47 protein-coding genes (2 of these 47 cut by a window edge) are annotated in these 57,552 nt (G+C 66.9%); 24 read left to right on the forward strand and 23 right to left on the reverse strand.

The window, feature by feature from the left end:
- On the forward strand, nt 1-925 hold the final stretch of the coding sequence (locus tag ACK2SD_RS21380) for a pilus assembly protein TadG-related protein (protein ID WP_412460781.1). 1,037 nt of this gene lie to the left of the window's left edge; only the last 925 of its 1,962 coding nucleotides appear in the window; its start codon lies off the left edge, out of view; it ends in the stop codon at nt 923-925.
- Here the strand turns inward: ACK2SD_RS21380 and ACK2SD_RS21385 are convergent.
- Together ACK2SD_RS21385 and ACK2SD_RS21390 are read right to left on the reverse strand one after the other, a co-directional pair.
- A complete protein-coding gene (locus tag ACK2SD_RS21385) occupies nt 910-3,552 on the reverse strand; it encodes an ATP-binding protein (protein ID WP_412460782.1) in 2,643 nt (880 codons plus the stop codon). The two genes, ACK2SD_RS21380 and ACK2SD_RS21385, sit on opposite strands and share 16 nt — an antisense overlap.
- A complete protein-coding gene (locus ACK2SD_RS21390; protein ID WP_295481639.1) occupies nt 3,549-3,992 on the reverse strand; it encodes a TadE/TadG family type IV pilus assembly protein in 444 nt (147 codons plus the stop codon). Before ACK2SD_RS21390 ends, ACK2SD_RS21385 begins: the two co-directional genes overlap by 4 nt.
- Nucleotides 3,993-4,069: 77 nt before the next feature.
- Between ACK2SD_RS21390 and ACK2SD_RS21395 the strand changes: the two genes are divergently transcribed.
- Nucleotides 4,070-4,540: a prepilin peptidase gene (locus ACK2SD_RS21395; protein WP_412460783.1), complete on the forward strand. Its 471-nt coding sequence runs from the start codon at nt 4,070-4,072 to the stop codon at nt 4,538-4,540.
- Nucleotides 4,541-4,706: 166 nt separating this feature from the next.
- Nucleotides 4,707-5,432, forward strand: a complete 726-nt coding sequence (locus tag ACK2SD_RS21400; RefSeq protein ID WP_412462350.1) for a response regulator — start codon at nt 4,707-4,709, stop codon at nt 5,430-5,432.
- 9 nt (nt 5,433-5,441) lie between these two features.
- On the opposite strand, the gene ACK2SD_RS21405 is transcribed toward ACK2SD_RS21400, so the two are convergent.
- From ACK2SD_RS21405 to cpaB, 8 genes are read right to left on the reverse strand one after another with little or no spacing between them, the layout of a single operon-like run.
- Nucleotides 5,442-5,702 (reverse strand): DUF3613 domain-containing protein, encoded by a 261-nt coding sequence (locus ACK2SD_RS21405; RefSeq protein WP_412460784.1) that lies wholly within the window; start codon nt 5,700-5,702, stop codon nt 5,442-5,444.
- A gap of 17 nt (nt 5,703-5,719) precedes the next feature.
- On the reverse strand, nt 5,720-6,421 hold the full coding sequence (locus ACK2SD_RS21410) for a tetratricopeptide repeat protein (RefSeq protein ID WP_412460785.1): 702 nt from the start codon (nt 6,419-6,421) through the stop codon (nt 5,720-5,722).
- A 9-nt stretch (nt 6,422-6,430) separates the two neighbouring features.
- Complete coding sequence (locus tag ACK2SD_RS21415; protein ID WP_029613643.1) at nt 6,431-7,318, reverse strand: type II secretion system F family protein; 888 nt, start codon at nt 7,316-7,318, stop codon at nt 6,431-6,433.
- A gap of 1 nt (nt 7,319) precedes the next feature.
- Complete coding sequence (locus tag ACK2SD_RS21420) at nt 7,320-8,198, reverse strand: type II secretion system F family protein (protein WP_412460786.1); 879 nt, start codon at nt 8,196-8,198, stop codon at nt 7,320-7,322.
- A complete protein-coding gene (locus tag ACK2SD_RS21425) occupies nt 8,195-9,451 on the reverse strand; it encodes a CpaF family protein (RefSeq protein WP_039583352.1) in 1,257 nt (418 codons plus the stop codon). The genes ACK2SD_RS21420 and ACK2SD_RS21425 overlap by 4 nt, the downstream gene beginning before the upstream one ends.
- Nucleotides 9,448-10,638 (reverse strand): pilus assembly protein, encoded by a 1,191-nt coding sequence (locus tag ACK2SD_RS21430; protein ID WP_039582989.1) that lies wholly within the window; start codon nt 10,636-10,638, stop codon nt 9,448-9,450. Before ACK2SD_RS21430 ends, ACK2SD_RS21425 begins: the two co-directional genes overlap by 4 nt.
- On the reverse strand, nt 10,635-11,879 hold the full coding sequence (locus tag ACK2SD_RS21435) for a type II and III secretion system protein family protein (RefSeq protein WP_412460787.1): 1,245 nt from the start codon (nt 11,877-11,879) through the stop codon (nt 10,635-10,637). The genes ACK2SD_RS21430 and ACK2SD_RS21435 overlap by 4 nt, the downstream gene beginning before the upstream one ends.
- Nucleotides 11,880-11,896: 17 nt before the next feature.
- Nucleotides 11,897-12,835 carry a Flp pilus assembly protein CpaB gene (cpaB, locus tag ACK2SD_RS21440; RefSeq protein WP_412460788.1) on the reverse strand — a complete coding sequence of 313 codons (939 nt, stop codon included), beginning with the start codon at nt 12,833-12,835 and terminating at the stop codon, nt 11,897-11,899.
- Nucleotides 12,836-13,120: 285 nt separating this feature from the next.
- On the opposite strand from cpaB, the gene ACK2SD_RS21445 reads away from it, so the two are divergent.
- A complete protein-coding gene (locus ACK2SD_RS21445) occupies nt 13,121-13,297 on the forward strand; it encodes a Flp family type IVb pilin (RefSeq protein ID WP_412460789.1) in 177 nt (58 codons plus the stop codon).
- A gap of 48 nt (nt 13,298-13,345) precedes the next feature.
- Nucleotides 13,346-13,756, forward strand: a complete 411-nt coding sequence (locus ACK2SD_RS21450) for a response regulator (RefSeq protein ID WP_412460790.1) — start codon at nt 13,346-13,348, stop codon at nt 13,754-13,756.
- Nucleotides 13,757-13,774: 18 nt separating this feature from the next.
- Here ACK2SD_RS21450 and pbpC read toward each other — a convergent pair whose 3' ends face one another.
- Nucleotides 13,775-16,078, reverse strand: a complete 2,304-nt coding sequence (gene pbpC, locus ACK2SD_RS21455; RefSeq protein ID WP_412462351.1) for a peptidoglycan glycosyltransferase PbpC — start codon at nt 16,076-16,078, stop codon at nt 13,775-13,777.
- 116 nt (nt 16,079-16,194) lie between these two features.
- Between pbpC and ACK2SD_RS21460 the strand changes: the two genes are divergently transcribed.
- Entirely contained in the window at nt 16,195-16,488 is a 294-nt protein-coding gene (locus ACK2SD_RS21460) for a hypothetical protein (RefSeq protein WP_039582982.1), read from the forward strand.
- A 96-nt stretch (nt 16,489-16,584) separates the two neighbouring features.
- Here ACK2SD_RS21460 and ACK2SD_RS21465 read toward each other — a convergent pair whose 3' ends face one another.
- Nucleotides 16,585-21,486: an alpha-2-macroglobulin family protein gene (locus tag ACK2SD_RS21465; RefSeq protein WP_412460791.1), complete on the reverse strand. Its 4,902-nt coding sequence runs from the start codon at nt 21,484-21,486 to the stop codon at nt 16,585-16,587.
- Nucleotides 21,487-21,666: 180 nt separating this feature from the next.
- Between ACK2SD_RS21465 and ACK2SD_RS21470 the strand changes: the two genes are divergently transcribed.
- On the forward strand, nt 21,667-23,004 hold the full coding sequence (locus ACK2SD_RS21470) for an MATE family efflux transporter (protein ID WP_412460792.1): 1,338 nt from the start codon (nt 21,667-21,669) through the stop codon (nt 23,002-23,004).
- A 168-nt stretch (nt 23,005-23,172) separates the two neighbouring features.
- Here the strand turns inward: ACK2SD_RS21470 and speA are convergent, their stop codons facing one another.
- The 4 genes from speA to ACK2SD_RS21490 all read right to left on the reverse strand — a co-directional run bounded on the left by speA (nt 23,173) and on the right by ACK2SD_RS21490 (nt 27,447).
- Nucleotides 23,173-25,086, reverse strand: a complete 1,914-nt coding sequence (gene speA / locus ACK2SD_RS21475) for an arginine decarboxylase (protein ID WP_029614350.1) — start codon at nt 25,084-25,086, stop codon at nt 23,173-23,175.
- Between the two features lie 154 nt (nt 25,087-25,240).
- Nucleotides 25,241-25,612 (reverse strand): translation initiation factor Sui1, encoded by a 372-nt coding sequence (locus tag ACK2SD_RS21480; RefSeq protein WP_029614351.1) that lies wholly within the window; start codon nt 25,610-25,612, stop codon nt 25,241-25,243.
- A 237-nt stretch (nt 25,613-25,849) separates the two neighbouring features.
- Entirely contained in the window at nt 25,850-26,383 is a 534-nt protein-coding gene (locus ACK2SD_RS21485; protein ID WP_412460793.1) for an NUDIX hydrolase, read from the reverse strand.
- Entirely contained in the window at nt 26,380-27,447 is a 1,068-nt protein-coding gene (locus ACK2SD_RS21490; RefSeq protein WP_039582974.1) for a DUF2333 family protein, read from the reverse strand. The genes ACK2SD_RS21485 and ACK2SD_RS21490 overlap by 4 nt, the downstream gene beginning before the upstream one ends.
- Before the next feature lie 250 nt (nt 27,448-27,697).
- Between ACK2SD_RS21490 and ACK2SD_RS21495 the strand changes: the two genes are divergently transcribed.
- The 6 genes from ACK2SD_RS21495 (at nt 27,698) to accC (ending at nt 35,883) form a co-directional block, all read left to right on the forward strand.
- The gene (locus ACK2SD_RS21495; protein ID WP_412460794.1) at nt 27,698-29,314 is read left to right on the forward strand and encodes a diguanylate cyclase; all 1,617 of its coding nucleotides are present in this window, start codon (nt 27,698-27,700) and stop codon (nt 29,312-29,314) included.
- Between the two features lie 273 nt (nt 29,315-29,587).
- Nucleotides 29,588-31,435 (forward strand): methyl-accepting chemotaxis protein, encoded by a 1,848-nt coding sequence (locus tag ACK2SD_RS21500; protein ID WP_412462352.1) that lies wholly within the window; start codon nt 29,588-29,590, stop codon nt 31,433-31,435.
- A gap of 103 nt (nt 31,436-31,538) precedes the next feature.
- Nucleotides 31,539-33,302 carry a protein-disulfide reductase DsbD gene (locus tag ACK2SD_RS21505; protein ID WP_412460795.1) on the forward strand — a complete coding sequence of 588 codons (1,764 nt, stop codon included), beginning with the start codon at nt 31,539-31,541 and terminating at the stop codon, nt 33,300-33,302.
- A gap of 177 nt (nt 33,303-33,479) precedes the next feature.
- Entirely contained in the window at nt 33,480-33,935 is a 456-nt protein-coding gene (gene aroQ, locus ACK2SD_RS21510; protein ID WP_029614230.1) for a type II 3-dehydroquinate dehydratase, read from the forward strand.
- A 107-nt stretch (nt 33,936-34,042) separates the two neighbouring features.
- Entirely contained in the window at nt 34,043-34,510 is a 468-nt protein-coding gene (gene accB / locus ACK2SD_RS21515) for an acetyl-CoA carboxylase biotin carboxyl carrier protein (RefSeq protein WP_412460796.1), read from the forward strand.
- Nucleotides 34,511-34,527: 17 nt separating this feature from the next.
- Nucleotides 34,528-35,883: an acetyl-CoA carboxylase biotin carboxylase subunit gene (gene accC, locus ACK2SD_RS21520; RefSeq protein ID WP_029614228.1), complete on the forward strand. Its 1,356-nt coding sequence runs from the start codon at nt 34,528-34,530 to the stop codon at nt 35,881-35,883.
- A gap of 277 nt (nt 35,884-36,160) precedes the next feature.
- Here accC and ACK2SD_RS21525 read toward each other — a convergent pair whose 3' ends face one another.
- The gene (locus ACK2SD_RS21525) at nt 36,161-38,014 is read right to left on the reverse strand and encodes a sigma-54-dependent Fis family transcriptional regulator (protein ID WP_412460797.1); all 1,854 of its coding nucleotides are present in this window, start codon (nt 38,012-38,014) and stop codon (nt 36,161-36,163) included.
- A gap of 285 nt (nt 38,015-38,299) precedes the next feature.
- Between ACK2SD_RS21525 and ACK2SD_RS21530 the strand changes: the two genes are divergently transcribed.
- From ACK2SD_RS21530 to ACK2SD_RS21580, 11 genes are all read left to right on the forward strand, one after another.
- On the forward strand, nt 38,300-39,355 hold the full coding sequence (locus tag ACK2SD_RS21530; protein WP_412460798.1) for an ATP-NAD kinase family protein: 1,056 nt from the start codon (nt 38,300-38,302) through the stop codon (nt 39,353-39,355).
- 23 nt (nt 39,356-39,378) lie between these two features.
- The gene (locus ACK2SD_RS21535; protein WP_039582964.1) at nt 39,379-40,356 is read left to right on the forward strand and encodes a thiamine pyrophosphate-dependent dehydrogenase E1 component subunit alpha; all 978 of its coding nucleotides are present in this window, start codon (nt 39,379-39,381) and stop codon (nt 40,354-40,356) included.
- A 31-nt stretch (nt 40,357-40,387) separates the two neighbouring features.
- Nucleotides 40,388-41,410 carry an alpha-ketoacid dehydrogenase subunit beta gene (locus ACK2SD_RS21540; protein ID WP_029614155.1) on the forward strand — a complete coding sequence of 341 codons (1,023 nt, stop codon included), beginning with the start codon at nt 40,388-40,390 and terminating at the stop codon, nt 41,408-41,410.
- Entirely contained in the window at nt 41,407-42,513 is a 1,107-nt protein-coding gene (locus ACK2SD_RS21545) for an acetoin dehydrogenase dihydrolipoyllysine-residue acetyltransferase subunit (RefSeq protein WP_412460799.1), read from the forward strand. Before ACK2SD_RS21540 ends, ACK2SD_RS21545 begins: the two co-directional genes overlap by 4 nt.
- Before the next feature lie 146 nt (nt 42,514-42,659).
- Nucleotides 42,660-43,538: a 50S ribosomal protein L11 methyltransferase gene (gene prmA, locus ACK2SD_RS21550; RefSeq protein WP_039582961.1), complete on the forward strand. Its 879-nt coding sequence runs from the start codon at nt 42,660-42,662 to the stop codon at nt 43,536-43,538.
- Between the two features lie 41 nt (nt 43,539-43,579).
- Complete coding sequence (locus ACK2SD_RS21555) at nt 43,580-44,914, forward strand: DUF3426 domain-containing protein (RefSeq protein ID WP_412460800.1); 1,335 nt, start codon at nt 43,580-43,582, stop codon at nt 44,912-44,914.
- Between the two features lie 205 nt (nt 44,915-45,119).
- Nucleotides 45,120-46,133, forward strand: coding sequence for a tRNA dihydrouridine synthase DusB (gene dusB / locus ACK2SD_RS21560; protein WP_039582958.1), 1,014 nt, complete (start codon nt 45,120-45,122; stop codon nt 46,131-46,133).
- Nucleotides 46,130-46,450: a DNA-binding transcriptional regulator Fis gene (fis, locus tag ACK2SD_RS21565; protein ID WP_029614158.1), complete on the forward strand. Its 321-nt coding sequence runs from the start codon at nt 46,130-46,132 to the stop codon at nt 46,448-46,450. The genes dusB and fis overlap by 4 nt, the downstream gene beginning before the upstream one ends.
- Before the next feature lie 80 nt (nt 46,451-46,530).
- On the forward strand, nt 46,531-48,138 hold the full coding sequence (gene purH, locus ACK2SD_RS21570) for a bifunctional phosphoribosylaminoimidazolecarboxamide formyltransferase/IMP cyclohydrolase (RefSeq protein WP_039582957.1): 1,608 nt from the start codon (nt 46,531-46,533) through the stop codon (nt 48,136-48,138).
- Nucleotides 48,139-48,298: 160 nt separating this feature from the next.
- Entirely contained in the window at nt 48,299-49,594 is a 1,296-nt protein-coding gene (gene purD / locus ACK2SD_RS21575; protein WP_412460801.1) for a phosphoribosylamine--glycine ligase, read from the forward strand.
- Nucleotides 49,595-49,698: 104 nt separating this feature from the next.
- On the forward strand, nt 49,699-52,449 hold the full coding sequence (locus ACK2SD_RS21580; protein ID WP_412460802.1) for a response regulator: 2,751 nt from the start codon (nt 49,699-49,701) through the stop codon (nt 52,447-52,449).
- 55 nt (nt 52,450-52,504) lie between these two features.
- Here ACK2SD_RS21580 and ACK2SD_RS21585 read toward each other — a convergent pair whose 3' ends face one another.
- From ACK2SD_RS21585 to ACK2SD_RS21610, 6 genes are all read right to left on the reverse strand, one after another.
- Complete coding sequence (locus tag ACK2SD_RS21585) at nt 52,505-53,128, reverse strand: hypothetical protein (protein ID WP_412460803.1); 624 nt, start codon at nt 53,126-53,128, stop codon at nt 52,505-52,507.
- Complete coding sequence (locus tag ACK2SD_RS21590; protein WP_412460804.1) at nt 53,121-53,801, reverse strand: hypothetical protein; 681 nt, start codon at nt 53,799-53,801, stop codon at nt 53,121-53,123. The genes ACK2SD_RS21585 and ACK2SD_RS21590 overlap by 8 nt, the downstream gene beginning before the upstream one ends.
- Nucleotides 53,802-53,861: 60 nt before the next feature.
- A complete protein-coding gene (locus tag ACK2SD_RS21595) occupies nt 53,862-54,536 on the reverse strand; it encodes a hypothetical protein (protein WP_295481581.1) in 675 nt (224 codons plus the stop codon).
- A gap of 93 nt (nt 54,537-54,629) precedes the next feature.
- Nucleotides 54,630-56,333, reverse strand: coding sequence for a precorrin-3B C(17)-methyltransferase (gene cobJ, locus ACK2SD_RS21600; RefSeq protein ID WP_412460805.1), 1,704 nt, complete (start codon nt 56,331-56,333; stop codon nt 54,630-54,632).
- Nucleotides 56,321-57,055: a precorrin-2 C(20)-methyltransferase gene (locus ACK2SD_RS21605; RefSeq protein ID WP_295481577.1), complete on the reverse strand. Its 735-nt coding sequence runs from the start codon at nt 57,053-57,055 to the stop codon at nt 56,321-56,323. Before ACK2SD_RS21605 ends, cobJ begins: the two co-directional genes overlap by 13 nt.
- Nucleotides 57,052-57,552, reverse strand: partial view of a precorrin-8X methylmutase gene (locus tag ACK2SD_RS21610; RefSeq protein WP_039582945.1) — the 3' portion only. Its footprint extends 126 nt past the window's final position; 501 of the gene's 627 nt are visible here — the last part of the coding sequence; its start codon lies off the right edge, out of view; the stop codon is at nt 57,052-57,054. Before ACK2SD_RS21610 ends, ACK2SD_RS21605 begins: the two co-directional genes overlap by 4 nt.

The following is a 57,552-nucleotide window of genomic DNA, read 5'->3' on the forward strand; positions in this document are numbered from 1 at the left end:
CGACACCTTGCAGGTGCACACGGCCCAGGTCAGGGCGATGGTCTCGCTCGACCTGCCCGTGCTCGACGGCGTGTTCGGCCTGGTCAACGCCGTACTCGACCTGGCCGCGCCGCTGACCAACGTGGTCAACAATCTGCTCAGCCTCAACTTGGTCAGCACCGTGCAATCGGTGCTGTGCTTGATTGGCATTCCCTGCACCGTCAGCGACATCAAACTGGTGCCCGGCACGCTGCACCTGGACATCGGCCTGGAGGTCGCCGAGGCCAGCACCCGCTTCGCGCCCAGTGCCGTGAACGCCTTCAGCTGCTCGCCCAAGCGCCTGTCCACGCGCAGCCAGACCTCGGCCGTGAAAATCGCGGTCGGCCAATTCGCCTCAGCCGATGCGTTCTTCAGCCAAGGCACCACTGCGATCAAGGCACTGGCGCTGATCGACATCGGCAGCAAGCGCTGTACACGCCTGCTGCTGCTGCCCTTGGGTGAGTGCGAGCCGCGGGTGCCCTTCGTCGGGGGCGGTATCGGCCTGCGGGTCGACAGCACCGTGCTCGGCAGCGGCGCGCAGGCGCGCACGCTGGTGTTCCAGGCGCCGGACAGCCTGCCGCCAAACATCGGTCAGCCGCCGGCCTACCTGATGCTGCAAAACGCCAACGACCGCGTGGTGAGCAGCCTGGCCGACACCCTGCAGGGCATCCAACTGCAGGCCTACAAGCCCACCGGCAACAGCGGCCTGGGCGAGCTGCTGAGCGGGGTGGCCAGCGTGCTCGGCGGCGTAAAGGCCATTGTCGAACCCTTGATCAGAGGCCTGCTCGGCCCGTTACTCGACCCACTGGTCAATGCGCTGCTCAAAGTGCTCGGCGTCGATCTGGTGGGCGCCGAGGTGGGTGCCAACCTCAGTTGCTCCAGCGGCCGCGCTCAACTGGTGCTGTAGAGGGGCAACACCACGCGAAAGCACGCCCCGTGCTCGGCATTGGCGACCTCCAGCGTGCCGCCCATGGCTTCGATGATGCCGTGGCTCACCGACAGCCCCAGGCCGGTGCCGACCCCCGCCGGCTTGGTGGTGAAGAACGGCTCGAAGATCCGCCCCAACAGACGCGTGTCGATGCCGCCGGCGTTGTCCTCGACCAGCAGGCACACGCACCCGTCCACCCGCTGCTGCGCAAGCCGAATGCACGGTGCCGGCGTTCGACGTTCGAGCAACGCATCGCGGGCATTGACCATCAGGTTGATCAGCACCTGTTCCAACTGATCCGGGTGCCCCAGCACCTGCAACGCCGACGCAGGCGACTCTGCCTGCACCTTCACGCCCTTGCCGCGCAACCCTTCGCCCAGCAGCGCCAAGGCCCCGTCCACCGCCCGCCAGGCGACGAACGCCTGGCGCTCCAGCTCGGAGCGCCGGCCATACACGCGCATGTGCTCCACCAGCCGCACCGTACGTTCGACCTGGGTCTCGATACGCTGCAGTTTTTCGCTCAGGTAGGGCACATCCGCCGTGCCGCTGTGCAGGCGCTTGAGGCTGTTGGTCACGGCCATGCGCATCACGTTCAACGGTTGGTTGATCTCGTGCACCAGCCCGGTGGCCAGCTCGCCCAGCGTGGCCATCTTGGCGCCTTGCAACAACTGCCGCTGACTGCGTCGCACCTCGGTATTGTCGCGTCCAACCGCCTGCACCTCGAGCAAGCGACCCTGCGCATCGAACAGCCCTCGGTCGGCCCACACCCACCAGGCCTGCTCGCGCCCAGGCAGTTGCAGGCAGATTTCAGCGCTGCTCAGCGGCTGCTCCGGGGTCAGGCTGGCCAAGCGCTGCACGAACGCCTCGCGATCGCCGTCGGACAACCACCGGCCCAGGTTCATCCCGGCGAGCTGGTCCGGCGCGCACTCCAGGTAGTCGGCCAACGGCCGGTTGCCGAACAGCACCTGCAGGTCGGGCCGGTAGCGGCAGATCATCGCCGGCGAGTCATCGACCAGCACCCGGTAGCGCTCCTCGCTCTGGCGCACGCGCTCGGCGGCCTCGGTGGCGTCGCTGACGTCCAGCCACAAGCCCACCACTTCCAGTGGCTGCCCGAGGTCGTCGCGCAGCAGGCGCGCCTCGTCCAGGATCCAGTGATAGCCGCCAAGCTGGTCGCGCAGGCGATAGCGGCAGCGCACCTGCCCTTCGCGCAGCAGCGTACGGGTGCGCTCCAGCCACTGCTCTCGGTCGTGCGGATGCACCGCCAGCCCCGGCTGGCGTACCTGCTCGCCGTCGCTGCGCCAGCCAAGCAGCGGCTCCAGGCTGGCGCTGAAGAACGCGCTGTGCAGCGCACCTTCGTCGTAGCGTTGCACGTAGATCACGGCGGGCGAACTGGCGATGAGGTTTTCCAGGCGCGCGCGAGCAGCACCGGCTTGCTGCTCCTGGGCCTTCAGCGCGCTGATGTCGAGCACTACGCCGCGCACTTGGCCGCCATGCAGCGCGCCGACCCAGTGCAGCCAGCGGGTATCGCCTTGGGCGTTGGCCTGGGACAGGCGCAGGTCCAGGCTCAGCGCCTGCCCCTCGCGCACCTGCTGCAACGCCAGCCGCGCCGCTTCGCGGTCCGCCGGATGCAGTTGCTCCAGCCAGTGCTCGATGCTGACGGCGCATGGCAGGCCAAGACGTTCGGCCAAAGCCGCCTCCAGCTCTAGCAGTCCGTCCGGCAACCAGTGCCAGCCGCCGGCCCCGAGTTGACGCTGCAAGTCGTGCAAGTGGTCGGTGCTGCGCTGCATTTGCTGCTGGCGCCAGCGCGCCAGGAACGGGTCGAGCAGTGCCTGCACCAGCGCCTCGCTGGCCGCCTGTGCGAACGGCGCCTCGGCCGCCACGCACAGCAGGCAGGCCTGGACCTGTCCGCCTTCTCGGTAAGGCAGCACCCGCAGCGGCAGGCCGCCACACAGCACCTGAAGTTCAGCCAGCGCGCGGTCATCGAGATCGCCCTGTTGCGCCAAGACATGCAGCCAAGGACGTACCTGCGCTTGCGCTGCCCAGGGCCAGTGGTGATCGCTCGCGGCGTGGCTATGCCAATCGCCCTGCTCATGGCACCACACCTGCACCGCGCGGGCCTGCCAGTGCTCGGCCAGGCGCTGCAACTGCTGGGCAATCACCGGCAGCAGACGCTCGCCCGTGCATTCGCGTACAGCACGGCCGATCTCGACGGCCAGCCGCTGGACGTCATCGCGCACGGCCTGATGCTGCTGCGCACCCAGCAGATCACCGATATCGAACAGTTGCAGCAACCAGCCTGCGCCCTGGCGTTGCAGCCAACCACGGGTGCGCAACGGCGACCCCTGCACAGTCGGGAAATCCAGATCCAATGGCTGGCCTTGCCAGTCCTGAGGCGCGCCTTCGAGCACCACTGCGCTGTGCGGCAACAGCGCGTCCTGCACCCGAACCGCGCGTTGCGCCACAGGCGGCAACTGTGCGCGCAACGGGCCGCCCAGGTGCTGCACGCCACCCTGCTCGTCCAGCCAGAATTGCAGGCCGACCGCCGGCACGCTCGCGCCCGCCAGCGGCTGGCCGCCGCCCAGCCAACGCTCGAACGCCCCGCTCACAGTTGCACGCTCGCTTCGGCGTGCAGACGCTGGGGCAAGCGCGGCACCTCGCCAATCATCGGCAGCACCAGCAAGGGCAGCACGCGGGTCAGTTTGCGCTTCGGGTAGTCGATGACCACGGTCAGCACCTTGTCGGCACTCAAGGTCACCCGCACATCGCTGGCCGGCTGGAAATCCAGCGCTGCGGGCATCCAGCTCAACTGCCGGGCCACCACCTGGCGCGCCAGGGTCTGCACGTCGGCCGCATGGCTGCTGCTGGCCGGGTCCAAGGCCACGCAGCGACGCACCGCCTCACTGCTGGCGTGATGAAACGACTGCAGCATCAGCATCGGCAGCGCATAGCTGACCAATCCGTAGAACACTGCGAAGAACAGCAGGAAGACTGCGACAAATTCGATGGCTGCCGCGCCTTTTTGCCGTCGTGCCGGGCTTGCCTGCATGATCGCGTCTACCCTGACTATGATTCCTGAATGACAGCATAGAACCCGTTCAACGAAGATGGATGGCCATTTGCCAAATGCACAGCATTGTTCTTCTGATGTGGCTTGCCTTGTGCACCGAACAAGATGTTCGCCAACGACAGATCTCCAACAGCCTGACCCTGGGTGTGGCCGCGTGTGCACTGGTGTGGCTGTTCGTGACCGGGCAGAGCTGGATCGGCGCAGAAGCCAGCGATGCCGGCTGGGCGTTGGCGATCGTGATGCTGCTGACCTTGCCCGGCTACTGGCTCGGCCGCTTCGGTGCCGCCGACGTCAAGTTGCTCGGTGCCCTGGCCCTGGCCACCAGCCAGCAGTACGTGCTCGGCACCTTCATCGGCGCTGGGGTAAGCGTCCTGGTGTGGTTGATCTGCCGTCGGCGGTTGTGGACGCTGGCCAATCCCAAGGTGAAAAAGCGCCTGCAGCGCCTGGCCGAACAAATGGGTGACAAGCAACCCTTCGCGCCCTATGTGCTGGCGGGCTTTCTCCTGACATCTGTATGGATCCAATAAATGACCGTGCGGTCCAAACTCCTGCGGCGCGAAAAATGGCGTGTCTGCAAGGCATCACGCGTGTTGTCGGCCGGTATGGCCACGGAGCGGTATCCGTACCAACAGGGAGTTGAACGTGAACAAAGGCGCAAGTGAAGTGAAAGTGTTGGTGGTCGACGATCAACCGATGATCGTCGAGGAGTTGTGCGAGTACTTCGAGAGCGCAGGCTATGGATGCGTGCCAGCGAACTCCACCGCCCAGGCCCTTGAGCGCTACGCGGCCGACGAAGCCATCGGCCTGGTGGTGTGTGACCTGCACATGCCCGATCAGGACGGTGTGGAGCTGGTCCGAGCACTCAAACTCATTGCAGGCGAGCAGCGGACATTCGAAGCGATCATGCTGACCGGCCACGCCGACAAGCAGGATGTGATCCGCGCCCTGCGCGAGGGCTTCTCCGACTACTACCAGAAACCCATGGACATGGCCGAATTGCTCGAGGGCCTGCGACGCGGGGAGCAGGCCTTGCTGGAGCGGCGCAGCAACGTCCAGCAGTTGGGCAATCTCAACCAGCGCCTGCAAGAACTCGCCGAGTCCATCGACACGCTGTACCAGGATCTGGAAAAGGCCCGTGGCCAGGGCGCCCACCGGCGTGCCGACGATGTCGAGGACGCGCCGGGCGAGTTGCCGCCGCTGTTCGAGAAGCTGTCACCGCGCCAGTTGGAGGTGGCCCTGTTGGTCAGCCAGGGCAAAACCAATTACCAGATCGCCTGCGAGCTGGGGATCACCGAAAACACGGTGAAACTCTACGTGTCGCAGGTGCTGCGTCTGACCCGGCTGCACAACCGCACGCAACTGGCGCTGGCCCTGGCGCCCAGCGCCTCACCGCTGCATCAGCGCTTCACGGCCCATTAGGCTGCGGCATCAGTTGTCCGCCGTCTTCGCACTGGGCCGGCGCAGGTACTGAGGAATGGGGTGCTTGTAGCTGTCCAACCAACGCTGCAGGGCGCGCTCGCGCTCCTGCGCAGTCTGCGCCTGGCCGCGCGGTGAAGCCTGCTTACCACTGGCCTGGACGCGCAGCCAGGCTTCGGCGGCGGCCTCGGTGGCAGGTGCGGGCGGCCGTTCCTGCGCCAGCACCACGCCCAGACCGACACTGCCGATGAGCAGCACAAGGTATCTGATCATCCCGCCTCCTCGACCGCTCAGTTGACCACGTCAGCCGCGGTCTTGGCCGCGGCAAGCGAACCGCGCCCGCTCGACTTGACCTGCCGTGCCCTGGCCTGGGCCTCGGCAAACTGCTCCGGCCCCAGGCGCAGACGACTCACCAGGTCGCTGGCTTGCTGCCAGTCGTCCTGCACCAGCGCCAGCGTCACCAGGTTGATCGCCGGCAGACGCTGATCGTCTTGCAGTTCGAGGGCGGTGAGCAGTTCGAAGCGCGCCGGCTCGAAGCGTCCCAGGTTCATCAGCACCACGCCCAGGTCGTTGCGCACCCGCTCATCGGTCGGCGCCAGACGCACGGCGCGTTGCAAATGCTGCAAGGCCAGCAGGTCATCGCCACGGGCCGCCGCCAACTGCCCCAGGCCGTGCTCGCCCTGGGCGGCCAGACAGCCGCCGAGCAGACTGCGGTACAACGGCTCGGCCTCGCTGCGCCCGAGCAGCCGCGATACCTGCGCCTTGCGCAGGCGAACCGGATCGAGGCGCTCGGGCAACTGCTCCAGGTGCGCCAGGCCGGCGTGGGGCCGTCCTTCGTTGAGCATCTCGTCGGCCAGGTTCAGCGCCAGTTGCTGGTCGGCGTCGGGTTTGGCGCACGCGCCTGCGCCGAACAATGCGCCCAGTCCTGGCGACGGTTGCGCCGCGCACCCGCCCAGCAGCACTAGGCAACTCCACACCAGCATCGCTTTCATCGCCTCTCCCTAGCTTCCCAAAGCCCGCGCCAACGCGGAAAAACCCGGCCCGGCCAGCACGATCAGCAAGGCCGGGAACAGGAACAGCATCATCACCGCCGACATTTTTGCCGACATCTTCGACACCCGCTCCTGCAAGCCCGTCAGGTGCCTGTCGTCGAGCAAGGTCTTGAGCGCCTGCAACGACTTCATCGCGCCACTGCCCTGCACCAGCAGTTGCTGGAGAATCACACAGGTATCGCTGAACTCGTCCACCGCCAGCAGTCGCGCGCTTTTGTCCAGTTCCGCGCCCAGCGCCATGCCGGAATCCACCCGTTGCAACAACTGCCGCAGTTCCTCGCTGAGTTCCGGAAGCAGGCCGCGTCCCTCTACGCTGAGCACACGCAGCGCCTGCTCCACGGCCAAGCCGGTCTCGAAGAGGATGCGCAGCAGCGCAATCATCTGGCTGACCTCCTCGGCGATGCGGCGCTGCCGCCGCGCAGCAGCCCACGCCAGCACCCGCTTGGGCAGCAGATAGCCCAGCACCAATGCACACAGCGGCAGCACCGGCCAGTGCGGGGTCTGCTCACCCAGCAGCGCGTGCTGCAGTAGCAAGGCCAGCCCCAGTGCCAGCAACGGCAGGCCCAACTGCGCGGCCGCGAACAGTGCACGCTGGCGACTGCGGCGCCAGCCGATGCGGTCGAGCAACCCTTGGCTTTCGCCATCCAGGCGTTGCAGGCGCTGACCAAGGCCACTGCTGCCCAGGGCGTGAAGCAGATCGCCCAGGCGCTGTTCGCGCCCCAGTCGCCCCTGCAGGCGGCGGCCGACCCGATGGCGCGCCTGCAATTGACGGCTGGCCTGCAGGCCCAGCAGCGCGGCGGCGATCAGCAGGCACAACGCGCAGATCAGCCAGGCCATGTCACAGGCTCCTCATCATGCGCCACAGCACCACACAACCCAGCGTCTGCAAGGCGAACGCCAGCAGCAACATCATTTGCCCGCTGGCGTCCTGCCAGAGCTGCATCAAGTAAGCCGGGTTGACCACCAGGAAATAGCCGACCATGAACAGCGGCAGGGCACCGAGCACCCACGCCGTGACGCGGGTTTCGCCGGTCATCGCCTTGAGCTGGCGGATACCCTGCTCACGCTCGCGGATCATGCGGATCAGGTTCTCCATCAGCTCGCTGGCGTTGCCGCCATGGCGCTGGTTGATGCGCAGGCCCAGGGCGAACAGCCGCAACTCGTCCTGGTCGTACAGCTCGGCCAGCTCGCTCAGCGCATCGTCCAGCGGCACACCCAGTTGCACGCTGCGCCGGACTTTGCTCAGGGTCGAGTGCAGCGGTTCACGGGTGCCCTCGATGCCGCCGAGCACTGCATCGCTGAGGGTTCGTCCGGCCTTCAGGCTACGGACGCTGGCATCGAGCAGGCCGGGTAGTTGCTCGATGAGCTGACGCATGCGCCGACGCGCGCGCCAGCACAGGTACAGATAACCGGCCAGGGGCAGCCCCAGCAACAGCAGCAGCGCGACCTGCCAACCGATCACCAGCGCGGCCAGCAGGGCCAGTCCCAGCCACAACAGCAGGATTCGCCGCACGGGCAATTCGGCAGCGCCGAGCCCGGCGCGCTGCAGCATCGGCTCGAGCCAGTCGCGCCGCGTTGCGCCGCTCTGCGCTTGCCAGGCGCGCCCCAGGCGACGCAGGGCGCGTTCTTCGCCACGTTTGTAGCGCACCTGGCGCAGCAACAGCACGGCGGCGCCGAGCAACGCCGGGGCCAGGGTCAGCAGCAGCGGGCCGATCACAGCACGCCGTCCTGGCGCAACTTGCTGCCCGCCGGATTGAGGGCCTCGCGCAGGAAGCTGTCGGTGCCACGTCGGTCCAGGCGAAACAAGGTGTTGGTCACGTACACGTCTTCACGTACCCCGACCACTTCCAGCACCTCGCTGACGCAACGTCGCCCATCGGGCAGGCGGGTCAGTTGGATGACCACGTCCAGGGCCGCGCAGATCATTTGCCGCAAGGTCTTTTCGGCGATCTGCCGACCACTCAGCCCCACCAGTGTCTCCAGGCGCAACAACGCGTCCTGGGCATTGTTGGCGTGCACCGTGCTCATCGAACCGTCATGCCCGGTGTTCATCGCCGTGAGCACATCGAGCACCTCGGCGCCGCGAATCTCGCCGAGGATGATGCGGTCCGGGCGCATGCGCAGGGCGTTGCGGATCAGTTCACTGGGCTTGATCTCGCCATGGCCTTCGGCATTCGGCGGACGGGTTTCCAGACGCACCACGTGGCCATGATTCAACTGCAGCTCGGCCACGTCTTCGATGGTCACCAGGCGCTCGCGCGGCGCGATCATCTGGCTGAGGATGTTCAGCAAGGTGGTCTTGCCGGTGCCGGTGCCGCCACTGACCAGAATGTTGCAGCGCCGCGCCACGGCGCGCTCGAAGAAATCGAAGATGGCCTGGTCGATGGCGCGGGTGGCCAGCAGGTCGGCGCTCTTGAGCATGTCCTGGCGGAACTTGCGGATCGACAGGCACGGTCCGTCCAAGGCCACGGGCGGAATGATCGCGTTGACCCGGCTGCCATCGGGCAGGCGCGCATCGACCATCGGCGAGGACTCGTCCAGACGCCGGCCCAGCGGCGCCAGGATGCGCTGCATGACCCGCTCGACATGGTGTGCGTCGATGAAGCGCAGGTCGGTTTCCTGCAACAGTCCCGCCCGCTCTACGAACACCCGGTGCGGCCCGTTGACCAGAATCTCGGTGACGCTGGGGTCGCGCAGCAGCACCTCCAGGGGACCGAAGCCGGTCAGTTCGTCCACCAGTTCCTCGGCCAGGCGCTCCATCTCGTAGCGCGACAGCGCCAGGCGCAGACGGCCGACGTAATCGGCCACCTGTTCGAGCACGAAGGGGGTCAGCGCGGGGCGTGCGCCTTCGAGCAGGTTGCGGCCGCTGTCCTCGATAGCGTCGATGACGAAGCGGTGCAGCGCGCGCTTGAGCGCGTGTGGATCGGCGCCCGCCTGGCGTTGACCGCCAAAGGGCTGGTCGCCGTTCATCGGCTGCCCCACAGCCGGCGCAGCCAGAGCAGGCTCGGCGGCGCAAGGGTTTCCGAGCGCCGCGCCAGGCGCTCGCCGAGGCCGCGCAGCGCTTGGGTCAAGCTTTCCCGTGGGGCCAGCTCGAACAGGCTCAGGCCCTGGTTCTTCACGTTCAGGCGCACCTCGGGGCTGTCGGGCATGACCTTGAGCAGCGGCAGGGCGTAGCGTCGGGCCAGTGCATCGGCGTCGGGCGCGACGTTGCGCAGGTAGCGATCGACCAGCAGGCTGGCGTGCTCCAGCTTGATGCCGCGCTCGCGCCAGGCGTCGAGCACGTCCAGGTTGCGACGGCAGTCGAGGATGTTCTGATCGGTGTAGACGATCAGCTTGTCGCAGTGACTGACCAAGGTGCGCAGTGCCTCGCTGTCGGCCTGCCCGGTGAGGTTGACGACGATGTGCTGGAAGTGCTGGCGCAACGCGCTGAGCAGCATGTACAGCTCGGCGGCGCTGGTCTGCGCCAGGGGCTCGTCGTGCTCGGCGTGACCGAGCAGGCGCAGGCCGCCTTTGTCGCGGGTGAAGGCACTGTCGATCAGGGTGCTGTCGAGCCGGCGCAGGTGGCGCAACGCATCGCCGAAATGGAACGAGGCCTCCAGGCCGAGCAAGGCCAGGCTGTCACCGCGTGGCAGGCCGAGGTCGAGCAGCAGGGTCTGCTGGCCGCTGTCCTGCACCACCCGCGCCAGGTGGCTGGTCAACAGCGCACCGTCGGCGCCACGCTGGGCGCCGTAGAGTACGGTCAGGCCGCCCAGGGCCGGGCTGTTGGTGACCGTCGGCAGGCGTTTGCCGAGCCGACGCACCAGCCCGGCGACTTCGCTGGCCCGCGAGCCATAGGCGACGAAGTCGCGTGCCCCGGCGCGCATCGCGTGCAGCACCAACTGATTGTCCATGCCATCGCCCAGGACCACGATCGCCAGCATCGGCTTGGCTTCCAGCACGCCTTCGATCAAGGCGCACTGGGCGACCAACTGCTCGCGGTCCAGGCCGATGAACACCAGGTTGCTGAACGTGACATCGACCAGCGCCAGCAACTCGTCGAGGCTCCCGGCGCTGGCGCCGATCACCTGGCCCTGGGGCGCCAGGGCGTCCTGCAGCCAGTGCAGGTCGTCTTCGTTGCGGGTAATGGCCAGGTAGGTGGGATTGAGGCTGTCGTTCATCGGGATAACCCCCCTTGTCCTTGAAAGTCGCCTTTTTCCTGGAAAAACAAATGGCCCCAACTGGGGTCGTAGCGGCGCAGCGTCTCACCGGGCAACGCCGGCAGGCGTGCATTGGCGGCCAACGGCTGGACCAGGTGCGGCGTGACGATCATCAGCAGTTCGGTGTCGTCGCGTTGCACGCTGGACTGACGGAACAGCGCGCCGAGAATCGGCAAGTTGCCCAGGCCCGGCAACTTGTCCACTGAAGAGCGCGTGCTGTTGCTCACCAGGCCGCTGATGATGAAGCTCTCGCCATCGGCCAGTGAGATGCTGGTGTCGGTGCGGCGCACGCTGAGCGCTGGCACCTGGGTGCCGGCGATGACCACCGGGCGGGAGTAGTCCAGGTCACTGACCTCGGGGGCGACCTTGAGCAGAATGCGCTCGCGGCTGACCACGGTCGGCGTCAGCGACAGGCGCACGCCGAACTCCTTGTATTCGATCGATATGTTGTCGCTGCCGGCACTGGGCACCGGCACCGGAATCTCGCCGCCAGCCAGAAAGCTGGCGGTCATGCCGCTGAGCACGGTCAGGCTGGGGCGCGCCAGGGTATAGGCGAAGCCGCTGTTTTCCAGGGCGTTGATCGCCGCGAGGATCTTGCTGCTGCCCCAGACGATGTTGAACACGCCATCGTCGAGCGGGATCGCCGGGCGGGCGATGGGCACCGCGCCAGGCGTCACCGCTGTGCCGGCAGGCGCGGTGCCGGGCGAGCCGAACAGGCTCTTGCTGGACCCATTCAGGAACAGCCGCGCGCCAGCTTCCTGGTACTTGTTGCGGCGCACCTCGACGAAGCGAATGTCGGCCTGCACCTGGCTCGGCAACTGGGCATCCTGGGATGGCAGCACACTGGCCGGGTCCATGTCGCTGCTGGCGCGTCCTTTGACGAACAGCATCGCCCGGTGCGGCGCGGCCGCGCACGCGGTCCAGAGCATCAGGGTGGTGTTGCCCGCGCCGACGCCGGTCAGCAGCACCGCACGCTCGCCGCTGGCCTGCACATCGGCCACCGTCGGCTCGCCCACCGCGACCCGGCCGATGACCAGCGGCAGGCGCAGTTCCTGCTGCTGGCCCTGTGCGATCTCGATCACCGTCGGTAGCCGGTTGACCGCCTCGCAGCCCGACAGCGCGGCCTGGGCCGGTGGTGACAACGCCGCCAGCAACAGCAGCACAGTGCCGACCTGTTTGAGACTGCGTTCGCAACATCGCATCGCTGCATCCTGCCTGGTCATGGCGTCTGGTTGGCGTGGGCGGTCTTCGCCCCGCGGATGATCTGCATGCCCTGGGCCACGGCGCGCGCCGTCGTGGCCTGCGCGGGGGCACGGGACAACTGGTCGAAACGCAGGAGCTCGGCGGACGGTGCGGCGGGCGCTGGCGCGACATCGGCCCAGTAGTGCGCCAGGCGCTGCTCGTCGGCGCTGCGCACGGCCAGACGCAACGTGCCGACCTGGGCGGCAAGCATCAGTCGGCTGGCCTGGGCCTCGGGCACGGCCAGGGTCACGGTGCGCGTGCTGGCCGCACGTGGCGCTTGCTGTTCCCGTCGGGCCTGTTGCTGCTCGGCGCTCTGCGCGGGCTGACCGTCGTTGGCCAGGCCCACCTGCTCGTTGACGCTGAGCACGCGCAGTGCCGACAACACCACCTGCGCCGACGCTTGCGGGTTGCGGTTTTCCTCACGCAGGTACAGCAACACGTCCACATAGTCGCCCGGGTCCAGTTGCCCAGCCGCGCCCACCACCTCGTCCACGCCGAGGGTCACGGCACGTTCGTGGCTGCGGATCATCCGCGCCAAGGGTCCACCGCGCTGAAAGCTCGACTCGGCCAACCAACTGCCAGCGGCCAAGGGCCGGTCGCTGCTGCGCCCGAGCACCTGGTCGAAACGTTCGAAGGCACCGGCGGGCACCACTTGAAGATGCTCAAGCAGCACGTCGTCTTCGCTCAGGGGGGTATTGGCAGGCAGTGCTCTGCGCAGCACCACGATCGGCGATCCGGTGGGTTCGGGGGCTGGGGCGGACAGCGCCGAGACGATTTCAGCGGCTGGCGCTGGGGGTGTGATTTCGACCGGATCGGGCAGCTCAGCGGGACGACTGAGCATCAGGCCCCAGTATCCGGCCAGCAAGGCTGCGAGCAAAAACGCCAGAGCAAGGAACAGGGTCGTGCGACTGCTCATATCCGCCTCCGTGCGAGTTGACCCGTGCTAGCAAAAAGGAACTATTTCGCTATTGCACGGTAGCGCAGCGCTCATCAATCGCCATGAGCGGCGGTCGGATTTTTTTTCGACTCACATTCATCTGCTTGCAAAACAGGCAGTTAGCCCACCCGAATGGGATTCAAACTTTAGTGCTAATACCTTCTTACATTTGCAGGCTGCGTCAGCTTGGCAATCCTGTGATGGCAAATGGACGTTATTCCGCCACGTCCTGACAGCAGCGCCGTGGGCGCAGGGAGCGATGCCATGCAATTGCAGCAGATCCTTCTACACTTGAAAAACTTCATCCGCCGCGAGGACGGTGCGTCGGGTATCGAATATGCGCTGATCGCCGCGATGGTCGCGGTGGTGCTGGTGCCGCTCGTACCGACCATCTCGACCAAGATCACAGCCCTGTTCACCTCCATCTCAGGAGCCCTGTGAGCGTGATCGACGCCTTGCGACCTTCTCTACGGCAACCAGGAGTCCATCATGCCGAACGCTTCCTCACGCCAGCAGATTCTCTTGGTGGACGACGAGGAAGACGCCTTGCTGGAGCTGGCTGAGCTGCTGGAAAACGAGGGTTTCACCTGTCACACCGCAACCTCGGTGAAAGTCGCGTTGCAGCAGCTCACCCGCTACCCCGACGTGGGCCTGGTCATCACTGACCTGCGCATGCCCGAAGAGAGCGGCATCGCCTTGATCCAGCGTCTGCGCGATCACACCGCGCGCCAGCACCTGCCGGTGATCGTCATGTCCGGGCATGCCGACCTCAACGACGTCAGCGACCTGCTGCGCCTGCAAGTGCTCGACCTGTTCCGCAAGCCGATCTACTACGCCCGCTTGCTGGAAACGCTGGACAACCTGTTCCCCAAGGTCACGGTACAGGCGCTCAGGCGCTGAGCGGCGCCAGGCACGGCCTCACTCGCCCACCTGAAATTCCACCCGCGCCGTCTCGCCGCTCTCGTCCAGGGCACTGAGCTCCATGCGCCCGCGCTGCTCCAGGTGCAGGGCCAGGCTGTCCTGACCCTCGGTCTCGCCCAGCGGCGTGCCATTGAGGAACCACCAGCGCCGCCCTGCTCCACCCAAGGCCGACACTTGCACCTGCAAGGGCTCGTGACTGGTCAACGGTCGGCGCAAGTGATCGCCGCCGCGTACGCCAACGATCGACAACGGCGGCGCGCTGGGCGGTACTTGCGGCGGGCAGTTGGGGTCGATCGCCGGCAGTCGCGCGCTGCGCCGCTCCACACGCGGCAACCAAGGCTCCAGCGGCGCCGGCCACAGGGCGATGTCCTGCGCCTGCGCACCGGTACAACGGGCATCGACGCGCAGGCCGCGCTCATTGACCCAGACCGTTTCGCGCAGGCCCAGGCCCAACGGCTGGTCGGCCGCCTGCAAGGTCGGCGGCGTGGTGCCGTCGAGGGTCCAGGCGAAGCGCTGGCGGCGGCACTGCGGATCCTGGCGCTTCATCGGCTGCCCCAGCGGCCAGCAGATCGCGGCCACCCCGACACTGGCGGGCACGTTCTCCACCGGCATCGCGATACCGCGCTGGCGGTCGCGGTTGCTCAGCAGGTCGTGCACCTGCAGCATCAACGGCGCCGCCGACGCCAGGCCGAACTGGCCCGGCACCGGCGTGCCATCGGGACGGCCGATCCACACACCGATCAGGTAGCGCGGGCCGACGCCAATCGACCAGGCGTCGCGAAAGCCATAGCTGGTGCCAGTCTTCCAGGCCAGTTGCGGGCGCTGCACCAGTTCGGCATGCGGATCGCGGTCCGGGCGCGCCTGACCACTGAGGATGCGCCGCACGATCCAGGCCGCGCCTGGCGACAGCAGCGGCCGTTCCAACAGCGGGTCCTGCGGTTGCAGGCGGATCCGTGCACTGCGGCCCTGACGGGCCAGCGCGGCGTAGCCACCGACCAAGTCCTCCAGGCGACTGCCCGCACCGCCGAGAATCAGCGACAGGTTCGGCTCGGCCAAGGGCGGCAGCACCAACGGCACGCCGCCAATGCGCAGCTTCGCGGCGAAGCGCTTGGGCCCATAGGCCTCGAGCAACTGCACGGCCGGCAGGTTGAGCGACAGCGCCAGCGCCGAGCTGGCCGACACCGGCCCGCTGAAGCCCATGGAAAAGTTGCCGGGTCGATAGTCGCCGTAGCGTCGCGGCACGTCTTGCAACAGCGATTCGGAATGGATCAGGCCGTCGTCCATGGCCAGGCCATAGAGGAAGGGCTTGAGGGTGGAGCCGGGTGAGCGCAAGGCGTGGACCATGTCGACGTGACCGAAGCGCCGCTCGTCGCTCAGGTCGATGGAGCCGAGGTAGGCGCGCACCGCCATGGTCTGCGCCTCGACCACCAGTATCGCCGCCGAGGTGCGCTCGGGCAGACGCGCGCGCCAGCCCAGCAGCAGGTCTTCGAGGCGGCGTTGCAGGGTGGCGTCGAGGGTGGTGCGGATCAGCGGCGGGCTGTCTGGCGTGTTCAGCCGCCGCGCCAGCAACGGCGCCAGGGCCGGTTCCTGACGCGGCGCCAGCAGCAGCGGTTCCTCACGCGCCTCGGCGATGCGCTGCGCAGGCCACACCTGATAGTCGGCCAGGCGTTGCAGCACTTTGTCGCGGGCCTGCTGGGCACGCGCGGGATGGCGGTCCGGGCGCAGGCGGCTGGGCGCTTGCGGCAGCACCGCCAAGAGCGCGGCCTCGGCGGGCGTCAGGTGCTTGGGCGATTTGCCCAGGTAGGCCCAACTGGCGGCAGCGACGCCTTGCAAGGTGCCACCGAACGGCGCCCGGTCCAGATAGATCTGCAGGATCTCGCGCTTGGACAGGTGCCACTCCAACTGCGCCGTGCGCCAGAGCTGGCGCAGCTTGCCGGGCAACGTGCGGTCGTGCGGATCGAGCAGGCGAGCCACTTGCATCGACAGGGTGCTCCCCCCGGACACCACACGCCCGCCGCGCAGGTTCAGCCAGGCGGCGCGGGCCAGGGCCAGCGGGTTGACCCCCGGATGGTCGTAGAACCAACGGTCCTCGTAGGTCAGCAGCGCCTCCAGGTACAGCGGCGAGACCTCCTCGGGGCTGACCGGGTAACGCCACACACCGTCGCTGTCGGCGAAGCGCCACAGCGGCGTGCCGTCCTCGGCGAGCACCACCCGCGCCAGGTCGTCGCCCGGCATGGGCAGCGGCCACAGACGGTCGGCCAGCCACAGCAGGGCGGCCATCAGCAGGCTGGCGATCAGCATCGCGCGCAGCACCTTGCCCGCGCGAGTGTGCCCGCGCACTATGCGTGCGCCTGGCATCGGGAACCGACGCGCTCGGGCGATGGCCAAAGGCTGGGAACGATCATCAGGAAGCAGCTATGCATGTAGAAGGGTTTTTCGAGTGGCTGGGCCAGGCGCTGGGCGCGGTGATCAAATTCATCGTCGATCTCATGAGTGGCCTGTTCAACCTGCTGGCCAATGCCGGCGGCAATTTCATCGACGGTCTCTCGCGCACCTTGGGGATGGACACTTCGCTGGTCAGCATCCTGGCCCTGGTGGTCGGGCTGATGCTGCTGTATTCGGCGATCCGTGCATTCCTGCGGGCGTCGATCGTGATGGGCATCATTTGGCTGGTGCTGGGGCTGTGGGTGTTGAGCTGGATCATTCATTGAGAGGGCATGCCATTCATCCGCGAGGGCATCGGCAATGCCGATGTTCGCGGATGAACCACAGCGCCTACAGCGCGGCCTGACGATACTGCGCAGGTCTCAACGACCGCGCACCACCAGCTCGCCCTGGCTCTCACCCACCGCCTGCAGGTTAGGCCGGTACATCGACTCCACCTGCGGTGGCGGGATGCGGTAGCTGCCCGGCGTCACCGCCCGCGCCAGATACAGCAGGTGAGTGGTGCCGTAGCCGTCGAGCTTGAGCGCTGCGACATAGCGATCGTCGCGGTACTCCTGGTGCACCACGCTGGCGTTCTGCATCGACTCGCGCCATTCCTTCACCGCGCTGCTGGCGTTGTCCAGGCTGGCGGCGCTCTGCGCCAGGTTCTGGTTTTCCAGCTCCAGGCCCGCCGGCAGCAGGTCCACCACCAGCGCATCCGGCACCGACTCCTGGGCCTTGAGCGCCAGGTGCACCAGCACCAGGTCGCCACTGCGCAGGTTGCGCAGGTCGACATTCTGGCCGTTCATGCCCAGGTACTCGCGGCGGATCTGCAGACCGTTGCTGCTGGGTGCAGGCGCTTGACGCGGGTAACCGGACAGCGTCAGTTGCTGGTACAGCGTGTCGCTGCTCTGGTTCTGCACGGTCAGCGGCGAGGCCAGCAACGGGCCGTCGAGCAGCATGCCCGAGTCGGCGTTGTCGAACTCGCGCACTTCTCCGGCGCTGTCCAGGCGCGCTTGCCACTTGCCTTCCGGCTTGCCCAGCAGCCCGCGACCGGCGAGGAACAGCGCGTTGCGCTCCTGGGTCGACAACCAGCGGTTGGCGGCCAGTTCGTCGGACAGCGCGAACAGGCGCTGGTCGACCTGATCGGTCGCCAGGTTGTTCTCTTGCAACAAGGCGAGGATCAACGCCTGGTCGCGTACAGCACTGCCGTAGTCGGCCAGCCAGCCCTTGCCGCGACCGATGGCCAGGCCCGCCTGCAAGGCTTGCTGGGCACGCGGTTTGTCGCCCATCTTGTCCAGCGCCACCGCCAGTTGCACCAGTGGCAGACCGGAGCGGGCATCGCTGCGGCGCTCGAACAGGCTGCGCAACGCACCCAAGGGTGCCTGCTGGCTGCGCGCCAGGACCAGACCGGCATAGGCCTGCACGGCGAAGCGGGTGTGCTCGGCGTTCTGGCTGTAGTCGACTTCGATCAGGTTGCGTTCCTGCAAGTAACGCAGCAGACGCTCATTGGCCTTCTTCAACGCCTCGGCGGGTACGCTGTAGCCCTGCTCGCGGGCGCGCAAGAGGAAGTCGGTGACGTACGCCGTCAGCCAGTACTCCTCCTCGCTGTCCGAACTCCACAGACCGAAGCTGCCGTTGTAGCGCTGCATGCCGAGCAGGTGCTCGATGCCCATCTCGATCTTGCGCTTGCGCACATCGGCCGGCTCGCCCTTGATGCCCAGGCGCTTGAGGCTGTCGGCATCGGCGTAGAGCGAGGGGTACAAGCCGCTGGTGGTCTGCTCCAGGCAGCCATAGGGATAGGCTTCGAGGGCACGGATCTGCTCGGCAAGGTTCAGCGGCGGACGGCTGGACAGCGCCAGGGTCGCCTCCAGGCCCGACGACTCGAACTGGGCCAGGTCGTTGTCCGGCAGGGTCCAGGGCTGGTCCTTCAAGGCCACGCGGTAGTGCTTGAGCATCGCCGGATAGGCCGGACGCACGCCCAGGGTCCATTCGCGCTCGAAGCCCTGGGCGTTTTCGCCCGGCAACTGCAGACCGTTGACGCGCACCTGCACCTTGCCCTGGCCCAGGCCGCCACGGGCCTGCACCGGGATCATCAGCGTGGTGCGCTGGCCTTCGGCAAGGCTCAGGCTCTGTTGCGCAGGGCCGGTGAGGTCGAGCTGGCCGTCGGTGCTGACCTGCACGTCGAGCTGCTGGGCACGTCCGGACAGGTTGGCCAGGTCCAGCGCCAGGCGGGTCTGGTCGCCGCCGGCCAGGAAGCGCGGCGCCGACAGCTCGGCGATCAGCGGCGCGGCCACCACCGTCTTGCCCTCGGCCATGCCGAAGTGCTCGTCGGTCCAGGCCTGCGCCATCAGGCGCAGCTCGCCGTTGAAGTCGGGGATGTCGACCGTGGCCAGACCTTCGCCCTTGTCGTCCAGGGTCACCGGCAGGCTCTGCTGGGCGACGATGGTGACCGTGGTATTCGGGCGCTTGCCGCCCTTGGCCATGGCGGCGTCACCGCCGAACGCCAGGCTGGCCAGACGGCCCTGACCGGCTTCGATCAACTGGCCATAGATGTCCAGTTGGTCAGCGCCGTAGGCCTTGCGGCCGAACAGGCTGGCGAAGGGGTCAGGGGTCTTGAAGTCGGTGATGTTGAGAATGCCCACGTCCACCGCAGAGAGCAGCACATGCACCTGCTTGGGCACGCTGCCATCGGCGTTGACGGCTTTTATCTTCACGCTCAGCGGCTGCTTGGGACGCATCTTCTCCGGCGCCTGCAAGCTGACCGCCAGCTTGCGCTCGGCGCGGTCGAGCGGCAGGTGCAGCACGCCGACGGCGCGCTTGGGCGTGGCGTTGGCCTTGCGCTCGCCAGGGCGGATGACCAAAGCGCTGACGTACAGGTCGTGGCGTGCCCACTTTTTGTCCAGCTCGACCTCGAAGGTCTTGCCCTCGGCCGGCACGTCGATTTCCTGCCACCACAGTGGTCCGTCGCTGGATTCGATCATCAGGTAGCCGCTGCCCGCGGCCGGCGGCGTGACGGTGATCTTGGCCGTGGCGCCGTCGGCGTAGGACGGCTTGTCCAGCGCCAGCTTGACCTGGTCGGGACGTACCGCGCCGCCTTCGGCGTTGTCCTGGGCGCGGTAGCCGGCCCAGAAGCGCTCGCTGGATACCAGGCCGGTCTGCGGGTCTTCGACTTCGACGCGGTACGGGCCCCACTCGACCGGGAAGGTCAGCTTGGCGGTGGAACCGGCCTTGACGCTGACGGTTTCCTCGCTCTGGGTGAGGAATTTCTCGTTGTAGTTGTAGCTCCAGCCGTCGTCCTGGGAGTAGTTCCAGTAATAGTCGCGGCGCTCGCGGATCAGCCGCACCTTGAGGTCGTCGGCGGCCAGTTTCTTGCCGTCGCGGTCGGCGACCAGCACTTCGAACTGCACCGGTGCGTCACTGTCGGTTTCCTCGCCGTCGAACAGACCGCGCAGGCCCGGCAGGCGCTCGGCCGGCCAGATCGGCTGCTCCAGACGGCGGGTGATCGGGCGACCACCGGACTCCTGCAAGCTGGCCTGTACGGTCAATTGCAGCGGCGAACGGGCCTCGGCCCAGCGGCTTTCGATGTTCAGCGTGGCCTTGCCGGCCTGGTCGAGGGTGACTTCGTCCAGCTCCAGGTCCTGGGTCAGTTCGTCTTCGGTCACCGAACCGAACTGATAGCCGGGCAGCGCCGGCACGGCCTCGCGCAGCGGGCGCAGGTAGGCCTGGCCGCTGAGGCGGTTGCCGGCAGCCGGCGCGCCGTAGAGGTAGCGGCCGTTGACCTGAATGCGGGCGGTCTCTTCGGGGCTCAGCGGTGTCTTGCTGCCCTTGAGCTCCAGCGCCAGGCGCTCGGGGAGGAAGTCCTCGACGAGGAACTCATAGACCTGCTGGCGTCCGCCGCCGAGGTCCAGCAACAGTTGCCAACGGCCGGTCGGCGCCTCGGTCGCCAACTGCAGTTGGTACTGGAACAGACCGTTCGAGTCGGCCTCCCAGACGAACTTGCGGCTGACCTGTTCGTCGGGACGGCGCACTTCGACCGTGATCGGCTGGGCCTTGACCGGCTTGCCGTCCTGATCGCGCAGCAGGCCATTGAGCAGCACGGTTTCACCCGGACGATAAAGGTCGCGCGGGCCGAAGATGAAGAATTGCAGGGGGTTGGCCTGCGGGCCGGTGATGTCGAACTCGGCCAGGTCCAGCGCGGCGGTGGTCAGGCGCAGCAACGTGGTGTGCACGCCCTGGGTGGCGATCAGGGTGTCGGCCTTGGCGGTGATCGGCAACTCCGCGTGGCCCTTGCCGTCGGTCTTGGCCTGGGCCAGCAGCTTGCCTTTCTCGTCGTGCAACTCCAGCGTTACGTCGCCCAGCGCCTTGCCCCCTTCCAGCGCCTGGGTGAAGACGTCCAGGCGATCACGGTAGCGGTGCGCGGACAGGCCGATGTCGCTGAGGGTGAACAGCGTGGCGGGCTGCGAATAGTCGTAGGTGCCCGAGGCACGCATCACCGCCAGGTACACGCCCGGTTCTTGCAGCGGTTTGATGCCGGCGATGGGCAGCAGCACGGTTTCGCGGGTGTTGCGCGCGGGATTGAGGTCGAAGCGGCCGCTGTAGACCAGCTCGGCCATCTGCAGGGTTTCCTTGGACTGGTAGGCATACAGGCTGCTGTTGCGGCCCCAGTTGGCGAGGAAGCTGGAGAGTTGCTCGGGCTTGACACGGAAGAACTCGACATCGACCTTGTCGACGTTCAGCGCGATCACCGGCAGGCCTTCGGCCAGGCGCGTGGGCAACAGCGAGCCGCGGCTGGCGAAGCCGACGGTGGGCTGCATGTCGCGGGTTTCCAGGCGGCTGACCGACTCGCTGGCCAGCGCCTTGCCGTTGACCGCCAGCAGGCCTTTATCCACCGTCAGCACCAGCTTGCGTTGCGGGTCCAGGTGGCGCAGGCGCAGCTCCATCTGGTTGTCGGAGAGTTCCCAGGCGCCGTCGAGCTTGCCCTTGACGGTGTCGACCAGGTGCACCTTGGCGGCGAAGTCCTGGTTGGCATCCAACGGCACCGAGAAGCTGATCGACAAGGCGCTGGCGCCGTCGACCTGGACTTCGGAGACATCCAGCACCGCCAGTTCGCGATCAGCGTAGCGCTTGGCCAGCACTGCCGGGTCCTCACGCTTGGCCGCGCGGGGTTCGGCCGGAGCGGTCGCTGCCGGCTTCTCGGCTGGCACCGGGGTGTCCTTGGAAGAGGAATCACAGGCACTGAGCAAGGCCAGCGCGCACGCCAGCAACAATCCTTTGTTGAACATGGAAAGGGAACTCTTCGGCAGCGGGGTGATGAGGGCAGCAACTATAGCGCAACGTCGAGGCGTTGACCTCTCGACAAGTGGCAAGTGAGACCGCGGTCGCACGATTGGGTTGCCGGGCCGCTACAATGCGCCGGCCATACACCCAGGCGCCGCCAAGGCCCCACAGATCCGGGAATCCCCATGTCGCAGTTGTCCACCGCCTGGCAGCACCGCCCGACCCACCGCAAGGTCTGGGCCCTGGCCGCGCCGATGATCCTGTCGAACGTTTCGGTGCCGCTGGTGGCGCTGGTCGACAGCACGGTCGTCGGCCACCTGCCCCACGCCCACCAGTTGGGCGCGGTCGCCGTCGGCGCCACGCTGTTCACCTTCATGGTCGGCCTGATGGGCTTTCTGCGCATGGGCTCGACCGGCTTCGCCGCCCAGGCCGCCGGGCGCGCCGACGGTGCCGCGCTGCGCCAGGTGCTGGCGCAGGGGTTACTGCTGGCGTTGGCGCTGGCGTTGATGGTCGGCCTGCTCGCCCTGCCCTTCAGCCAGTTGGCGCTGCACGCGATGCAGCCCAGCCAAGCGCTGGGCAGCGCCACCGAGACGTTCTTCCATACGCGCCTGCTCGGCCTGCCGGCGGCGCTGGCCAGCTACGCCCTGGTCGGCTGGTTCCTCGGCACCCAGAACGCGCGGGCGCCGCTGGCGATCCTGTTGACCACCAACTTGCTGAACATCGCCTTGAACCTGTGGTTCGTGCTCGGCCTGGACTGGGGCGTGCTGGGCTCGGCACGGGCCTCGGTGATCGCCGAATGGAGCGCCGCCCTGCTCGGCCTGGCGCTGACCCGGCCCGCGCTGCGCGCGCATCCCGGACGGATCGTCTGGTCGGCGCTCACCCGCTGGCAGGCGTGGCGACCGCTGCTGTCGGTCAATCGCGATATCTTCCTGCGCAGCCTGGCGCTGCAACTGGTGTTCCTGCTGATCGCCGTGCAGGGCGCGCGCCTGGGCGAGGCGACGGTGGCCGCCAATGCCCTGCTGCTCAATGGTCTGCTCCTGACCGCCTATGCCCTCGACGGCCTGGCGCATGCCGTGGAAGCCCTGTGCGGCCACGCCATCGGCGCGCGCGAGCGCGACACCTTGCGCCGCTCGTTGGTGGTGGCCTGCGGCTGGTCGCTGATCGTCAGCCTGCTGTTCGCCGCGGCGTTCCTGCTGGGCGGGCACCTGTTCATCGACCTGCAGACCAACATCGCCAGCGTGCGCGCAGCCGCTTACCCGTACCTGCCGTACCTGGCCCTGTTGCCGCTGGTGGCGGTGTGGAGTTACCTGCTCGACGGCCTGTTCATCGGCGCCACACGTGCCCGCGAGATGCGCAATGCGATGCTGGTATCGGTCGCGATCGCCCTGCCCGTGGCATTCGCCCTGCGCGGGCTCGGCAACCACGGGTTGTGGTTGGCGTTTCTCGGGTTCATGGGGTTGCGCGCGGTGACATTGGGGTGGGTGGGGTGGAGGTTGCAACGGCAACGGGGATGGGTTGGCTGATGCTGGACCCGCTGCACAGATCTTTGGCGGTACAAGGCTGCAACTGCAGTCCACAACTCGACTGGCGAGCTGTGCCAGCAACCTAGCGCGCACAACGGCTCCGAGACATAGATAGAACGGCTTCGGACCGGGAAGGGGCTGCACCGCAGCCCCACCTCACCTAGGCAATCAGGACGACAGATAAGACGAGCGAGTCAGCCCCAGACGCAAGGCGTCGAGGAACTGGGTGCGCTCACGTGCGCTGATCTTGGCGCTGGCCACCTTGTCGCGGTAATGGGTCATCAACTCCTCCGGCGACAGGTGCACGTAGCGCAGCATGTCTTCGATGGTGTCGTGGGTCTCGATACCGGCGTGGTACACGCTGCCGTCGGCGTTCTGGTAGATGTTCACCGAATCGGTGTCGCCGAACAGGTTGTGCATGTCACCGAGGATCTCCTGGTAAGCGCCGACCAGGAACACGCCCAGCAGATAGTCTTCGCCTTCCTTGACCGCGTGCACCGGCATGCTGGTCTCGATGCTCTGCTCGTCAACGTACTGGTTGATCTTGCCGTCGGAGTCGCAGGTCAGGTCCTGCAGCACCGCACGGCGCATCGGCTCTTCGTCCAGGCGGTGCAGCGGAATGATCGGCAGGACCTGGCCGATGGCCCAGGTGTCGGGCAGGCTCTGGAACACCGAGAAGTTGCAGATGTACTTGTCGGCCAGCTTGTCGTTGAGTTCGTCCAGCACCTGGCGGTGCGAACGCTGGCGCGCCTTGAGCGAGTTGTGCAGGCGCCGGCACACGGCGAAGTAGCACTGCTCGGCCAGGGCTTTCTCGGCCAGGGTGAGCTTGCCGTCGGCGTACTGCGCCGCCACGTCGCCCATGTAGTGCGTGGCACGCCAGTAGGTCTCGGTGACCATCTCGATGTCGGTCGGACCGAGCAGGTCCACCAGCCACTGCACGGTCTCGGGCAGCGCGGCCTTGTTCTCGATGGTCGGCACTTCGTCGTTGTGGCTCTCCACGTCGGTGACCTGGATCACCAGCATGGCGTGGTGCGCAGTCAGCGAGCGGCCGCTCTCGGAGAAGATGTGCGGATGCGGCAGGCCCTGCGCGTCACAGAACTCCTTGAGCATGCCCACCACCACGCCGGCGTAGTCGTCCATGTCGTAGTTGATCGAGCTGGCGTTGCGCGAGTGGGTGCCGTCATAGTCGACGCCCAGGCCGCCGCCCACGTCGATGTGATCGACCGGCAAGCCCAACCCACGCAGTTCGCCGTAGTAACGGATCGCTTCCTTGAAGCCGTGCTGGTAGTCGGCCAGGTTGGCGATCTGCGAGCCCATGTGGAAGTGCAGCAGGCGAATGCCCTGATCCAGCCCCGCCTCGCGGAAGCGCGCCACCACCGACAGCAACTGCGCCGCCGACAGCCCGAACTTGGACTTCTCCCCGCCGGTGTCGGCCCACTTGCTCGACGCCAGCGACGACAGGCGCACGCGCAGCCCCACCTGCGGCTTGACCTTGAGCTCGGCGGCTTCCTCGATCACCAGGGCGACCTCGGACTCCTTCTCGATGACGATGAACACGTTGTGGCCCAGCTTCTGGCCCATCAGCGCCAGTCGGATGAACTCGCGGTCCTTGTAGCCGTTGCAGACGATGGTGCCGCCCTTGGGCGCCAGCGCCAGCACCGCCAACAGCTCAGGCTTGGAGCCGGCTTCGAGGCCGATCGAGACGTTCTGGGTGGCGATGATGTTCTCCACCACCGCTTCCTGCTGGTTGACCTTGATCGGGTACAGCGCGGTGTACTGGCTCTGGTATTCCAGGCGCGCGATGTTGGCGTCGAAGGCACCGGTCAACTGGCGCACGCGGTCCTGCAGGATGTCCGGGAAACGCACCAGCAGCGGCAGCGACAGGCCGCTCTGACGCAGCTCCTCGACCTGTTCGAAGAGGTCGATCGGCGAGCTGTCCGGGCCGTTGGGGCGCACTTCGACGCGCCCGGCATCATTGATGGCGAAATAGCCAGCACCCCAGTGGCGGATCCCGTAAACACTGCGGCTGTCGGCCACGGTCCATTGGCTGCCATCGTCTTTGCGTGTGCGTCGTACGGACATTCAAGTCCCCTGTCGATAAGTTCTGGACACTGCCCCGCCTGGGAGGCGCGCGCAGTATGAAAGCTGAAGATGACGATTCGTCCGTCTGCGGCGGTAGACCCTGACCGCAGGAACGAGTTTAGAAAGCCACGGGCGAAAAATCCTCGTCGCGGGGTCAGCCGCCGGACTTCTTCGCCTTGAAACCCTGCTTGAGCAATTCGCCGAGCAGCAGTTCGACATGATCGCCCTGGATCTCGATGACGCCGTCTTTCAGGGCGCCACCGGTGCCGCAGCGACGCTTGAGGGTGCTGGCCAGTTCCTTGAGCTGATCGAGCGGCAGCGGCACGCCGCTGATGGTGGTGACGGTCTTGCCGCCACGCCCTTTGCTTTCGCGGCGCACGCGGGCGATGCCATCGCCTTCGGGCACGGCCTGCTGCTTGCAGACACAGGCATCCACCGGCTGGCTGCAGTCGGGGCAATGCCGACCGGCGTCGGTGGAAAACACGAGACCGCCGAGGGCGGAAAAGGAAGAAGCTTTCTTGGCCACTTTTGTTCCTCTTGCTGAGGACAAAAACTGGTCGGCTCGCAGCATCGCTGGACCGACCGCGAAGCCCCACTCTGGCAGGGGCGGCGCTACTGTCGCAGATGCGGCGACAGCCCGAAAAGGGCGCGCAGTGTAACGGTAAATCGATGGCTTGCTAAGTAGCGGATTGCGGCATTTTCCACGCGTTATGCGACGCGCTGTTCAGGGGGCGGACGCCCCGCGCTGCCGACACCAGCGCTGTCACGAACTGGCCTTGAACCGCTGCAACGCCACCAGCGAATCCGGGCAGTAATCCTTCACTCGGCTTTCGGCCTCGGCCTGGGCCACGCTGATAAAGCGCGCCTCCATCACCTCTTCAGGCTGCAAGCGCAACGGCGCATCGGACACGGCCGAGTACACCGCGCACCACAGCCGGTTGCCCGGCTGGTCGAAATAGAACTTCTCATGGAAGCGCAACGGCACATCCGCGATGCCCAATTCCTCACCAAGCTCTCGCGCTGCCGAGGCGTCGTAGCTTTCGCCCGCCCCCACCATGCCGCCGGCCGCTACATCCCAGAAACCGGGATACAGCGCTTTGCTCAAGGTGCGCCGGTGCACGCACAGCTCGCCTCGGCTATTGAACAGCAGGATGAAGGTGCAGCGACCGATCAGCCCGCGCTCGCGCAACTCGGCCCGGGGCAGCGCGCCCAAGCAGCGATCCTGGGCATCGACCCAGGCCACCGACTCGGCGTCCGAAGCCGCACGGTGTGCGGCTTCGCCAGGGCTCAGGGTCATCCTTGCGAGAGCAACTGGCGCAGGTCGATCACGGCGGCGTTGGCCCGGGAAATGTAGTTGGCCATCACCAGCGAGTGGTTGGCCCACATGCCGAAGCCGCTGCCGTTGAGCACCATCGGGCTCCACAGCGGTTCCTGCGACGCTTCCAGCTCGCGGATGATCTGCCGCACGCTGACCGTCGCGTTCTTCTTCGCCAGTACGTCGGCGAAGTCCACCTCAATGGCGCGCAGCAGGTGCGACAGGGCCCAGGCCTGGCCACGGGCTTCATAGAACACGTTGTCGATCTGCAGCCATGGCGTCTCGACGATTTCCTCGTCGACCTGCGGCGCTTGGCCGGCCTGCACGGTTTCGGTCTTCAGGTTGCTGTTGAGCTTGACCCGGCCGACGCTGGCCGACAGACGCTGGGACAGCGAACCCAGGCGCGTGGCCACGTCGCCCAGCCAGTTGTTGAGGTTGTCGGCACGGGTGTAGAAGATCGCGCCCTTGTCGCCAGCGGCCAGGCGCGCCTGGTAGCGGCTGAGCGACTTGATGCCTTCCTCGAACTCCGATTCGCTGGACGGCAGGATCCAGCTCTTGTAGTCGAAGTTGAAGCGCGGTTCGGCCTTGGCCAGGTCGGCGTCTTCGGTGGATTGCGATTGCGAACGGGCGAAGTCCTTGCGCAGCGCGCGCGACAGGTCACGTACCTGGACCAGCACGCCGTATTCCCAACTCGGCATGTTGTCCATCCACAGGCCTGGCGGGAAGCGGTCGTTGGCGATGTAGCCACCGGGCTTGTCGAGCAGCGTGGCCGCGACGGTCTTCAGGGTTTCGGTGGTGGTGTAGCCGATCACCATCTGCTGGCCGTTGCGCTGGGCAGCGGCCTGGGCATTCTGCTGCACCGGGAACAGGGCCGGTTCCTGGCTCCAGTACCAGCCAAGACCGATGCACACCACCAGGTACACACCGATCAGGATAAGCAGGGCGCGGCTCCAGAGGCCGCCGAAGTAGCTACGGGTGGCGGCGCCACGGCCGTCGGCGCGCTCGCGCCGCTCGGCCTTGGCCTCGCGGTTTTTCCAGTCCAGCATGGCGTTGTCCTTAATCAAACATGAGGGTTCAGGGGCTTGGACCACAGGCCCGTGCCAGGGTGCCACGGCAAGCCTGCACCTGGGCACTATAAAGCAGACGCCGCCATGCGCATAAGCGACCCACGAGTCGCAAACTGAATGGACGGGCGTGAACGCTTTGTTGATCCGAGGCACTCACGGGTCGGACGAGAGCTGCTAGCATAGAGCCATCATTGAACCTGCATACCTCTTTCCAACAAGCAGACAGGACATGACCGGACACGCCGAGCCCAGCCACGAGCGCTTGCGTCAACACTTCGCCCAGCGGGTCATCCACCAGGCTCGACAGATGCTGGAGACCTGGCAACGCCTGCAACGCGGCGAATGGTCGAGGGCCGGACTGGGCGAGCTGAGCGATGCCAACCTGCGCCTGCAGCGCTACGCCGAGCGCTTCGAGCAGGCCGAACACATCGGCCTGGCGCAGGCCATCGGTCAGACCCTGGAGGCCATCGAAGCCAACAGCGCGCGCCTCAACTCGCAACTGATCGGTGAGCTCAACCGCCTGATGCAGCGCCTCTCGCGCACGGGCCTGCGCCAGGGCGACCAGCTTGACAGCGTGCACTTGCCGGCCGTGCGCAAGCCCGTGCATATCCTGCTGCAGGACGCCGAGCGCGCCGAGCGCCTGGCCCAGCAACTGGCGTTCTTCGGCCTGAGCGCACAAGCCCTGGACAGCGGCGAGGCCTTGCGCGCGGCGCTGAGCGAGCACCTGCCGGCGGCGATCGTCATGGACGTGGATTTCGCCGGACCCGGCGCCGGCCTGCGCCTGGCGGCCGACGCCCAACTCGGTCTGCAAACGCCCATCCCACTGTTGTTCTTCAGCCTGCACGAAGCCGACACCCCCACGCGCCTGGCAGCGGTGCGGGCTGGCGGCCAGGAGTTCCTCACCGGCACCCTGGAAGCGTCGAGCCTGCTGGAGAAAGTCGAACTGCTCACCAGCGCCACCCAGTACGAGCCGTTCCGCGTGCTGGTCATCGACGACTCGCGGGCCCAGGCGCTGAACACCGAGCGCCTGCTCAACGGCGCCGGCATCATCACTCGCACCCTCACCGAGCCGATGCGCGCCATGGCCGAACTGGCGGACTTTCAGCCCGACCTGATCATCCTGGATATGTACATGCCCGACTGTACCGGCGTGGAACTGGCCAAGGTGATCCGCCACAACGACCGCTACGTCAGCGTGCCGATCATCTACCTGTCGGCCGAAGACGACCTGGACAAGCAGCTCGAGGCCATGAGCGAGGGCGGCGACGACTTTCTCACCAAGCCGATCCGCGCCCGCCACCTGATCACCACCGTGCGCAACCGCGCCGCCCGCGCCCGCCACCTCAAGGCGCGCATGGTCCGTGACAGCCTGACCGGGCTGTACAACCACACCCACATCCTGCAACTGCTCGAAGATTGCAGCTTCCGCGCCCGCCGCGAGCAACGGCCGCTGAGCTTCGCCATGCTCGACATCGACCACTTCAAGAAGATCAACGATCGCCATGGCCATCCCATGGGTGACCGCGTGATCAAGAGCCTGGCGTTGTTTCTCAAGCAGCGCCTGCGCAAGACCGATTTCATCGGCCGCTACGGCGGCGAGGAATTCGCCATCGTGATGCCTGACACCGGGCTGGATGCCGCGCACAAGGTGCTCGACCAGATCCGCCAGCGCTTCGCCGAAATCCACTACCCCGCCCAGCCTCAGGACCTGCAATGCACCTTCAGTGCCGGTGTGGTGCAGCTCGACGAGGCGCTCGATGCCCTGAGCATGGCCAGTGCTGCGGACGAGGCGCTGTACCGGGCCAAGCATGCCGGGCGCAATTGCGTGATGCGGGTCGAGCCGTAAGCGCCCACGGCGTTTCCTGCACAGCCACCAGCCAGGACGCCTGCCATACCAGCAATGTGCCACTTTTTTATGGCGCCAAGCCTCCGGCGTCATCACGGCGTCACAAAATCGCAATAACTTCAGCCACCTACCTCACCATTGCCCAGGAAGTTAGCGGCTATGCGCCTGAAGTGGCTGACCAATTTCAACACCCTTTTGCTGGTGGCCGTGTGCTTTGCCCTGGGCGCGACCCTGTGGTGGTCGCAGCGCGCACTGGAGCGCCCCTACCAACTGATGGAGCGCTACCTGAGCCTGTCTCAGCAGTTCCAGAACCAGGCCGCCGACAACATCCAGGCCTACCTGGCCAGTGGCGACGCCCTGCGCCATGCCGCCGCCACGGAGGCCACCCGGCACCTGCACGAGGCGCTGGCCCAGTGGCCGGAGGATCTGGCCGCGCAACTGCGGCCCAGCCTCGACGGCCTGCAGGCGTTCACCGCCAACGAACTGTTGGCCGCCGGCAAACTGGCCGGCGACCCGCAAGCCCTGCTGCTGCAAGCCGAGCGCGAGCTGGGGGCCAACTTCGAACAACTGGCCGGCTACGCCCGTGACAGCGGCAGCGCCGAGGCGCCGCGCTACCTGACGCCCCTGCTGGACGCCTCGCTGCACCTGGGCCGCCTGGCGCTGGCCCGCGACAAACTGGTCAGCAGCGGTCGCGCCGAGCTGGCCGACGAGGTGGAACGCGAGCTGCAGCAGATCCGCGCCCAGGCCCAGCTCATCGACGCCCTGCCGCTGCTGGGGGTGACCCGCGCCGCCGAGTCCGGCGCCGACGACTTCGCCGCGATGATGGGCCTGCAAAGCCAAGCCAACGAACGCCAGGAAGATGTCGCCGTCGGCCTCAAGCGCGAACTGCAAAGCCTGCTCGGCCGTTACCCCGCCGAGCTGCAGCGCACCCGCGAACAGATCGAGCGCCGCGCCGCGCTGGCCGCCAGTACCCGCGAACGTATCGATGCCGTGCAGCAGGCCATCGCCGCACTGGAGCCGCAGGTGCGTGGCCAGCACGCGAAGATCGCCGCCGAAGTGCGGCTCACCCAGGGCGTGATGATCGGCCTGATCCTGCTGATCGCACTGCTCATCGACACCCTGCAACGGCGCCTCACCCGCACCCTCACCAGCCTGGCACCGGCCCTGTCGCGCTGGGCCGAAGGCGACTTCGGCCAACCCGTGGAGCTGGGCCGTACCAACCTCGAACTGCACGAGATCCAGGCCTCGCTGAACCGTCTGCGCCAGTACCTGGTGACGCTGGTGGGCACCTTGCGCGACAACGCCGAACAGGTCGCCGGCAGCAGCCATGCCCTGGCCGGCATGAGCACGGCGCTGCACGACGGTGCCGAACGCCAGGCCGGCGACACCGCGCAGATCCGCGACGCCCTGGGCGAACTGGAAGCGACCATCCAGCAGGTGGCCGGCGACGCCAGCGCAGCCGCCGACGCCAGCCGTGACGCCGGTCGCGCCGTGGAGCACGGCCAGGCGGTGATCGGCGACAGCCTGTCGGGGCTGCGTGCGCTGGTCGACGAGGTGCAGGGCAATGCTCAGCTGATCGAGCAACTGGCGGCCGAGTCGGCGACCATTGGCGGCGTGCTGACGGTGATCCGCGCCATCGCCGAGCAGACCAACCTGCTGGCGCTCAATGCCGCCATCGAGGCGGCCCGTGCCGGGGAGATGGGCCGCGGCTTCGCCGTGGTGGCCGACGAGGTGCGCTCGCTGGCCCAGCGCACCACCGGCGCCACCGGCGAAATCCAGGTGCTGATCGACCGCCTGCAACAGGCCGCGCGCGAATCGGTCAGCGGCATGCGCACCCAGCTCGAACATGCCGAGGCCACCGCCAGCCAGGCGCAGATGGCCGACGGTGCGCTGGACGAGATCGTCAGCGCCATTCGCACCATCGCCGACACGGCGGTGCGCATCGCCGATGTGACCGCCCAGCAGAGCGGCGCGGTGAGCGAGATCCGTGACCACAGCGAGCGTATCCATGCATTGGGCGAAGACAACCTGCAGCGTATCGGCGAAGGTCGCCAGCAGAGCGAGCAACTGCTGCAGCTCGGCGGCGAACTGAACCAGGCGGTCGGCGCGTTTCGCGTGTAAGCGCCCTGGGGTGCGGCGCTTCGCCGCCGCGCCCAGCCCGATCGCCCCCAGCCGCTGCCAACTCCGCTATCATGCCGGCCACGTTCCACCTCGCGAGTCCGCCATGCGCCGCTTGTTTTTCCTGCTGTTCCTGCTGCTGGCCGGCCCCAGCTTCGCCTCGGGCCTGCTCGACAACCGCCCCAGCGCCACCCTGGGCGCCGCCTCGCTGTCCAACAGCGCCGACTTCCTGCCGGTCCACGAAGCCTTCAAGCTGGAACTGCTCCAGGCCGATGCGCAGTCGATCAAGTTGCGCTTCGTCGCCACCGAGGGCTACTACCTCTATCGTCACCGCTTCCAGGTGCGCAGCGAGCCAGGCGACATCGCCCTGGGCAGCCCGCGCATTCCCCAGGGGGAAGCCAAGCACGACGAGTTCTTCGGCGACGTCGAGGTGTACCACGGCATCGTCGACATCGAGGTGCCGCGCACCGACCCACGCGCCTTCACCTTGCTGGTGGGTTATCAAGGCTGCGCCGACAAAGGCCTGTGCTATCCCCCGGAAACCGCGCGCCTGAGCATTCCGGGAGAGGGCGCTGCGAACGCCGCCAGTGCCACCGAACGGCTCGATTGGCAGGCGCTGCTGCTGTTCTTCCTCGCCGGCCTCGGCCTGACCTTCACCCCCTGCGTGCTGCCGATGCTGCCGATTTTGTCCGGCGTGGTGCTGCGCGGCCAGGTGGGCGGTTGGCGCGGCTTGAGCCTGTCGCTGGCCTACGTGCTGCCGATGGCCGCCAGCTTCGCCGGACTCGGCGCGTTGATGGGGCTGTTCGGCGCCAGCCTGAACCTGCAGGCACGCCTGCAATCGGCCTGGGTGCTGGTGCCCTTTGCGTTGTTTTTCGCGGTGTTCGCCCTGGCCATGTTCGGTCTGTTCGAACTCAAGTTGCCGTACGCCCTGAGCCAGCGCCTGGACCGGGTGGCACGCGGCACGCGCGGCGGATCACTGCTGGGCGCTGCGGTGCTCGGGGTGCTCTCCAGCCTGCTGGTCTCGCCCTGCGTGTCGGCGCCGTTGGCGGGCGCCCTGCTGTACATCAGCGCCAGCGGCGATGCCGTCGGCGGCGCGCTGAAACTGTTCGCCCTGGGCCTGGGCATGGGCGCACCGCTGCTGCTGGTGGCGACCGGCGGCGCGGCCTGGCTGCCCAGGAGCGGGCCATGGCTGAACAGCGTGAAGAACGTCATCGGCGTGCTGTTGCTGGGCGTGGCCATCGGCCTGCTCAGCCGCGTGCTGCCCGGGCCGCTGACGCTGCTGCTGGTCGGCCTGCTGGCCGCTGGCGTGGCACTGTTCCTCGGCGCGCTGGAGTTCGTGGTCAAGTCGCCGCGCCAGCGCCTGGCACAGTTGCTCGGCCTGCTGTGCCTGGTCTACGCCCTGGCCTGCTGGTACGGCGCATTGGCCGGTCAAGGCGACCCGCTGCGGCCGCTGCCGCCGCCCGCGTCGGCCGCCTCGGCGGCGCCTGAACAGGCCGATGCCTGGCAGACCCTCACCACCCCCGCCGCGCTGGACGCGGCCCTGGCCCAGGCCAAAGCGGCCGGCCAGCCGGTGCTGCTGGACTGGTACGCCGACTGGTGCATCAGTTGCAAAGTGATCGAGAAGGACGTGCTCGGCGCCGCCCAGGTTCAGCCGATGCTGTCCGGCTTCAAACGGCTGCGCTTCGATATCACCGCCAGCAGCGCCGAACAGCGCAGCCTGCTCGACCGCTACCGACTGTTCGGCCCACCGGCGATGCTGTTCTTTGCCGCGAACGGCGGCGAAATGACCACTGATCGGGTGATAGGCGAGGTGAATGCCGAGGAATTTGCGACGATTCTGACGCGCGTGCGCGGCAAGTTGGGGCTATAACGTCCCACAGCGGCGTTTTTATCCGACGAAAGTGACCAAACCCAGGCTTGCAGTCACATACTTTGCCCGAACCTCGGTCAACGTGCTGGCTATTGCGGGGAACTGGACACTGCCACCGACTTGCGGCATAGTCGCCGCGCTATGTCGAATTGCCCTACAAAACCAAGGAATACGCAGATGGCCACCCTACTGGTGCTGCACGGCCCTAACCTGAACCTGCTCGGCACCCGCGAGCCAGGCGTCTACGGCGCTGTCACCCTCGCCCAGATCAACCAGGACCTCGAGCAGCGCGCACGCGCCGCCGGCCACCATCTGCAGTACTTGCAGAGCAATGCCGAATACGAGCTGATCGACCGCATCCATGCGGCGCGCCAGGAAGGCGTGGATTTCATCCTGATCAATCCGGCAGCGTTCACCCACACCAGCGTCGCATTACGTGACGCATTGCTCGCAGTGAGCATCCCATTCATCGAAGTGCACCTCTCCAACGTGCACAAGCGTGAACCGTTCCGTCACCACTCCTACTTCTCCGACGTGGCTGTAGGTGTGATTTGCGGCCTGGGCGCCAGCGGCTACCGCCTGGCCCTGGAGTCGGCCCTGGAACACCTGGCTGCCAACGCACAGCCCCGATGACACGCGGTTCAGGTCGATGAACCTGGCCCTGAAAGCACTACGAAGAAACGTTTTCGACACGTTTTCACATTTTAAGTCCCCGACCGAATCCTGGGAGTTGCTGATTAATGGATATCCGTAAAGTCAAAAAGCTGATCGAACTGCTGGAAGAGTCCGGCATCGACGAACTGGAGATCAAGGAAGGCGAAGAGTCCGTTCGCATCAGCCGTAACAGCAAAACCCCTGCCGGCGCCCAGTACTTCGCCGCGCCAGCACCGATGGCCGCACCGGTTGCCGCCCCTGCCCCTGCCCCTGCCGCCGCCGCTGCACCGGCCGCCGAAGCCGCAGCGCCTGCCCTCAAAGGCACCGTGGTCCGTTCGCCGATGGTCGGCACCTTCTACCGCAAGCCATCGCCGACCTCGCCGAACTTCGCTGAAGTGGGTCAGTCGGTGAAGAAAGGCGACACCCTGTGCATCGTCGAAGCCATGAAGATGATGAACCACATCGAAGCCGAAATCGGCGGTGTCATCGACGCCATCCTGGTAGAAGACGGCCAGCCGGTTGAGTTCGACCAGCCGCTGTTCACCGTCGTTTGAATCGCGGAGAGCCAACGATGTCTGGGAAGCTCGAAAAAGTCCTGATCGCCAACCGTGGGGAAATTGCCCTGCGGATCCTGCGTGCCTGCAAAGAGCTGGGCATCAAGACCGTCGCGGTGCACTCCACCGCCGACCGTGAACTGATGCACCTGGGCCTGGCAGACGAGTCGGTCTGCATCGGCCCTGCATCGTCCAAGGATTCCTACCTGCATATTCCGGCGATCATCGCGGCCGCCGAAGTCACCGGCGCCACGGCGATCCACCCGGGCTACGGCTTCCTGGCTGAAAACGCTGATTTCGCCGAGCAGGTGGAAAAATCCGGGTTCGCCTTCATCGGCCCCAAAGCCGACACCATTCGCTTGATGGGCGACAAGGTGTCGGCCAAGGACGCCATGATCAAGACCGGCGTGCCTACCGTGCCGGGCTCCGACGGCCCGCTGCCGGAAGACGAAGAGACCGCACTGGCCATCGCCCGTGAAGTCGGCTATCCGGTGATCATCAAGGCCGCTGGCGGCGGCGGTGGTCGCGGCATGCGCGTGGTGCACAAGGAAGAGGACCTGATTGCCTCGGCCAAGCTCACCCGTACCGAAGCCGGTGCGGCCTTCGGCAACCCGATGGTGTACCTGGAGAAGTTCCTGACCAACCCGCGCCATGTGGAAGTCCAGGTTCTGTCCGACGGCCAAGGCAACGCGATCCACCTGGGCGACCGTGACTGCTCGCTGCAGCGCCGTCACCAGAAGGTGCTGGAAGAAGCGCCAGCCCCAGGCATCGACGAGAAAGCCCGCCAGGAAGTGTTCAAGCGCTGCGTGGACGCGTGCATCGAGATCGGCTACCGCGGTGCGGGTACTTTCGAGTTCCTGTACGAGAACGGCCGCTTCTACTTCATCGAGATGAACACCCGCGTCCAGGTCGAGCACCCGGTCTCGGAAATGGTCACCGGTGTCGACATCGTCAAGGAGATGCTCAGCATCGCCGCAGGCAACAAGCTGTCGTTCCGCCAGGAAGATATCGTCGTCCACGGCCATTCGCTGGAATGCCGGATCAACGCCGAAGACCCGAAGAAGTTCATCCCGAGCCCAGGCACGGTGAAGCACTTCCACGCACCAGGCGGCAATGGCGTACGTGTCGATTCGCACCTGTACAGCGGCTATTCGGTCCCGCCGAACTACGACTCGCTGATCGGCAAGCTGATCACCTGGGGCAAGGACCGCGACGAGGCCATGGCCCGTATGCGCAATGCCCTGGACGAAATCGTCGTCGATGGCATCAAGACCAACATCCCGCTGCACCGCGACCTGGTGCGCGATGAAGGGTTCTGCAAAGGCGGCGTGAACATCCACTACCTCGAGCACAAACTGGCCAACCAGGAGTGATCGCGTTAGCGTGATGGACCCGAACCCCGGACGCGTTCCGTAATGCTGTTCACTTAATATCTGTATTGCTGGAATTAGGGCTGCTGCGCAGCCCATCGCGGCGCAAGGCCGCTCCCACAGGGTCCGTATAGCCCCATGTTTCAGGGTTTGCGCGGACTTTGTGGGAGCGGCCTTGTGCCGCGAAAGGGCCGCGAAGCGGACCCAGCATTCTTTAAGTGAACAGCATTACGGACGCGTTCCGGGGTTTTTCATGGGCGCTCGGTCGTCGGCGGGGCGCTCAGCCTTTCATGCGCGGCATCTCGATCCGATGCTCGTGCACCCGCCGATACAAAGTCGCCCGCGAAATACCCAGTGCACGCGCGGCGTCAGCCGGTTTCCAGCGATGGCGAATCAACGCGTCGAGCAACGCCTGTCGTGCCGGGCAGGACACCACGCCGTCGCCCGTCTCCGGCACCTCGCCGCGTACCTCGTTCGGTAGATCCCTGCATTGCACCTGCCCGCCTTCACTCACCGCGCACGCATAGCGCAGCACCTGGCGCAACTGGCGCAGGTTGCCAGGCCAGCGGTATTCCAGCAGCGCCTGCAACGCCGCATCGCTCAGCACCACGTCCACACCGCAGGCCGCGGCCTCTTCGGCGAGCAAGCGCTGGATCAGACCGAGCCTATCCTCGCGCGCGCGCAGCGGCGGCAGCGCGAAGCGGGCATTGGCCAGGCGGTAATACAGGTCTTCGCGAAACAGCCCCTGCGCCACCCGCGCGGCCAGATCGCGGTGCGTGGCGGCGATCACCTGAATGTCGACGCGCTCACGTCGCGCCGCGCCCAGCGGCGCCACCTCACCTTCGGCCAGCACCCGCAGCAGACGCGTCTGCAGGTTCAGCGGCATGTCGCCGATCTCGTCGAGGAACAGGGTGCCGCCGTGCGCCTGCTGGAACAGCCCCTGCATGCCCTTGCTCGACGCCCCGGTAAAGGCCCCGGCCACATAGCCGAACAGCTCGCTTTCGATGAGGCTTTCCGGAATGGCCGCACAGTTCAGCGTGATGAAGGGACCAGCGCTGCGCTGGCTCTGGTGGTGCACCTGGCGGGCGAACACCTCCTTGCCCGCCCCCGTCTCGCCCTCGACCAGCACCGCCAGGTTGCAGTCCTTGACCCGCGTCGCCAGGCGCAGATGCTGTGCGATACGCGAATCCTGCGCGCTGTGCAGCGGCGACGCGGGGGTACGCTGGCGCGGCGCGCTGACCCGCCCATACAGGCCACCCAGCCCCGGCAGGCGCTGGGCCGAAGCGTTGCAGACCTGGCGCAACTGCGCCTGGTCGAACAGCTCGCCAATGTGCGCCGGCAGCCGCCCCAGCCGCTGCACCAGGCGCTGCCGGGCCAGGCTGTTGAGTGCTTGCAGGCGGCCCTCGGCATCCCAGGCCAACAGATAATCAGGCTGGCTCTCCACGTAGCCCGGCGTACCGTGCGCGCGCATCACCCAGTGCCCCTGGGCCTGGTGCATGAAGAAGGCGTTCTCGATCTCCCGCGCCGTGCGTTCGACCAGTTGGCGGATCAGGTGCTGGCTGCGCCGTTCATCGGGCGAGCGCAGCGCGGAAACGTCGATCACCCCCAGCAGGTCGCCCAGCGGGTCGAACACCGGCGCCGCCGTACAGGTCAGGCCGATGAACGCGGCGCGAAAGTGATCGCGCTTGTGCACTGTCACCGGCGCCTTGCTGGTCAGCACCGCCGCGACCCCACAGGTGCCCTCCTCGCCTTCGGACCAGCAGGCGCCCAGGTCCAGCCCGGCCTTGCGGCAGTCGCTGCGGATGTTCGTTTCGACCCGGTAATCGATGGTCTGCCCCTGGGCATCGGTGAGCAGCACGCAGTAGTCGGCGCCGCGCACCTGTTCATGCAGGCGCGCCACGGCATCGCCGGCGATGCGCAGGAACAGCTCGGCGCGTTCGCGGCATTCGTTGAGCAGGCGTTGTGAAAGGATGCGCGGGCCCTGCTGGGAGGCCGGGTCCAGACGGTACACCTCCATGGAGCGTCGCCAGGAGTCGAGGATCAGCGGCGGTACGGGCGCCTGGGGCAAGCGCTCGGCGTTTTTCACCACGCGACTGACGCAATCGACGTGGGCTCGGGAATGCGCGGCAAGCATGAGGCCTCCGGTTCCTGTGGTTCTTGTCGTTGTGCGGCCATTAAGCGCTCGCCGACAGGCATCGACAAGCCTCGACTGATTATCGGCAGGCGTGAGACGCCGCGTCTCAGCAACCCCCGCCGCGGGTGAGCCAAGCGACACGCCGCGTCTCAGCGAAGTCCCGGGCGCGCTCCGTCGAACTCTGCCCAGAGTGCTCTATTACGGCCCTCTCAGCACCAAACCCAAGACCTGGCACCGCGCTTGCTCCTGCTCCGGGCAAGGCATAACAACAAGATGAGGTGCGCCATGACGCAGCCCGGCCCCACCCTCGGAATCATCGCCAACCCGGCCTCCGGTCGCGACTTGCGGCGCCTGACCAGCAGCGCCGGGCTGCACTCGAGCACCGACAAGGCCTCGGCCATCCAGCGCCTGCTCGCGGCCTTCGGTGCCACGGGCGTGGCCAAGGTGCTGCTGCCCAGCGACATGACCGGGATCGCCGCTGCCGTACTCAAGGCCAGCCAAGGGCCGGGGGCGAGTCTGCAGCACTGGCCGGCCGTGGAAATCCTCGACCTGCCCCTGACCCAGACCGTCGCCGACACCCACTTGGCCGCCCGCCGCATGCGCGAGCGCGGCGTGGACCTGATCGCCGTGCTGGGCGGCGACGGTACCCACAAGGCGGTGGCGGCGCACGTGGGCGACATCCCGTTGCTGACTTTGTCCACCGGCACCAACAACGCCTTCCCACAACTGCGCGAAGCCACCAGCGCCGGACTCGCTGCCGGGCTGGTGGCTACGGGTCGGGTGCCCGCCAGCCTGGCGCTGCGGCGCAACAAGCGACTGCTGGTGAAAGTGCCCGAGCAGGGCCTGTGCGAATGGGCGCTGGTCGAAGTCGCGGTCTCGCCCCAGCGTTTCGTCGGCGCCCGCGCCCTCAGCCGGCGCGAGGATCTCGCCGAAATCTTCGCCTGCTTCGCCGAGCCCCATGCCATCGGTTTGTCGGCCCTGTGCGGGCTGTGGCAGCCGGTGAGCCGCGAGGCGCCGCTGGGCAGTTGGGTGCGCCTGAGCCCCGGTGCCGAACAGGCGCTGATCGTGCCGCTGGCCCCCGGCCTGCTACAAGGCTGCGGCATCAGCGCCGGCGGCACGCTGAGCCCGGACACCCCGCAGCGTCCGCACCTGCGTGCCGGCACCCTGGCGCTCGACGGCGAGCGCGAGATCGAATTCGCCGCCCACGACACCCCGACCATCACCCTCGACCTGCACGGCCCATTGACCGTCGAGGTCGAGGCCGTGCTCGCCCACGCCGCCCGTCATCGCCTGCTGGCCGTGGCCCACGGCCACCGACTGCACCCTGCAACCCCGTGTTGAGACAACCCCTGGAGAACAACAACATGTCCACTGAGCTCAGTTCAGCGCAATTGCTGCATGCCTATGAAGTGATGCGCACCATACGCGCCTTCGAGGAACGCCTGCACGTGGAGTTCGCCACTGGCGAGATCCCCGGTTTCGTCCACCTGTATGCCGGCGAGGAAGCGTCGGCAGCCGGGGTCATGGCGCACCTGCGCGACAGCGACTGCATCGCGTCCACCCACCGCGGCCACGGCCATTGCATCGCCAAGGGCGTCGATGTGCACGGCATGATGGCCGAGATCTACGGTAAGCGCACCGGCGTGTGCGGCGGCAAGGGCGGCTCGATGCACATCGCCGACCTGGGCAAGGGCATGCTCGGCGCCAACGGCATCGTCGGGGCTGGCGCACCCTTGGTGGCCGGTGCGGCGCTGGCGGCCAAGCTCAAGGGCCGCGACGACGTGGCGGTGGCCTTCTTCGGCGACGGCGCCTCCAACGAAGGTGCGGTGTTCGAGGCGATGAACCTGGCCTCGATCATGAACCTGCCGTGCATCTTCGTCGCCGAGAACAACGGCTACGCCGAAGCCACTGCGTCCACCTGGTCGGTGGCCTGCGACCACATCGCCGACCGCGCCGCCGGGTTCGGCATGCCCGGAGTGACCATCGACGGCTTCGACTTTTTCGCCGTCTACGAAGCCGCCGCTGCCGCCATCGCGCGCGCCCGCGCCGGGCAAGGGCCGTCGCTGATCGAGGTCAAGCTCAGCCGCTACTACGGTCACTTCGAGGGCGACGCCCAGACCTACCGCGCCCCGGACGAGGTGAAGAACCTGCGCGAGCAGCGCGACTGCCTGCTGCAGTTCCGCGACAAGACCACCCGCGCCGGCCTGCTCGACGCCGCCCAGCTCGACGCCATCGACGCCCGCGTCGCTGACCTGATCGAGGAGGCCGTACTCCGCGCCAAGGCCGACCCCAAGCCACAACCGGCCGACCTGCTCACCGACGTCTACGTCGCCTATCCCTGAGCCGACCCGAAGAACGACAAGGAGAATCACCATGGCAAGAAAGATCAGCTATCAGCAGGCCATCAATGAGGCCCTGGCTCAGGAAATGCGCCGCGACAGCACGGTGTTCATCATTGGCGAGGACGTGGCCGGCGGCGCCGGTGCGCCCGGCGAGGACGACGCCTGGGGGGGCGTGCTCGGCGTGACCAAGGGCCTGTACCACCAGTTTCCCGGCCGCGTGCTGGATGCACCGCTCTCGGAAATCGGCTACGTCGGCGCGGCGGTCGGCGCCGCGACCCAAGGGCTGCGCCCGGTCTGCGAACTGATGTTCGTCGACTTCGCCGGCTGCTGCCTGGACCAGATCCTCAACCAGGCCGCCAAGTTTCGCTACATGTTCGGCGGCAAGGCCGTGACCCCGCTGGTGATGCGCACCATGTACGGCGCGGGCCTGCGCGCCGCCGCCCAGCACTCGCAGATGCTCACCTCGCTGTGGACGCACATCCCCGGCCTGAAAGTGGTGTGCCCGGCCACGCCCTACGACGCCAAGGGCCTGCTGATCCAGGCGATCCGCGACAACGACCCGGTGATCTTCTGCGAGCACAAGCTGCTGTATGGCCTGCAGGGCGAGGTGCCGGAAGAGGTGTACACGGTGCCGTTCGGCGAGGCCAGCTACCTGCGCGACGGCGACGACGTGACCCTGGTGACCTACGGGCGCATGGTCCACGTCGCGCTGGAAGCCGCCGCCAATCTGGCCCGCCAGGGTATCGACTGCGAAGTGCTGGACCTGCGCACCACCAGCCCGCTGGATGAGGACAGCATTCTGGAGAGCGTGGAGAAGACCGGCCGACTGGTGGTGATCGACGAAGCCAACCCGCGCTGCTCGATGGCCACCGACATCAGCGCACTGGTGGCGCAGAAAGCCTTCTGCGCGCTCAAGGGCCCGATCGAGATGGTCACCGCGCCACACACGCCGGTGCCGTTCTCCGACGCGCTGGAAGACCTTTACCTGCCGGACGCGGCGAAGATCGAAGCGGCCGTGCATAAAGTGATCGACGCTGCGAGGAATGCCGCATGAGCCAGATCCATACCCTGACCATGCCCAAGTGGGGCCTGTCGATGAGCGAAGGCCGGGTCGATACCTGGCTCAAACAGGAAGGCGACACGCTCACGGCCGGCGAAGAAGTGCTGGACGTCGAGACCGACAAGATCAACGGCAGCGTCGAGTCGCCGTTCACCGGTGTGCTGCGTCGCTGCGTCGCCCAGCCCGACGAAACCCTGCCGGTGGGTGCGCTGCTGGCGGTGGTGGTCGAGGGCGAAGCCGACGAGGCCGAGATCGACGCCGTGGTGCAGCGCTTCCAGGCCGAGTTCGTCGCCGACGGCGGTAGCGACCAGACCCAGGGGCCGCTACCGCAGAAGGCCGAGGTCGGTGGGCGCCTGCTGCGCTGGTTCGAGCTGGGCGAAGGCGACACGCCGCTGGTGCTGGTGCACGGCTTTGCCGGCGACTTGAACAACTGGCTGTTCAACCACCCGGCCCTGGCCGCCGAACGGCGGGTGATCGCCCTCGACCTGCCCGGCCACGGCGAATCGGCCAAGGCCCTGCAGCGCGGTGACCTGGACGAACTGAGCGCGGCGGTGCTGGCCCTGCTCGATCACCTGGGCATTGCCCGTGCCCACCTGGCCGGCCACTCCATGGGCGGCGCGGTATGCCTGAATGCGGCGCGCCTGGCGCCGCAGCGAGTGGCCAGCCTGACCCTGGTCGCCAGCGCCGCACTGGGCGAGACCCTCAACGGCCAGTACCTGCACGACTTCATCGAGGCCGGCAGCCGCAATGCCCTGAAAGGACCGATGAGCCAGCTGTTCGCCGACGCCACGCAGGTGACTCGGCAAATGCTCGAGGACATGCTCAAGTTCAAGCGCCTGGAGGGCGTGGACGCCGCCTTGCGCCAACTGGCGGCGGCGCTGGCCGAGGGCGACCGGCAACGGCACGACCTGCGCAGCGTGACCGCCGAGCACCCGACGCTGCTGGTCTGGGGCGCCGAGGACGCGATCATCCCGGCGTCCCATGCCGACGGGCTGAGCGCCCAAGTGCAGGTGCTACCGGGTGTCGGCCACATGGTGCAGATGGAGGCTGCCGACGCGGTAAACGCTGCCGTACTGGCGTTCCTGCGCCACCCCTGAACGTGGCGCCCGCCTGGCCTGGGTCGCGCCGAACGCTGCGATCGAGGCCAGGCCTTCGGCTCTACAAACCCCGCGCACTCGCGTAAACTTGCACGCTTTCGCGCAGCCCCGTCGCTGCCCCTGCAGATTTACCAAAGGTGCCCGCCATGCCCTGGCTGCAAGTACGCCTGGCCATCAGCCCGGAACAAGCCGAAACCTACGAAGACGCACTGCTGGAAGTCGGCGCCGTCTCGGTCACGTTCATGGACGCCGAAGATCAGCCGATCTTCGAGCCCGACCTCAACACCACGCCACTGTGGTCGCATACTCATCTGCTGGCGCTGTTCGAGGCCGACGCCGAGCCGGAGCAGGTGTTCGCCCACCTGCGCCTGCTGACCGGCGACACGCTGCCGGAGCACCAGGCCGAGGTGATCGAGGACCAGGACTGGGAACGCAGTTGGATGGACAACTTCCAGCCCATGCGCTTCGGTCAGCGCCTGTGGATCGTGCCGAGCTGGCACCAGGCGCCGCAGCCCGAGGCGGTGAACCTGCTGCTCGATCCGGGCCTGGCCTTCGGCACCGGCACCCACCCCACCACCGCCCTGTGCCTGGAATGGCTCGACGGTCAGGCGCTGGACGGCGTTCAGGTGCTGGACTTCGGCTGCGGCTCGGGCATCCTGGCCATCGCCGCGCTGCTGCTCGGCGCCCGCGAGGCGGTCGGCACCGACATCGACGTGCAGGCCCTGGAGGCCTCGCGTGACAACGCCGGACGCAACGGCATCGCCGAACAGCGCCTGGCGCTTTACCTGCCTGAGCAGTTGCCGGCCCTGCAAGCCGACGTGCTGGTCGCCAACATCCTCGCCGGGCCGCTGGTGTCGCTGGCGCCGCAGTTGTCCGGCCTGGTGCGCCCCGGTGGCTTGCTGGCGTTGTCGGGCATCCTCGCCGAACAGGGCGAAGAGGTGGCCAAGGCCTATGCTGACGATTTCGACCTGGACCCGATCGCCGAACGCGACGGCTGGGTGCGCATCAGTGGCCGTCGCCGCTAAACCTCTTGGACCCAACCCCTGCACAGCCCCCGGATCGCCGCATGACCGACAGTTTCGTCACCCAGTGCCCGCATTGCCAGACTCGCTTTCGCATCAACCATCAACAGTTGAGCGTGGCCCGTGGGGTGGTGCGGTGCGGGCAGTGCCTGCAGGTGTTCAACGCCGCTCGGCAGTTGCTCGAACAAAGCCAGATCAGCGCCGTGAAGCCGCTGACCGAGGCTCCGGCACAGCCGCCGCAGACAGCCCTGGCAGCCGCCCCGGTGGCCGCCGACCCCGTGGCGCCGCCGCCCACTCAGGGCGACTGGGCTGCCGACCTCGACACCATGGACCTGGACCAGGCCCTCGCCCATCTGGAGCGCCGCGGTCCGGACGCGCAGCGTCAGCGCGCGCAGGGCGACGACTCGCTGCAGGCGCGACGCGACGATCCGCGTGCCGATGAGCTCGGCGAGCAGGCCTTCGGCACGGCCAACGACGAGCACCTCGAACCTCACCCCGAGCCCCCTCCGACGCCGATTCCGCTCGACACCCCGGCGCCGGACCTCGACGCCGAAGACAGCGCGCGCACCGAACCCTCGCTGGGCACGCGCCTGGACCTGGACAACGACGAACGCCCCACCGGCCTGCACGCCGAGCACGACGAACCCTTCGACGAGGCGCCGCCCCTGCGCGAGCCAGCGCTTGAGCGCAGCGGCCTGTCGGCATTGGACGACGAAGTTGCTGCCGTGCGGATCTCGGCCCGCGACGATGACGATCACCTCGAGCCCCCCGACGAAACCGGCGCCGACGAACGGCTGGAGCCGATGCTGTCGAGCACGCCGGGCCGGACCCGCAAGGCGCCGCTGGTGGAGGTGATCGACGATCCACTGCAACTGGATTGGCACAAACCCGCACCGAACTGGGGCAAGCGCCTGCTCTGGGGCGCGCTGGCGCTGATCGCCGCCGGCCTGCTGGTGTTCCAGTACGTCTACTACCATTTCGACGAAATGGCCCGCCACGACCGCTATCGCCCGCTGTTCCAGCAACTGTGTCCGACGCTCGGCTGCCAGGTGCCGACCCGCGTCGACATCAACCGCATCAAGAGCAGCAACCTGGTGGTGCGCAGCCACCCGGACTTCAAGGGCGCCTTGATCGTCGACGCGATCATCTACAACCGCGCCCCGTTCAGCCAGCCCTTCCCGCTGCTGGAATTGCGCTTCGCCGACCTCAACGGCCAGTTGATCGCCAGCCGTCGCTTCAAGCCCAGCGAGTACCTCTCGGGCGAGCTGGCCGGGCGCGGCGAAATGCCCAGCCAGACCCCCATCCACATCGCCCTCGACATCCTCGACCCCGGCCCCAAGGCGGTGAACTACAGCCTCAGCTTCCGTTCCCCGGATTGACGCAGCGGCAAGCGGCAAGCGGCAAGCAGAAGCCGATCCGCGCTGGCTTCTGCTTGCCGCTTGTCGCTCATAGCTTGCAGCTTGGCGCCTGCGCCAAGCTGCTCACTTTTTATCCAGATCCATCTTTATCCGGTCACCGAGAGCGGGTATCATGCGATCCCTTTTTCGAACTCCAATTGATCCGGCCCCACAACAGGGAACACCTATGTCGGCGGTACGCATCGGCCCATACACACTGCACAACAACCTGATCCTCGCGCCCATGGCCGGGGTCACGGACCAGCCTTTTCGCACGCTCTGCAAACGCCTGGGGGCGGGCATGGTGGTGTCGGAGATGGTCAGCAGCGACATGAACCTGTGGAACAGCCGCAAGTCGCGCCTGCGCCGCATCCACGAAGGCGATCCCGAGCCGCGCTCGGTGCAGATCGCCGGCGGCGATGCGCAGATGCTCGCGGCGGCGGCGCGGGCCAACGTCGAATCCGGGGCGCAGATCATCGACATCAACATGGGCTGCCCGGCGAAAAAAGTCTGCAACAAAGCGGCAGGCTCTGCTTTATTGAGAGATGAAGCGCTGGTCGCCGAGATCCTCGAAGCGGTGGTCGCGGCGGTCGATGTGCCGGTCACGCTGAAGATTCGCACCGGCTGGGACCGCTCGAACAAGAATGGCCTGACGGTGGCGAAGATCGCCGAACAGGCGGGTATCCAGGCGCTGGCCGTGCATGGCCGGACCCGCGCCGACCTGTACACCGGTGACGCCGAGTACGACACCATCGCCGCGATCAAGCAGGCGGTGTCGATTCCGGTGTTCGCCAACGGCGATATCACCTCTCCGGAGAAGGCCCGAGCGGTGCTGGCGGCCACGGGTGCCGACGGCCTGCTGATCGGCCGCGCCGCGCAAGGACGCCCGTGGATCTTCCGCGAGGTCGAGCATTACCTGCGCACCGGCGAGCAGCTTCCAGCCCCCGGGCTGGACGAAGTGGAACGCATTCTGCTGGAGCACTTGGCCGCATTGCACGCCTTCTACGGCGATGTGATGGGCGTTCGTATCGCCCGCAAGCATGTGGGCTGGTACCTGGCAACACGCAAGGGCGGCAGGGAGTTTCGCGCCCGGTTCAATGCCTTGGAAGATACCCAAGCGCAATGCGCCAACGTTCAGGCGTTCTTCGCCGAACGTCGACAGAGCCTTGAGACAGAGGACGGACAAGGGGTGGCCGCATGACGATGATGACCGAGACATTAGTGAGTGGAACAACGCCCGTGAGCGACAACGCCAACCTCAAGCAGCACCTGAACACGCCGAGCGAAGAGGGGCAGACGCTCCGCGACAGCGTCGAGAAGGCACTGCACAACTACTTCGCCCACCTGGAAGGCGCCACCGTCACGGACGTGTACAACCTGGTGCTTTCGGAAGTCGAGGCACCCTTGCTCGAAAGCGTGATGAACCACGTCAAGGGCAACCAGACCAAGGCCAGCGAGATGCTCGGGCTCAACCGCGGCACCCTGCGCAAGAAGCTCAAGCAGTACGACCTGTTGTAAGCCAGAATCCCAATCAGAAAAGGCGGCTCCGTCGAAAGAGGCGCCTTTTTTGCTGACTCCACCGCGTTATGGAATCCGAAATGACCGACCAGACTACCCGCCTGCCGATCCGCCGCGCCCTGATCAGCGTCTCCGACAAGACCGGTATCCTCGAGTTCGCCCGCGAGCTGCAACAGCTCGGTGTCGAGATCCTGTCCACCGGCGGCACCTACAAGCTGCTCAAGGACAACGGCGTGAACGCGGTGGAAGTGGCTGACTACACCGGCTTCGCCGAAATGATGGACGGCCGGGTCAAGACCCTGCACCCGAAGATCCACGGCGGCATCCTCGGCCGTCGCGGCACCGACGACGCCATCATGGACGAACACGGCATCAAGCCGATCGACCTGGTCGCGGTGAACCTGTATCCGTTCCAGGCGACCATCGCCAAGCCGGGCTGCGACCTGCCGACCGCCATCGAGAACATCGACATCGGCGGCCCGACCATGGTCCGCTCGGCCGCGAAAAACCATAAAGACGTGGCCATTGTGGTTAACGCCAGCGACTACGCCCAAGTCCTGGAAAGCCTCAAGGCCGGCGGCCTGACCTACGCTCAGCGCTTCGACCTGATGCTCAAGGCCTTCGAACACACCGCCGCCTACGACGGCATGATCGCCAACTACATGGGCAGCATCGACCAGTCCCAGGCGCAACTGTCCACCGAAGGCCGCAGCGAATTCCCGCGCACCTTCAACACTCAGTTCGTCAAGGCCCAGGAAATGCGCTACGGCGAGAACCCGCACCAGAGCGCGGCGTTCTATGTCGAGGCGAACAAGGGCGAGGCCAGCATCTCCACCGCCCTTCAGTTGCAAGGCAAGGAACTGTCGTTCAACAACGTGGCCGACACCGATGCCGCGCTCGAATGCGTGAAGAGCTTCGTCAAGCCGGCCTGCGTCATCGTCAAGCACGCCAACCCGTGCGGCGTGGCCGTGGTGCCGGAAGACCAAGGCGGCATCCGCCAGGCCTATGAACTGGCCTATGCCACCGACAGCGAGTCGGCATTCGGCGGCATCATCGCCTTCAACCGCGAACTGGACGGCGAAACCGCCAAGGCCATCGTCGAGCGTCAGTTCGTCGAAGTGATCATCGCCCCGAGCATCTCCCAGGCCGCCCGCGAAGTGGTCGCAGCCAAGCAGAACGTGCGCCTGCTCGAGTGCGGCCAGTGGCCAGCCGAGCGCCCGATGGGCTGGGACTTCAAGCGCGTCAACGGTGGCCTGCTGGTGCAGAGCCGCGACATCGGCATGATCGGTGCCGAGGCGCTGAAGGTCGTGACCCAGCGCGCGCCAACCGAACAGGAACTGCATGACCTGGTGTTCGCCTGGAAAGTGGCCAAGTTCGTCAAGTCCAATGCCATCGTCTACGCCAAGAACCGTCAGACCATCGGCGTCGGCGCCGGGCAGATGAGCCGCGTCAACTCCGCGCGCATCGCTGCCATCAAAGCCGAGCATGCTGGGCTGCAGGTGCAAGGTGCAGTCATGGCCTCGGACGCGTTCTTCCCGTTCCGCGATGGCATCGACAACGCCGCCAAGGTCGGCATCAGCGCGGTGATCCAGCCGGGCGGCTCGATGCGCGATGCCGAAGTCATCGCCGCCGCCGACGAGGCCGGTATCGCGATGGTGTTTACCGGTATGCGCCACTTCCGCCACTAAACGGTAGCGGCAAGTTTCAAGCTACACGCTGCAAGCAAGAGCCCTGAGCGCTTGCCTGCAGCGGCAGCACCACACATCCCCTGGCTGCAGGGTTGGCAGAATCAGCGCATAGCGCTTTTCTTGCAGCTTGCAGCTTGCAGCTTCTCCGAAGGAGTCTGTAATGAAAGTTTTGATCATTGGCAGCGGCGGTCGTGAACACGCCCTGGCCTGGAAAGTCGCGCAGGATCCACGGGTCGAGAAAATCTTCGTCGCCCCCGGCAACGCCGGCACTGCCACCGAAGCCAAGTGCGAGAACGTCGCCATCGACGTCTGTGCCCTGGAGCAGTTGGCCGATTTCGCCGAGAAGAACGTCGACCTGACCATCGTTGGCCCGGAAGCGCCGCTGGTCATCGGCGTGGTCGACCTGTTCCGCAGCCGTGGCCTGGACTGCTTCGGGCCGACCCAGGGCGCGGCGCAACTGGAGGGCTCCAAGGCCTTCACCAAGGACTTCCTGGCTCGCCACAAGATCCCGACCGCCGACTACCAGAACTTCACCGAGATCGAACCGGCCCTGGCCTACCTGCGCGAGAAAGGCGCACCGATCGTCATCAAGGCCGACGGCCTGGCCGCGGGCAAGGGCGTGATCGTCGCCATGACCCTGCAGGAAGCCGAAGACGCCGTGCGCGACATGCTCGCCGGCAACGCTTTCGGTGATGCCGGTTCGCGCGTGGTGATCGAAGAATTCCTCGACGGCGAGGAAGCCAGCTTCATCGTCATGGTCGACGGCCACAACGTGCTGCCCATGGCCACCAGCCAGGACCACAAGCGTGTCGGCGACCAGGACAGCGGCCCGAACACCGGCGGCATGGGCGCCTACTCGCCCGCGCCGGTGGTCACCGCCGAGGTGCACCAGCGCGTGATGGACCAGGTGATCTGGCCGACCGTGCGCGGCATGGCCGCCGAAGGCAACGTCTATACCGGCTTCCTCTACGCTGGCCTGATGATCGACAAGGCGGGCAACCCCAAGGTCATCGAATTCAACTGCCGCTTCGGCGACCCGGAAACCCAACCGGTGATGCTGCGCCTGGAGTCGAGCCTGGTGCTGCTGATCGAAGCGGCCTTCGCCAAGGCCCTGGACAAGGTCGAGGCGCAGTGGGATCCACGTCCGAGCCTGGGCGTGGTGCTGGCGGCCGGTGGCTACCCGGGCGACTACGCCAAGGGCGCGGCGATCAGCGGCCTGGACGCGGCCGCCGCGCTGGAAGGCAAGGTGTTCCATGCCGGTACCGCGCTCAAGGATGGCCAAGTGGTCACCGCCGGCGGTCGCGTGCTCTGCGCCACAGCCCTGGGCGACACCGTCCAGGCGGCCCAGCAACAGGCCTACCGCCTGGCTGAACAGATCAGCTGGGATGCCAGCTTCTACCGTACCGACATCGGCTATCGCGCCATCGCCCGCGAGCGCGGTGAATACCCGCGCTGACGCCTACCCCGCGCTCGTCGACAGGGCCCTTCGGGGCCTTGCCTTCGTCGCGCCCCGCCGCGCATAGTTGTCGCCCGGCCCCTCAGCCCAGAAAGGATCTCGTCGTGCGTCGGCTTCGGATTGCCACTGCCCTGCTGGTCAGCCTGCTGACCCTGCTCTGCCTGCTGCCGGCTTCGGCCGAACAAGGCTCAGGCTGGTCGGTGCTGCTCGACGAGCAGGCCAGCCTGCAGCTGTCCGACATCCGCTCCGAACGCTACCGCAACCAGTTCAGCCCCCTCGAGCTGGACGCGTTGGACGCTGCCGAGCCTGACCAGGCCCTGTGGCTGCACTACCGCCTGGAGCCTGCCGACCAGGAACGCCTGCTGCGCATCTTCGCCCCCGACCTCTCGCGCCTGGACCTCTATGCCCTGGCCGACGGCAAGCTGCTGCGCCAGTTCCACCATGGTCGCGCGCCGAGCGATGGCAACCCGACCTTGCGTGGCAGCGACCATGTGCTGGCGTTGCCCAATGCCACGCAAGCGCTGGACCTCTATGTGCGGCTGGTGTCCGAACACCAGTTGCGACCGGCGATCAGCCTGGAATCGGCGGCGCAGGCCGCCAGCGACCAACGCCAACCGCTGCTGTTCGGCCTGCTGTTCGGCGCCTTGGCGATGCTGATCCTGCACAACCTGATCCGCTTCTTCTATACCCGCTCCGGTACCACCCTGGTGCTGGCGCTGTACCACGCGCTGATGCTGCTCAGCGCGCTGATCCTGCTCAACCTCTGCGGCCCCTGGTGGCGCCTGTGGCACAGTGCGCAAACCCCGGCGGCCTACCTGATGCTGGTGTTGGCCGGGCTGGTCGGCCTGCACTTCACCCAACGCTTCTTCGCCCCCTGCGCTTCGCGCCGGCTGAACCGCCTGCTACAGGCGCAGATGCTCATCGGCGGGCTCTGCGGCCTGCTGCTGCTGTTCGTCGACACCCTGCCGCTGAACCTCACCACCTACGTCCTGCTCGCCCTCGGCAGCCTGAGCATGCTCCTGATCAGTGCCTATTACTGGTATCAGGGCTACACGCCTGCGCGGCTGTTCGCCTCGGGCATGCTGGTGTTCAGCCTGGGCGGCCTGGTGCTGCTGCCCGCCCTGCTCGGCCTGACCCGCACCGCCACACCGTGGCTGCTGTGCATCCTGCTGGGATTGACGGTGGTCAGCGGTCTGCTGCTGAACCTGGCGGTCAGCGAGCGCCTGCGCAGAACCAACGACGAGCGCGTGCGCGCCAGCCGCGCGCTGGCTGCCAGCAATGCCGAGATCAATGCCAAGGCCGAGTTCCTGGCCAAGATCAGCCACGAGATCCGCACCCCGATGAACGGCGTGCTGGGCATGACCGAACTGCTGCTCGGCACGCCACTGTCGGTGAAGCAACGCGACTACGTGCAGACCATCCACAGCGCCGGCAACGAGCTGCTCACCCTGATCAACGAGATCCTCGACATCTCCAAGCTCGAATCGCGGCAGATCGAGCTGGACGATGTGCAGTTCGACCTCAATGCACTGATCGAAGACTGCCTGAACATCTTCCGGGCCAAGGCCGAGCAGCAGAACATCGAGCTGATCAGCTTCACCCAGCCGCAGGTGCCGCGGGTCATCAGCGGCGACCCGACACGCCTGCGCCAGGCGCTGTCCAGCCTGCTGGAAAGCGCCCTGAAGAACGGCGACCAAGGCGAGATCCTGCTGGTGGTGGCCCTCGATCAGCGCGGCGACGCCACGCGCCTGCGCATCGCCGTGCAGGACAGCGGCGAGCCGATGCCCAGCGCCGAGCGCGAGGCGCTGCTGCAAGCCGAGTTGCACAGCCACCATTTCCTCTCCAGCAACAAGCTCGGCGGCCACCTGGGCCTGGTGATCGCCAAGCAACTGATCGGCCTGATGCAGGGCGAGTTCGGCATCAAGACCAGCACCAGCCGTGGCAACACCTTGTGGCTCACCCTGCCGCTGGATCCGGCGCGCCTCGAACAGCCCAGCGCCGACCTCGACGGCTCGCTGCGCGACGCTCGCGTGCTGGTGGTGGACGACAACGACACCTGCCGCAAGGTGCTGGTGCAGCAGTGCAGCGCCTGGGGCATGAACGTCAGCGCAGTACCGTCGGGCAAGGAAGCGCTGGCGCTGCTGCGCACCAAGGCGCACCTGCGCGACTACTTCGACGCCGTGCTGCTGGACCAGAACATGCCCGGCATGACCGGTATGCAACTGGCGGCGAAGATCAAGGAAGACCCGAGCCTGAATCACGACATCCTGGTGATCATGCTCACGGGGATCAGCAATGCGCCGAGCAAGGTCATCGCCCGCAACGCCGGGATCAAACGCATCCTGGCCAAGCCGGTGGCCGGTTACACGCTCAAGACCACCCTCGCCGAGGAACTGGCCCAGCGCGGTCGCGAGACGGCGCTGGCCAGCGCCCTGGGCAACGCCCCGGCACCGCTGGAGTTGCCCACCGACTTCCGCATCCTGGTGGCCGAGGACAACAGCATTTCCACCAAAGTGATTCGCGGCATGCTCGGCAAGCTCAACCTCGAGCCCGACACAGCCAGCAATGGCGAAGAAGCGCTGATGGCGATGAAGACCCAGCGCTACGACCTGGTGCTGATGGACTGCGAGATGCCTGTGCTGGACGGGTTCTCCGCTACCGAACAGCTTCGCCAATGGGAACTGGCCAACCAGCGCCCGCGCACGCCGGTGGTGGCGCTGACCGCACACATTCTCGGCGAGCACAAGGAGCGCGCCTTGCAGGTCGGCATGGATGGACACATGGCCAAACCGGTGGAGCTGTCTCAGCTGCGCGAGCTGATCCAGTTCTGGGTCAGCCAGCGCCAGCAAGGCTGAAAGCTGCAAGCTGCAAGCTGCAAGCTGCAAGCTGCAAGCTGCAAGCTGCAAGCAATTAGAGGTCGTAATCGAGGATGCGGTTGAGTGAAACCTCGACCACGCGTTGCTGCACTTTGGGCAGGTGACTGTGCTCGAAAGCCAGTAGGTTGAAGCGCACGAGTTCGGCGCGGACGTTTTTCAGGGTGCGCTGGCGGGTGAGGAAGCCAGCGCTCCAGACATCGCGGGTGTCGATCTCGTGATATAGCACCATGTCCACGCGGTGCTCGCCGGCCGGGGCGCAGGGCAGTAGCTGGAAGTGCTGGCGCGCCTGGGCGTGGTGCTCGAGGGTGGCCAGCGGCTTGGGGTTGCCCAGCAGCTTGGCCAGCGACAGTTGTACCGCATCGGCGAAATGGCCGCCGGCGGTCTTGGCGATCAGGCTCAGCACCTTGTCCACCTGCTCGGTTCGTGAATCGTCCGGCCAATGGATCTGCTCGGCGGTCACCGCGTCCCAGCCCATGAACTTCAACTGGTTGCGGTAGTAGGCGAACCAGTCCTGCACCAGGCCCTCTTCGAACGCACCCTGGGTCGCACGCTCGGCCAGCGCCAGCGCCAGTTTCACCTTGTCCTTCTGCGCCAGCGACAGGCCCGGAAGGAACGACACCACTCCGGCGCCGATCACGGCAGCATTGTGCTCACTCATGACTGCTCACTCCCAGTTCCAGGCGCCGTGGCTGATCGCGCTCCTTCTGCTCGACCAGACCACGCAGGGCGGCGCGGCGTGACGCGAAGGCTTGAGTGTTCAGGTTCAATGACATCGCGCGCAGGCTCACCTCGACACTGGACGGCAGGTGGCGCAAGGCCGCCGCGAAAGCGTCGCGGGTCACCGGCTGCTCGCTGCGCCACGCTACGCTGCACAGATCCAGGCTCGGACCGCTGCCGAGCAGCGCGAACTCGACGCTCACGTCCGCACGGTCGGCCTGCTGGCGCACGGCAAAACGCAGGAGATGATCGAGGCCCGCCGCATGGCCGCAGACGCGGTCGGCGACCGTCTCTCTCAGTGCATCGAGCGCGATCTGACGCTGCTTGAACCAAGTGGCCAAGGGTGCGTCATCAGCGCCCAGACCGTCGGCGCCCAAGGTGAGCTGTTCGTGCAAGTTGACGGTGCGGATCCAGCTCAGCGCAGCGAACGCCTGGCGATAGGCCGCCGCCCAGGCGTCGGGATGGTCGAAGCGCTCGCCAGCCTGCTTGCAGGCCAGCAACTGACAGTACTGCAGTGAATCGAGGGCATCGGCGCGCGACTGCGGCGCGCTGTCCGGCGGCATCAGCACGACGCTGTGGCCGACCAGCAGCACGCTGTGATCGTGATTGGTCATGGCGGTAGTTCTCGTCTGGACGGACTCGGTAACGCGGCGCCCACGGACGCCGCGCCTGGATCAGATGTCGTACTGCAGGACGTTCTCGACACTGCGCACGCCGAGCTTTTCCTCGAGGGTGGCGCGCACCTTTTCGTAGACGAAGCTGTTGAGGGTCAGTACAGCCTGACCGGCGTAGTAATCCGACGTGTCGAGCTTGAACTGCACACCCAGCACGTCATCGTCGATGTTCGGCGCGGTCGATTGCACGCAGCTCATGACCATGACCACATCGCCCTTGGCGGTTTCCACGCAGGCGGCCATGCCCACCACGCCGCGGTCCTTGCTCTTCTTCTTGTGGTAGACGATGCGAGTGTCGCTCTCCACCGTGGTGAGCTTGTCGAACGCCTTCTTCGCCAGCGCGCCCACCGCAGTGCCGCCGAGCAGGGCACTGCCAGCCGCGCCGATGACGCGCACGGCCACCGCGCCTAGGGTGACGCTGAGCTCGGTGGATGTTTCCATCTCGAAGCTGCGCTTGGGGGTGGTGAAACCGACGTCACGCATGGCGTCGAGGAACTTGTCGTACCACGCCTTGCCATCCTTTTCGATGTCCAGCACCTTGTCTGCGGCAAGGGTGGCGAAGTGGAAAGCGTTCTTCACATCCTGGCGGTGCTGATCGGACATGCCCGCACCGCAGGCCAACAGGTTGCCTTCGACCAGCAAGCCGGCATCGGCGCTGGTTTTGTCGTCGCTCATTTGAAAACTCCTTGGGATGGTCCCTGCACATCAGGGACCACCACGTTAGCCAGGCGCCGCCTGGCGTGGCGCGCTGAAGGAGTTCCTCTGCGGTCAGCCGTGCGGGGGGTACCAGCGCGGGGTGTACACCCACTGCACGCCGCCCGGATGCTGGAATACGCAGGTGGTGGACGAACCGACCAGCACCATGGTGCGCATGTCGACCATCTCCGGCAGCAGCTCGGCGAGCGTCACCACCTTCAGCGTCTGTCCCGGGCGGCCGATGTCACGCCCCAGCACCACCGGCGTGCGACCGTCGCGGTGACGGCGCACGACGTCCAGGGCCTGGCCCAGTTGCCAGGGGCGGGCCTTGGAGATGGGGTTGTAGAACGCCAGCACCAGATCGGCCTGGGCCGCCAGGTCCAGACGGGTTTCGATGATCGACCAGGGCTTGAGGTTGTCCGACAGCGACAGCACGCAGAAGTCGTGCCCCAGCGGCGCGCCCGCCTGAGCAGCGGTGGCCAGCGAGGCCGAGACACCGGGCAGGATCTGCAGCTCGACCCGGTGCCAGGCCGGGTCGTCGGACTCATGCAGCGCTTCGAGCACGGCGGCGGCCATGGCGAACACCCCCGGATCGCCCGACGACACCACCACCACCGAACGCCCCTGCGCCGCCAGCGCGAAGGCATGCCGTGCGCGCTGCATCTCTTCGCGGTTGTCGGTGCAGTGCAGCACCTGGTCGTCGCGGAAAGGACCGGCCATGCGCACATAGGTCTCGTAGCCCAGCACATCCTCGGCGCGGGCCAGCTCGGCCTTGACCGCCGGCACCATCAGCTCGGCCGCGCCGGGGCCCAGGCCGATCACCGCCAGACGACCACGGCCCCGGCCAATCTGCTGCGCATCGAACGGCGCGGCGGCCACGGCGATGGCCAGGCCGTCCTGCTCGATCACGTGCGCACCGGCCAGCGCTTGCTGCGCCCTCTCGCTGACGCTGACGCCTGCCGGGGCGAAGCGCAGGATCACGCCCAGTTCGCGGGCCGCCTCGTGCACGGCGGGTTCGGCCATCGCCGGTTCGCTCGCCAGCAGGCAGGCCAGCGACGCCTGGGCGATGTTCGCCGCCGCCAGCGCCTCACGCACGCGCCGCGCCAGTTCGGGCGGGGTCTCGTCCACCGCCACCAGCACCGAACGCGGGTGGATCAGCAGTTCATCGCGGCTGGCCGGGCGCGCCGTGCAGCCCACGTGCAAGGTCAGGCGTGCGTCGTCGGCCTGGGTCAGTGGGGCCTGGGCCAGCCAAGGCGCCGCGCCTTCGATGCGCAGCGGCTCGCCGGCCAGCAGGTCGGAGACGAAACGCTTGCCCTGCTCCAGGTCGGCCAAGGCGTAACCGGGCGGCGGGTTGAGCAGGCAGGTGCCGAAGCGCAGTTCGCCGCTGGTGGTGATCGCCGCAGCCACCCCCAGCGCCTCGCCAAGCTCGCGGGCCAGCCCATTGACCCCGCTCAGGCCACCGAGCAGCGGCACCACTGCGCTGCCGTCCTCGGCCACCGCCAGCACCGGCGGCTCGCTGCCCTTTTCGTCGAGCACGGCGGCGAGGCTGCGAATGACGATGCCGGCCGCGCACAGGGCGATGATCGGCACGCCCGCGCGGTACAGCGCGCGCAGGGTGTCGCCGAACGAGGCATACAGGTGATCGACGCCTTCCACACGCCCACTCAGGCCATGAATGCGTGCCTGTGGATAACGCTGCTGCAGGCGCCGGGCGGTGGCCAGGCTGCCCTGGCCGAGCACGACGATGGCCATCGCCTGCGTGTTCATCCCTGCCATTTTTCCCCCGGCACCACGATCAGCGAGAAATACGGCGAGGACTGCGGATCGACCGCATCGAGCGCGACGATCTTCTGGTTGGCCATGGTCGCGCGCTCCACGTACAGGGCGCGGCCATCCAGGCCCAGCTCGGCGAGCACCTCGCGCACCTTGGGGAAGTTGCGGCCCAGCTTCATGATCACCGCCGCGTCGGCGTCGGCCAGGCGCCGCTTGAGCTCGGCGTGGGGCAGCACGCCAGAGAGCACGGTCAGGGTCTGGTTGCGGTACACCAACGGCGCGCCCAGCACCGAGGCGCCGCCAAGCATCGAGCACACGCCTGGGATTACCTGGGCTTCGTAGCGCTGGGCGAGGCGGTCGTGCAAGTACATGTACGAGCCGTAGAAGAACGGATCGCCCTCGCAGATCACCGCCACGTCGCGGCCGGCCTCCAGGTGTTCGGCCACCTGCACGCTGGCTTCGTCGTAGAAGTCGCTGATCACCTGTTCGTACGACAACGGCGCCGGCAGCGCCTCGGTGGTCACCGGGTACACCAGCGGCAGCAGCGTCTGCTGCGCCTGCAAGTGCCCCTCGATGATGCCGAAGGCGTTGCCGCGCTTGCCCTTGGCCACGAAGTAGGCCACCACCTGCGCCTCACGCAGCAGGCGCAGCGCCTTGACCGTGATCAGCTCGGGATCGCCGGGGCCTACGCCCAGCCCGAGCAGACGTCCGCGTGCCTGCATCATTCCACCTCCGTGGCCAGTGCGTTGACCGCCGCTGCGGCCATGGCGCTGCCGCCCAGGCGGCCCTGCATGATCACGAAGGGCACGCCACGGCTGTCGGCGGCGAGCATGGCCTTGGACTCGGCAGCGCCGACGAAGCCCACCGGGAAGCCCAGGATCAGTGCGGGCTTGGGCGCCCCGGCATCGAGCATTTCCAGCAGGTAGAACAGTGCAGTGGGGGCATTGCCGATCACCACCACGCTGCCGGCCAGGTGCGGGCGCCACAGCTCCAGGGCCAGCGCGGAGCGGGTGTTGCCGGCCGCCTTGGCCATGTCCGGCACGCGCGGGTCGCGCAGGGTGCAGATCACCGGGTTATTGGCCGGCAGGCGGGCGCGGGTGATGCCCTCGGCGACCATGTGCGCATCGCACAGGATCGGCGCGCCGTTGGCCAGGGCCTGGCGTCCGGCCAGACCCGCGCCGGCAGAAAACTGCAGGCCATCGATGGCCTCGACCATGCCGCA

Source organism: Pseudomonas sp. SC11 (genome assembly GCF_047039205.1).
Taxonomy (GTDB): domain Bacteria; phylum Pseudomonadota; class Gammaproteobacteria; order Pseudomonadales; family Pseudomonadaceae; genus Aquipseudomonas; species Aquipseudomonas boreofloridensis.

Coding starts and splice junctions, on each gene's coding strand:
- ACK2SD_RS21390 (WP_295481639.1), bottom strand. CDS start 3,992: ATGCAGGCAAGCCCGGCACGACGGCAAAAAGGCGCGGCAGCCATCGAA.
- ACK2SD_RS21395 (WP_412460783.1), top strand. CDS start 4,070: ATGCACAGCATTGTTCTTCTGATGTGGCTTGCCTTGTGCACCGAACAA.
- ACK2SD_RS21400 (WP_412462350.1), top strand. CDS start 4,707: ATGATCGTCGAGGAGTTGTGCGAGTACTTCGAGAGCGCAGGCTATGGA.
- ACK2SD_RS21405 (WP_412460784.1), bottom strand. CDS start 5,702: ATGATCAGATACCTTGTGCTGCTCATCGGCAGTGTCGGTCTGGGCGTG.
- ACK2SD_RS21410 (WP_412460785.1), bottom strand. CDS start 6,421: ATGAAAGCGATGCTGGTGTGGAGTTGCCTAGTGCTGCTGGGCGGGTGC.
- ACK2SD_RS21415 (WP_029613643.1), bottom strand. CDS start 7,318: ATGGCCTGGCTGATCTGCGCGTTGTGCCTGCTGATCGCCGCCGCGCTG.
- ACK2SD_RS21425 (WP_039583352.1), bottom strand. CDS start 9,451: ATGAACGGCGACCAGCCCTTTGGCGGTCAACGCCAGGCGGGCGCCGAT.
- ACK2SD_RS21430 (WP_039582989.1), bottom strand. CDS start 10,638: ATGAACGACAGCCTCAATCCCACCTACCTGGCCATTACCCGCAACGAA.
- ACK2SD_RS21435 (WP_412460787.1), bottom strand. CDS start 11,879: ATGCGATGTTGCGAACGCAGTCTCAAACAGGTCGGCACTGTGCTGCTG.
- cpaB (WP_412460788.1), bottom strand. CDS start 12,835: ATGAGCAGTCGCACGACCCTGTTCCTTGCTCTGGCGTTTTTGCTCGCA.
- ACK2SD_RS21445 (WP_412460789.1), top strand. CDS start 13,121: ATGCAATTGCAGCAGATCCTTCTACACTTGAAAAACTTCATCCGCCGC.
- ACK2SD_RS21450 (WP_412460790.1), top strand. CDS start 13,346: ATGCCGAACGCTTCCTCACGCCAGCAGATTCTCTTGGTGGACGACGAG.
- pbpC (WP_412462351.1), bottom strand. CDS start 16,078: ATGCTGATCGCCAGCCTGCTGATGGCCGCCCTGCTGTGGCTGGCCGAC.
- ACK2SD_RS21460 (WP_039582982.1), top strand. CDS start 16,195: ATGCATGTAGAAGGGTTTTTCGAGTGGCTGGGCCAGGCGCTGGGCGCG.
- ACK2SD_RS21465 (WP_412460791.1), bottom strand. CDS start 21,486: ATGTTCAACAAAGGATTGTTGCTGGCGTGCGCGCTGGCCTTGCTCAGT.
- ACK2SD_RS21470 (WP_412460792.1), top strand. CDS start 21,667: ATGTCGCAGTTGTCCACCGCCTGGCAGCACCGCCCGACCCACCGCAAG.
- speA (WP_029614350.1), bottom strand. CDS start 25,086: ATGTCCGTACGACGCACACGCAAAGACGATGGCAGCCAATGGACCGTG.
- ACK2SD_RS21485 (WP_412460793.1), bottom strand. CDS start 26,383: ATGACCCTGAGCCCTGGCGAAGCCGCACACCGTGCGGCTTCGGACGCC.
- ACK2SD_RS21490 (WP_039582974.1), bottom strand. CDS start 27,447: ATGCTGGACTGGAAAAACCGCGAGGCCAAGGCCGAGCGGCGCGAGCGC.
- ACK2SD_RS21495 (WP_412460794.1), top strand. CDS start 27,698: ATGACCGGACACGCCGAGCCCAGCCACGAGCGCTTGCGTCAACACTTC.
- ACK2SD_RS21500 (WP_412462352.1), top strand. CDS start 29,588: ATGGAGCGCTACCTGAGCCTGTCTCAGCAGTTCCAGAACCAGGCCGCC.
- ACK2SD_RS21505 (WP_412460795.1), top strand. CDS start 31,539: ATGCGCCGCTTGTTTTTCCTGCTGTTCCTGCTGCTGGCCGGCCCCAGC.
- aroQ (WP_029614230.1), top strand. CDS start 33,480: ATGGCCACCCTACTGGTGCTGCACGGCCCTAACCTGAACCTGCTCGGC.
- accB (WP_412460796.1), top strand. CDS start 34,043: ATGGATATCCGTAAAGTCAAAAAGCTGATCGAACTGCTGGAAGAGTCC.
- accC (WP_029614228.1), top strand. CDS start 34,528: ATGTCTGGGAAGCTCGAAAAAGTCCTGATCGCCAACCGTGGGGAAATT.
- ACK2SD_RS21525 (WP_412460797.1), bottom strand. CDS start 38,014: ATGCTTGCCGCGCATTCCCGAGCCCACGTCGATTGCGTCAGTCGCGTG.
- ACK2SD_RS21530 (WP_412460798.1), top strand. CDS start 38,300: ATGACGCAGCCCGGCCCCACCCTCGGAATCATCGCCAACCCGGCCTCC.
- ACK2SD_RS21535 (WP_039582964.1), top strand. CDS start 39,379: ATGTCCACTGAGCTCAGTTCAGCGCAATTGCTGCATGCCTATGAAGTG.
- ACK2SD_RS21540 (WP_029614155.1), top strand. CDS start 40,388: ATGGCAAGAAAGATCAGCTATCAGCAGGCCATCAATGAGGCCCTGGCT.
- ACK2SD_RS21545 (WP_412460799.1), top strand. CDS start 41,407: ATGAGCCAGATCCATACCCTGACCATGCCCAAGTGGGGCCTGTCGATG.
- prmA (WP_039582961.1), top strand. CDS start 42,660: ATGCCCTGGCTGCAAGTACGCCTGGCCATCAGCCCGGAACAAGCCGAA.
- ACK2SD_RS21555 (WP_412460800.1), top strand. CDS start 43,580: ATGACCGACAGTTTCGTCACCCAGTGCCCGCATTGCCAGACTCGCTTT.
- dusB (WP_039582958.1), top strand. CDS start 45,120: ATGTCGGCGGTACGCATCGGCCCATACACACTGCACAACAACCTGATC.
- fis (WP_029614158.1), top strand. CDS start 46,130: ATGACGATGATGACCGAGACATTAGTGAGTGGAACAACGCCCGTGAGC.
- purH (WP_039582957.1), top strand. CDS start 46,531: ATGACCGACCAGACTACCCGCCTGCCGATCCGCCGCGCCCTGATCAGC.
- purD (WP_412460801.1), top strand. CDS start 48,299: ATGAAAGTTTTGATCATTGGCAGCGGCGGTCGTGAACACGCCCTGGCC.
- ACK2SD_RS21585 (WP_412460803.1), bottom strand. CDS start 53,128: ATGAGTGAGCACAATGCTGCCGTGATCGGCGCCGGAGTGGTGTCGTTC.
- ACK2SD_RS21590 (WP_412460804.1), bottom strand. CDS start 53,801: ATGACCAATCACGATCACAGCGTGCTGCTGGTCGGCCACAGCGTCGTG.
- ACK2SD_RS21595 (WP_295481581.1), bottom strand. CDS start 54,536: ATGAGCGACGACAAAACCAGCGCCGATGCCGGCTTGCTGGTCGAAGGC.
- cobJ (WP_412460805.1), bottom strand. CDS start 56,333: ATGGCAGGGATGAACACGCAGGCGATGGCCATCGTCGTGCTCGGCCAG.
- ACK2SD_RS21605 (WP_295481577.1), bottom strand. CDS start 57,055: ATGATGCAGGCACGCGGACGTCTGCTCGGGCTGGGCGTAGGCCCCGGC.